This is a genomic window from Streptomyces sp. NPDC007164 (assembly GCF_040634135.1).
GTDB classification, from domain to species: Bacteria; Actinomycetota; Actinomycetes; order Streptomycetales; family Streptomycetaceae; genus Streptomyces; species Streptomyces sanglieri.
In genome coordinates, this window is sequence record NZ_JBEYFB010000009.1 from 115,021 (window position 1) to 172,301 (window position 57,281).

50 protein-coding genes and 2 tRNA genes (2 of these 52 only partly in view) are annotated in these 57,281 nt (G+C 71.3%); 40 read left to right on the forward strand and 12 right to left on the reverse strand.

The window, feature by feature from the left end:
- From rsfS to ABZ622_RS15165, 3 genes are all read left to right on the forward strand, one after another.
- Positions 1–427 carry the 3' portion of a ribosome silencing factor gene (gene rsfS / locus ABZ622_RS15155; protein WP_124717755.1) on the forward strand. The gene continues 5 nt to the left of window position 1, outside the view, so the window shows 427 of its 432 coding nt (coding positions 6–432); its start codon lies beyond the left edge, outside the window; its stop codon occupies positions 425–427.
- The gene (locus ABZ622_RS15160) at positions 424–1,077 is read left to right on the forward strand and encodes a histidine phosphatase family protein (protein WP_360543283.1); all 654 of its coding nucleotides are present in this window, start codon (positions 424–426) and stop codon (positions 1,075–1,077) included. Before rsfS ends, ABZ622_RS15160 begins: the two co-directional genes overlap by 4 nt.
- A 105-nt stretch (positions 1,078–1,182) precedes the next feature.
- Positions 1,183–1,255, forward strand: a tRNA-Ala gene (locus ABZ622_RS15165).
- Positions 1,256–1,314: 59 nt separating this feature from the next.
- Here the strand turns inward: ABZ622_RS15165 and ABZ622_RS15170 are convergent.
- Entirely contained in the window at positions 1,315–2,094 is a 780-nt protein-coding gene (locus ABZ622_RS15170) for a helix-turn-helix transcriptional regulator (protein WP_360543142.1), read from the reverse strand.
- Between the two features lie 258 nt (positions 2,095–2,352).
- Between ABZ622_RS15170 and ABZ622_RS15175 the strand changes: the two genes are divergently transcribed.
- The 9 genes from ABZ622_RS15175 to ABZ622_RS15215 all read left to right on the forward strand — a co-directional run bounded on the left by ABZ622_RS15175 (position 2,353) and on the right by ABZ622_RS15215 (position 14,887).
- Entirely contained in the window at positions 2,353–3,804 is a 1,452-nt protein-coding gene (locus tag ABZ622_RS15175) for an MFS transporter (protein ID WP_360543144.1), read from the forward strand.
- 212 nt (positions 3,805–4,016) lie between these two features.
- Positions 4,017–4,250, forward strand: coding sequence for a hypothetical protein (locus ABZ622_RS15180; protein WP_015608461.1), 234 nt, complete (start codon positions 4,017–4,019; stop codon positions 4,248–4,250).
- Positions 4,251–4,388: 138 nt separating this feature from the next.
- Positions 4,389–4,461 (forward strand) — tRNA-Ala (locus ABZ622_RS15185).
- A gap of 355 nt (positions 4,462–4,816) precedes the next feature.
- Positions 4,817–7,690 carry a leucine--tRNA ligase gene (leuS, locus tag ABZ622_RS15190; RefSeq protein WP_360543146.1) on the forward strand — a complete coding sequence of 958 codons (2,874 nt, stop codon included), beginning with the start codon at positions 4,817–4,819 and terminating at the stop codon, positions 7,688–7,690.
- Positions 7,691–7,851: 161 nt separating this feature from the next.
- Positions 7,852–8,655, forward strand: a complete 804-nt coding sequence (locus ABZ622_RS15195) for a hypothetical protein (protein ID WP_360543148.1) — start codon at positions 7,852–7,854, stop codon at positions 8,653–8,655.
- Positions 8,656–8,763: 108 nt separating this feature from the next.
- Positions 8,764–9,609, forward strand: a complete 846-nt coding sequence (locus ABZ622_RS15200) for a DegV family protein (protein ID WP_259927456.1) — start codon at positions 8,764–8,766, stop codon at positions 9,607–9,609.
- Positions 9,610–9,871: 262 nt separating this feature from the next.
- Positions 9,872–11,068, forward strand: coding sequence for a ComEA family DNA-binding protein (locus ABZ622_RS15205; RefSeq protein WP_360543150.1), 1,197 nt, complete (start codon positions 9,872–9,874; stop codon positions 11,066–11,068).
- The gene (locus ABZ622_RS15210) at positions 11,065–13,680 is read left to right on the forward strand and encodes a ComEC/Rec2 family competence protein (protein WP_360543152.1); all 2,616 of its coding nucleotides are present in this window, start codon (positions 11,065–11,067) and stop codon (positions 13,678–13,680) included. The genes ABZ622_RS15205 and ABZ622_RS15210 overlap by 4 nt, the downstream gene beginning before the upstream one ends.
- Before the next feature lie 322 nt (positions 13,681–14,002).
- Positions 14,003–14,887: a YceI family protein gene (locus tag ABZ622_RS15215; RefSeq protein ID WP_360543154.1), complete on the forward strand. Its 885-nt coding sequence runs from the start codon at positions 14,003–14,005 to the stop codon at positions 14,885–14,887.
- A 15-nt stretch (positions 14,888–14,902) separates the two neighbouring features.
- Here ABZ622_RS15215 and ABZ622_RS15220 read toward each other — a convergent pair whose 3' ends face one another.
- Entirely contained in the window at positions 14,903–15,148 is a 246-nt protein-coding gene (locus ABZ622_RS15220; protein ID WP_360543156.1) for a hypothetical protein, read from the reverse strand.
- A gap of 104 nt (positions 15,149–15,252) precedes the next feature.
- On the opposite strand from ABZ622_RS15220, the gene holA reads away from it, so the two are divergent.
- On the forward strand, positions 15,253–16,239 hold the full coding sequence (gene holA, locus ABZ622_RS15225) for a DNA polymerase III subunit delta (protein ID WP_360543158.1): 987 nt from the start codon (positions 15,253–15,255) through the stop codon (positions 16,237–16,239).
- Between the two features lie 283 nt (positions 16,240–16,522).
- On the opposite strand, the gene rpsT is transcribed toward holA, so the two are convergent.
- Positions 16,523–16,789 (reverse strand): 30S ribosomal protein S20, encoded by a 267-nt coding sequence (gene rpsT / locus ABZ622_RS15230; protein ID WP_072483588.1) that lies wholly within the window; start codon positions 16,787–16,789, stop codon positions 16,523–16,525.
- 215 nt (positions 16,790–17,004) lie between these two features.
- Between rpsT and lepA the strand changes: the two genes are divergently transcribed.
- From lepA to hemW, 4 genes are all read left to right on the forward strand, one after another.
- A complete protein-coding gene (lepA, locus tag ABZ622_RS15235; RefSeq protein ID WP_360543160.1) occupies positions 17,005–18,879 on the forward strand; it encodes a translation elongation factor 4 in 1,875 nt (624 codons plus the stop codon).
- A 288-nt stretch (positions 18,880–19,167) separates the two neighbouring features.
- A complete protein-coding gene (locus ABZ622_RS15240; RefSeq protein WP_360543162.1) occupies positions 19,168–21,054 on the forward strand; it encodes an AMP-binding protein in 1,887 nt (628 codons plus the stop codon).
- 211 nt (positions 21,055–21,265) lie between these two features.
- On the forward strand, positions 21,266–23,194 hold the full coding sequence (locus ABZ622_RS15245) for an ATP-binding SpoIIE family protein phosphatase (protein ID WP_360543285.1): 1,929 nt from the start codon (positions 21,266–21,268) through the stop codon (positions 23,192–23,194).
- A 73-nt stretch (positions 23,195–23,267) separates the two neighbouring features.
- Complete coding sequence (gene hemW, locus ABZ622_RS15250; RefSeq protein ID WP_360543164.1) at positions 23,268–24,509, forward strand: radical SAM family heme chaperone HemW; 1,242 nt, start codon at positions 23,268–23,270, stop codon at positions 24,507–24,509.
- Between the two features lie 210 nt (positions 24,510–24,719).
- Here the strand turns inward: hemW and ABZ622_RS15255 are convergent, their stop codons facing one another.
- Positions 24,720–25,541 carry a DUF3097 domain-containing protein gene (locus tag ABZ622_RS15255; protein WP_360543166.1) on the reverse strand — a complete coding sequence of 274 codons (822 nt, stop codon included), beginning with the start codon at positions 25,539–25,541 and terminating at the stop codon, positions 24,720–24,722.
- 47 nt (positions 25,542–25,588) lie between these two features.
- Complete coding sequence (locus ABZ622_RS15260; protein ID WP_360543168.1) at positions 25,589–26,311, reverse strand: MBL fold metallo-hydrolase; 723 nt, start codon at positions 26,309–26,311, stop codon at positions 25,589–25,591.
- Between the two features lie 198 nt (positions 26,312–26,509).
- Between ABZ622_RS15260 and hrcA the strand changes: the two genes are divergently transcribed.
- From hrcA to ABZ622_RS15305, 9 genes are all read left to right on the forward strand, one after another.
- Entirely contained in the window at positions 26,510–27,526 is a 1,017-nt protein-coding gene (gene hrcA, locus ABZ622_RS15265; RefSeq protein ID WP_266419393.1) for a heat-inducible transcriptional repressor HrcA, read from the forward strand.
- Positions 27,527–28,663, forward strand: a complete 1,137-nt coding sequence (gene dnaJ / locus ABZ622_RS15270; protein ID WP_360543170.1) for a molecular chaperone DnaJ — start codon at positions 27,527–27,529, stop codon at positions 28,661–28,663.
- Between the two features lie 147 nt (positions 28,664–28,810).
- The gene (locus tag ABZ622_RS15275) at positions 28,811–29,884 is read left to right on the forward strand and encodes a nitronate monooxygenase (RefSeq protein ID WP_360543172.1); all 1,074 of its coding nucleotides are present in this window, start codon (positions 28,811–28,813) and stop codon (positions 29,882–29,884) included.
- Complete coding sequence (locus ABZ622_RS15280; RefSeq protein WP_360543174.1) at positions 29,881–30,627, forward strand: 16S rRNA (uracil(1498)-N(3))-methyltransferase; 747 nt, start codon at positions 29,881–29,883, stop codon at positions 30,625–30,627. The genes ABZ622_RS15275 and ABZ622_RS15280 overlap by 4 nt, the downstream gene beginning before the upstream one ends.
- Before the next feature lie 172 nt (positions 30,628–30,799).
- Positions 30,800–31,324: a hypothetical protein gene (locus ABZ622_RS15285; RefSeq protein ID WP_360543176.1), complete on the forward strand. Its 525-nt coding sequence runs from the start codon at positions 30,800–30,802 to the stop codon at positions 31,322–31,324.
- A gap of 78 nt (positions 31,325–31,402) precedes the next feature.
- The gene (locus tag ABZ622_RS15290) at positions 31,403–34,639 is read left to right on the forward strand and encodes a PDZ domain-containing protein (protein WP_360543178.1); all 3,237 of its coding nucleotides are present in this window, start codon (positions 31,403–31,405) and stop codon (positions 34,637–34,639) included.
- A gap of 236 nt (positions 34,640–34,875) precedes the next feature.
- Positions 34,876–35,235 carry a histidine triad nucleotide-binding protein gene (locus ABZ622_RS15295; RefSeq protein WP_124717777.1) on the forward strand — a complete coding sequence of 120 codons (360 nt, stop codon included), beginning with the start codon at positions 34,876–34,878 and terminating at the stop codon, positions 35,233–35,235.
- Between the two features lie 15 nt (positions 35,236–35,250).
- Positions 35,251–36,159: a ribonuclease Z gene (locus ABZ622_RS15300; RefSeq protein ID WP_360543180.1), complete on the forward strand. Its 909-nt coding sequence runs from the start codon at positions 35,251–35,253 to the stop codon at positions 36,157–36,159.
- Positions 36,160–36,218: 59 nt separating this feature from the next.
- On the forward strand, positions 36,219–37,211 hold the full coding sequence (locus ABZ622_RS15305; RefSeq protein ID WP_360543182.1) for an adenosine deaminase: 993 nt from the start codon (positions 36,219–36,221) through the stop codon (positions 37,209–37,211).
- Here the strand turns inward: ABZ622_RS15305 and ABZ622_RS15310 are convergent.
- On the reverse strand, positions 37,175–38,530 hold the full coding sequence (locus ABZ622_RS15310; protein WP_360543184.1) for an MFS transporter: 1,356 nt from the start codon (positions 38,528–38,530) through the stop codon (positions 37,175–37,177). The genes ABZ622_RS15305 and ABZ622_RS15310 overlap by 37 nt on opposite strands.
- A 350-nt stretch (positions 38,531–38,880) precedes the next feature.
- On the opposite strand from ABZ622_RS15310, the gene ABZ622_RS15315 reads away from it, so the two are divergent.
- The 9 genes from ABZ622_RS15315 to era all read left to right on the forward strand — a co-directional run bounded on the left by ABZ622_RS15315 (position 38,881) and on the right by era (position 47,325).
- A complete protein-coding gene (locus ABZ622_RS15315) occupies positions 38,881–39,987 on the forward strand; it encodes a PfkB family carbohydrate kinase (protein ID WP_360543287.1) in 1,107 nt (368 codons plus the stop codon).
- A gap of 145 nt (positions 39,988–40,132) precedes the next feature.
- On the forward strand, positions 40,133–41,161 hold the full coding sequence (locus ABZ622_RS15320; protein WP_360543186.1) for a PhoH family protein: 1,029 nt from the start codon (positions 40,133–40,135) through the stop codon (positions 41,159–41,161).
- A gap of 12 nt (positions 41,162–41,173) precedes the next feature.
- Positions 41,174–41,671 carry an rRNA maturation RNase YbeY gene (gene ybeY / locus ABZ622_RS15325; protein ID WP_124717782.1) on the forward strand — a complete coding sequence of 166 codons (498 nt, stop codon included), beginning with the start codon at positions 41,174–41,176 and terminating at the stop codon, positions 41,669–41,671.
- Positions 41,668–42,960, forward strand: a complete 1,293-nt coding sequence (locus ABZ622_RS15330; RefSeq protein ID WP_360543188.1) for a hemolysin family protein — start codon at positions 41,668–41,670, stop codon at positions 42,958–42,960. Before ybeY ends, ABZ622_RS15330 begins: the two co-directional genes overlap by 4 nt.
- Positions 42,957–43,310 (forward strand): MmcQ/YjbR family DNA-binding protein, encoded by a 354-nt coding sequence (locus tag ABZ622_RS15335; RefSeq protein ID WP_360543190.1) that lies wholly within the window; start codon positions 42,957–42,959, stop codon positions 43,308–43,310. The genes ABZ622_RS15330 and ABZ622_RS15335 overlap by 4 nt, the downstream gene beginning before the upstream one ends.
- A gap of 41 nt (positions 43,311–43,351) precedes the next feature.
- Positions 43,352–43,705 (forward strand): cytidine deaminase, encoded by a 354-nt coding sequence (locus ABZ622_RS15340; protein WP_124717785.1) that lies wholly within the window; start codon positions 43,352–43,354, stop codon positions 43,703–43,705.
- A 190-nt stretch (positions 43,706–43,895) separates the two neighbouring features.
- Positions 43,896–45,251, forward strand: coding sequence for a beta-xylosidase (locus tag ABZ622_RS15345; RefSeq protein WP_360543289.1), 1,356 nt, complete (start codon positions 43,896–43,898; stop codon positions 45,249–45,251).
- Positions 45,252–45,343: 92 nt separating this feature from the next.
- Positions 45,344–46,288 (forward strand): DUF916 domain-containing protein, encoded by a 945-nt coding sequence (locus ABZ622_RS15350; RefSeq protein ID WP_360543192.1) that lies wholly within the window; start codon positions 45,344–45,346, stop codon positions 46,286–46,288.
- A gap of 62 nt (positions 46,289–46,350) precedes the next feature.
- A complete protein-coding gene (gene era, locus ABZ622_RS15355; RefSeq protein ID WP_360543194.1) occupies positions 46,351–47,325 on the forward strand; it encodes a GTPase Era in 975 nt (324 codons plus the stop codon).
- A 149-nt stretch (positions 47,326–47,474) separates the two neighbouring features.
- Here era and ABZ622_RS15360 read toward each other — a convergent pair whose 3' ends face one another.
- Together ABZ622_RS15360 and ABZ622_RS15365 are read right to left on the reverse strand one after the other, a co-directional pair.
- Positions 47,475–47,741, reverse strand: coding sequence for a protealysin inhibitor emfourin (locus ABZ622_RS15360; protein ID WP_360543196.1), 267 nt, complete (start codon positions 47,739–47,741; stop codon positions 47,475–47,477).
- A 35-nt stretch (positions 47,742–47,776) separates the two neighbouring features.
- The gene (locus tag ABZ622_RS15365) at positions 47,777–48,853 is read right to left on the reverse strand and encodes a M4 family metallopeptidase (RefSeq protein ID WP_360543198.1); all 1,077 of its coding nucleotides are present in this window, start codon (positions 48,851–48,853) and stop codon (positions 47,777–47,779) included.
- A 295-nt stretch (positions 48,854–49,148) separates the two neighbouring features.
- On the opposite strand from ABZ622_RS15365, the gene leuA reads away from it, so the two are divergent.
- The 5 genes from leuA to ABZ622_RS15390 all read left to right on the forward strand — a co-directional run bounded on the left by leuA (position 49,149) and on the right by ABZ622_RS15390 (position 54,090).
- The gene (gene leuA, locus ABZ622_RS15370) at positions 49,149–50,936 is read left to right on the forward strand and encodes a 2-isopropylmalate synthase (protein WP_360543200.1); all 1,788 of its coding nucleotides are present in this window, start codon (positions 49,149–49,151) and stop codon (positions 50,934–50,936) included.
- Positions 50,937–51,177: 241 nt separating this feature from the next.
- Positions 51,178–51,855 carry a TerB family tellurite resistance protein gene (locus ABZ622_RS15375; RefSeq protein WP_360543291.1) on the forward strand — a complete coding sequence of 226 codons (678 nt, stop codon included), beginning with the start codon at positions 51,178–51,180 and terminating at the stop codon, positions 51,853–51,855.
- Between the two features lie 56 nt (positions 51,856–51,911).
- The gene (gene recO, locus ABZ622_RS15380) at positions 51,912–52,658 is read left to right on the forward strand and encodes a DNA repair protein RecO (RefSeq protein ID WP_266915942.1); all 747 of its coding nucleotides are present in this window, start codon (positions 51,912–51,914) and stop codon (positions 52,656–52,658) included.
- A gap of 50 nt (positions 52,659–52,708) precedes the next feature.
- Positions 52,709–53,533: an isoprenyl transferase gene (locus ABZ622_RS15385; RefSeq protein WP_360543202.1), complete on the forward strand. Its 825-nt coding sequence runs from the start codon at positions 52,709–52,711 to the stop codon at positions 53,531–53,533.
- A 23-nt stretch (positions 53,534–53,556) separates the two neighbouring features.
- Positions 53,557–54,090, forward strand: coding sequence for a YcxB family protein (locus ABZ622_RS15390; protein ID WP_360543204.1), 534 nt, complete (start codon positions 53,557–53,559; stop codon positions 54,088–54,090).
- A gap of 36 nt (positions 54,091–54,126) precedes the next feature.
- On the opposite strand, the gene ABZ622_RS15395 is transcribed toward ABZ622_RS15390, so the two are convergent.
- The 4 genes from ABZ622_RS15395 to ABZ622_RS15410 form a co-directional block, all read right to left on the reverse strand.
- On the reverse strand, positions 54,127–54,561 hold the full coding sequence (locus tag ABZ622_RS15395; RefSeq protein WP_360543206.1) for a Fur family transcriptional regulator: 435 nt from the start codon (positions 54,559–54,561) through the stop codon (positions 54,127–54,129).
- Positions 54,562–54,626: 65 nt separating this feature from the next.
- Positions 54,627–55,520, reverse strand: a complete 894-nt coding sequence (locus ABZ622_RS15400) for a metal ABC transporter permease (protein ID WP_360543208.1) — start codon at positions 55,518–55,520, stop codon at positions 54,627–54,629.
- Between the two features lie 2 nt (positions 55,521–55,522).
- Positions 55,523–56,305 carry a metal ABC transporter ATP-binding protein gene (locus ABZ622_RS15405; protein ID WP_360543210.1) on the reverse strand — a complete coding sequence of 261 codons (783 nt, stop codon included), beginning with the start codon at positions 56,303–56,305 and terminating at the stop codon, positions 55,523–55,525.
- Positions 56,306–56,343: 38 nt separating this feature from the next.
- Positions 56,344–57,281, reverse strand: partial view of a metal ABC transporter substrate-binding protein gene (locus ABZ622_RS15410; protein ID WP_360543212.1) — the 3' portion only. Its footprint extends 16 nt past the window's final position; only the last 938 of its 954 coding nucleotides appear in the window; its start codon lies off the right edge, out of view; it ends in the stop codon at positions 56,344–56,346.

Sequence of the window (57,281 nt, forward strand, 5' to 3'; positions counted from 1 at the left end):
CGCCACGGACCGCTCCATCGAGCTCATCAACGCCGCCGCTCAGGCGGCCGCTGACCGGCTCGCGCACGACATCATTGCGTACGACGTCAGCGACGTGCTGTCGATCACGGACGCCTTCCTGCTGGCCTCGGCCCCCAACGACCGCCAGGTCAAGTCGATCGTCGACGAGATCGAGGAGCGGCTCCAGAAGGAGCTCGGCGCCAAGCCGGTACGCCGCGAGGGCGACCGCGACGCCCGCTGGATCCTCCTCGACTACGTCGACATCGTCATCCACGTTCAGCACAGCGAGGAGCGGGTCTTCTACGCGCTGGAGCGCCTCTGGAAGGACTGTCCCGAGATCGCGCTTCCCGAGGACGCCGTCAAGACCCGCGGGAAGGCCGAGGAGCACGCCCGGCTCACCGGCAGCACGGAAGGTGAGCAGAGCTGAACCGCGGCGGAAGCGGCAGGGGCCGCAGAGTCGTCCTCTGGCGGCACGGCCAGACGGCATGGAATCTGGAGCGCAGGTTCCAGGGCTCCACGGACATCGCGCTCACCGACGCCGGAGTCGGGCAGGCCCAGCGGGCCGCCCGGCTGCTGGCCTCGCTGAAGCCGGACGCGATCGTCGCCTCCGATCTGCAGCGGGCGGCGGCCACCGCCGCCGAGCTCGCCGCGATCACCGGCCTCGAAGTCGCACACGACGCGGGACTGCGCGAGACCTACGCGGGTGCCTGGCAGGGCCTCACCCATGAGGAGATCGTCGGGCAGTACGGCGAGCAGTACGCGGCCTGGAAGCGCGGCGAGCCCGTGCGCCGCGGCGGCGGCGAGCTGGAGACCGAGGTCGCCGACCGGGCCGCCCCGGTCGTTCTCGGACACGCCGACAAGCTGCCGGAGAACGGCACGCTGGTCGTGGTCAGCCACGGCGGCACCATCCGCACCACCATCGGCCGGCTGCTGGGCCTGGAGGCGCACCACTGGGAAGGGCTCGGCGGGCTCTCCAACTGCTGCTGGTCGGTGCTGGGCGAGGGTGCGCGCGGGTGGCGCCTGCTGGAGCACAACGCGGGCACGCTGCCCGAGCCGGTGCTCGGCGACGACACCTGAGAGCTGACCCGCAGCCCCTGCGGCCGGATTTCACTTTCCGGCAGGTCACAGGCTAAAGTTCTTCTTGTTCGCGGCGCGGAAACGCAGAGAAACACAGCGAACAGCGGGGCTATAGCTCAGTTGGTAGAGCGCCTGCATGGCATGCAGGAGGTCAGGAGTTCAATTCTCCTTAGCTCCACAATCAGGATCCCGTCCCCGACAGGGGGCGGGATCTTTGCGTTCTGCCCCTGCGGCTCCTCATCTCTCCCGGCGCCGCCGCAACGCGGCGACCCGTTCCCCGCTTTCCTCGTCGGCCGGGGTGTATGCCACGATCCGGCACTCCGGCAGCCCATTGACGGACAACGACACCGAGGTCATCCGGATCTCCCCGGGCAATGCCCAGTGCCGGAAGGTCTTCACCCGCGGTCCCGGCGGGGCGACGTTCCCACTGCGCCACAGCTCGGCGAAGTACGGACTGGCGGCCGAGAGCCGTTCGACGAACGACTCCCAGGCGGGCTCGCCCGCGTGGCGCCCGTACGCGCCCCGCAGCGTGGCCACCATGATCGGCAGCTCCTGCGTCCGGTGGACGACGGGACAGGCGTCCTCGGACGCCGTGAACAGCGTCCACAGCACGTTGCGTATCCCCGTTCCCACGATCTCCGGGACGGCGAACAGATCGCGATAGGCGGGGTTGGTGGCCAGGATGTCGTATCTCGTGTTGTAGACCACGGCGGGATGCGGATCGAGCGCGTCGATGATGCCCTGGATCTCCGGCCCCACCTCGAAGACGTCGGACTGCCTGCCGGGCACGCAGGCCACCTCCGCCAGGTGGTAGAGGTGCTCGCGCTCCGGCGCGTCCAGCCGGAGCGTGCGCGCCACGGCGTCCAGCACTTGCGGTGACGCGTTGATGGGACGGCCCTGTTCCAGCCAGGTGTACCAGGTGACGCCGACGCCGGAGAGCTGCGCGACCTCCTCGCGACGCAGGCCGGGGGTCCGGCGGCGCAGCCCGGGGGCCATGCCCACATCGGCGGGTGTCACCCGCGCCCGGCGATTGCGCAGAAACGCCGCGAGCTCCGGGCGCCGCCGGTGCCGGCTCGTCCTGGGCGCCGTCCGCTCACCCGCCCGCTCGCCTGTCCGCCGGCCCGCCCGGTCTGCCGCCCGATCCGCCGACTGATGTGCCGTCACCGTTGCCACACCCCCATGTTCGGTGACTCGTAAGGGAGTTGCCAGGTGCTGTCGGTACCAGCATCAGCGGGCTCTCGTTACCCGTATTCGGCCGGGGCCAGGGTCGATGTCATGACGACGGCATCCGAAGCAACTCCACGTTCCGCAACCAGTAAAGACTCCACCACTGACAACCGCTCCGGGAGAGTGCTCGCCCTGGTGCTCGCGGCCCAGTTCATGGCGCTGCTCGACATCTTCATCGTCAACGTCGCCGCTCCGACGATCCGCAGCGAACTCCACGTCTCCGGCGCAGGGTTGCAGCTCATCGTGGCCGGCTACACCATCACGTACGCGGTGCTGCTCGTCACCGGTGCCAGGCTCGGCGACCTGTTCGGACACGGCCGGGCCCATCTGGTTGGGCTCGGCGTCTTCACCGCGGCCTCGCTGGCCTGCGGACTCGCCGCGGGAACCGGGCAGCTGATCGCCTTCCGGCTGGTGCAGGGCGCGGCTGCGGCGGTGATGATTCCGCAGGTGCTCAGCCTCATCCAGCGCCACTTCACCGGCGAGGCACGGGTCCGGGCGCTCGGCGCCTACAGTGCGGTGCTCGCCACCGGGGCGGCCGCCGGGCAGGTGCTCGGCGGGGTACTGGTAAGCGCCGATCTGTTCGGTGCGGGCTGGCGGCCGGTCTTCCTGGTCAACGTGCCCATCGGGCTTGTTCTGCTGGTGCTCGGCAGCCGTGTGCTGCCGAGCGAGCCGCGCAGCGCGCCCGGCAGGGTCCAGGCCCGGGCCCGGGGCCTCGACCTGCCGGGGCTGGTACTGCTCGCCGCCGCCGTCACGCTGCTCACCGTCCCCCTGGTGCTCGGGCAGGAGCTGGACTGGCCGGTCTGGTCCCGGTTCTGCATGGCCGCCTCCGTGGGGCTCTTCGCCGTTTTCGCGGCATACGAGTCGCGGCTGGCCGCGCGCGGTGGTGCGCCCCTGATCGCCCCCAGAGTCCTGCGCGTTCCCGGTATCGCCCTGGCGGCGCTGCGCATTCTCCTGGTGATGGCGATCAACGGCGGCTTCCTTTTTGCCATGACGCTGCACGTCCAGGGAGGTCTGGGCTGTTCGCCGCTGCGGGCGGGGTTGATGTTCGCACCGACGGCGCTGGTGTTCGGCGTGGCCGGACTGACCTGGCGGCGGTGGCCCGCCGGACTTCAAGGGGCCCTGGTGCCGGGCGGGTTCGTACTCGTGGCGGTCGCCTCCGTGGCCGTCGGACTCCTGATGCGTGGCGGCGGCGACGGCGGGCCGGTGCTCTATGCGGCCTTTGCGGTGATGGGTGTCGGCCTGGCGCTGGGCTTCAGCCCCACCCTTACCAGGGCGCTGGCGGAGGTACGTCCCAAGGATGCGGCCGACGCGAGCGGCGTACTGGTGACGGTCACCCAGCTCGGACAGCTGACCGGGGTCGCCGCGTTCGGCACGCTCTATCTCAACCGCCTTGATGCGCAAGGGGTCCAGGGGCCGGGGCAGGCGTTGTGGGTGTGCGCCCTCGCGCTCTCCGTGGCCGCTGTGGCCGGTGCGGCGGCGGGTCTCGTACGACATCGGTGAGTGGCCGGTTCTCCGGCGGGCTGCCCCTCTTGCGGGCGCATGGCAGAATCGGAGCGCCGGAGGGGGCGACGGACCGAACGGGAGGGAGCGCGATGCCTGCGAGCCGCCACGAGGTCCCGGACCTGCTCCTTGTCCCCGGTTTCCGCACAGCCCCCGAGAACGGCGGGACCTTCTTCATGTGCACCGCCCGCGGCCAAAGCCGGAGCTGACCCATGGGTGCACACAGGCGGAAATGTGACTGGTGCGGCAGCGGTACGCCCATCGTCAGGGACATGGACCCGATCAATCCGGAGTACCAGTACTGGTGCGAGGAGTGCGCGCGGGCGCTGATCATAAAGGGCGACCCGATCGAGACCTATCGGGAGCTGGAGGGGGAGCCGATCTACGGTCGGCTGTTGGAGGAGCACTGCACGCTCAAACGCTTCTACTCCTTCGCCACGGCCTGACCCCTCCGGTTCCGCCGGCCCCGACCCAGGTGGTGCGGAACGGGTCAAATCGATACGGCCGGGAATCGATTTGGTGGACTGGTGGGGTCACCGGTAATGTTCTCGATGTCGCCGGGGAAACCGGGCGGAACACAGCACGGGGCTATAGCTCAGTTGGTAGAGCGCCTGCATGGCATGCAGGAGGTCAGGAGTTCAATTCTCCTTAGCTCCACAGTGAAGAACGAGAAGCGGGTCACCCACACAGGGTGGCCCGCTTCTCTCGCCTGTGCGTCTGGCGACGTATATCGATACCGGAAGGCCGGAGTTCCGTCGTACGGCCGCTCTCGCCGCCCTGTCCATGGTTCGGTCGCGCCCGGCCCGGCTCCGGGGCCGTGCGGTACCCTGACGCCATGCGTGCCGTACGCCTTCTGCTTAGCGAGCCGCGCTGATCAGTCCCGACCGGTGAGAATGCCTGGTCGGAATCGGCGCGGCGTCCCCTCCTGTGCGAGGGGATTTTTCGTTTCCGCAGACGCGTGTCCGCAGACATGGGCGCCCGGCAGATGACGATCGATGGAGCTTTGAGGATCATGAGCGAGACGAATTTCGCAGCCGAGACGGCTGCGCCGCACCGCTACACGGCGGCGATGGCCGCCGACATCGAGGCACGCTGGCAGGACTTCTGGGACGCCGAGGGCACGTACGAGGCGCCCAACCCGACCGGCGACCTGGCAGGCGATCCGGAGCTGGCCGCCAGGCCGAAGAAGTTCATCATGGACATGTTCCCGTACCCCTCGGGTGCGGGCCTGCACGTCGGTCACCCCCTGGGCTACATCGCCACCGATGTCTTCGCCCGCCACCAGCGGATGACCGGGCACAACGTGCTGCACACCCTGGGCTTCGACGCCTTCGGCCTGCCCGCGGAGCAGTACGCGGTGCAGACCGGAACTCACCCGCGGGTCTCCACCGAGGCCAACATCGAGAACATGACCGCTCAGCTGCGCCGGCTGGGCCTGGGCCACGACAAGCGCCGCTCGTTCGCCACGATCGAGTCGGAGTACTACAAGTGGACCCAGTGGATCTTCCTGCAGATCTTCAACTCCTGGTACGACGCCGAGGCCGACCGGGCCCGCCCGATCACGGAGCTGGTCGAACAGTTCGAGAGCGGTGCACGCCCCACCCCGGACGGGCGTGACTGGAGCGCGCTGAGCGCCACCGAGCGCGCGGACATCCTGGGCGAGTACCGCCTGGCGTACGCCTCCGACGCGCCCGTCAACTGGTCGCCCGGCCTGGGCACCGTGCTGGCCAACGAAGAGGTGACGGCCGACGGCCGTTCCGAGCGCGGCAACTTCCCCGTCTTCAAGGCCAAGCTGCGCCAGTGGAACATGCGCATCACCGCCTACGCGGACCGGCTGCTGAACGACCTGGACGGGCTGGACTGGCCCGAGGCGATCAAGCTGCAGCAGCGCAACTGGATCGGGCGCTCCGAAGGCGCGCGGGTCGACTTCCCGGTCGACGGCGCCGACAGCATCACCGTCTTCACCACCCGCCAGGACACCCTGTTCGGTGCTACTTACATGGTGCTGGCGCCCGAGCACGAGCTGGTCGAACGGATCATTCCGGCCGCCTGGCCCGAGGGCACCCACGCGGTGTGGACCGGCGGATACGCGTCCCCGGCCGAGGCCGTCGCCGCCTACCGCAAGCTGGCCGCCGCCAAGTCCGACGTGGAGCGGCAGGCCGAGGCCAAGGACAAGACCGGTGTCTTCACCGGCGCGTACGCGACCAACCCGGTCAGCGGCGAGAAGGTACCCGTCTTCATCGCCGACTACGTACTGATGGGCTACGGCACCGGCGCGATCATGGCCGTACCGGCGCACGACGCGCGCGACTTCGCCTTCGCGCGCGCCTTCGAGCTGCCGATGCGCTGTGTCGTCGAGCCGTCGGACGACCGCGGCACGGATCCCTCGACGTGGGAGGACGCCTTCGCCTCGTACGACGCGAAGCTGGTCAACTCCGCCAACGACGAGATCTCGCTGGACGGCCTGGGCGTCGTCGACGCCAAGGCGCGGATCACCGAGTGGCTGACGGCGCACGGCGTCGGCGAGGGCACCGTCAACTTCCGGCTGCGTGACTGGCTGTTCAGCCGCCAGCGCTACTGGGGCGAGCCCTTCCCGATCGTCTACGACGAGGACGGCATCGCCCACCCGCTGCCCGAGTCGATGCTGCCCCTGGAGCTGCCGGAGGTCGACGACTACTCGCCGCGCACCTTCGACCCCGAGGACGCCGACACCCGGCCCGAGACGCCGCTGTCCCGGAACGCCGACTGGGTCAACGTCACCCTGGACCTGGGCGACGGCAACGGTCCCAAGAAGTACCGCCGTGAGACCAACACCATGCCCAACTGGGCGGGCTCCTGCTGGTACGAGCTGCGCTATCTGGACCCGAACAACGACCAGAAGCTGGTCGACCCGGCGATCGAGCAGTACTGGATGGGCCCGCGCGAGGGGCAGTCGACCGGTGGCGTCGACCTGTACGTCGGCGGCGCCGAGCACGCCGTACTGCACCTGCTGTACGCCCGCTTCTGGTCCAAGGTCCTGCACGACCTGGGGCACATCTCGTCCGCCGAGCCGTTCCACAAGCTGTACAACCAGGGCATGATCCAGGCGTTCGTCTACCGGGACAGCCGCGGCATCGCCGTTCCGGCGGCCGAGGTCGAGGAGCAGGACGGAAAGTTCTACTACCAGGGCGAGAAGGTCAGCCGCGTCCTGGGCAAGATGGGCAAGTCCCTGAAGAACGCCGTCACGCCGGACGAGATCTGCACCGAGTACGGGGCGGACACGCTGCGCCTGTACGAGATGGCGATGGGCCCGCTGGACGTGTCGCGGCCGTGGGACACGCGCGCCGTCGTCGGCCAGTACCGGCTGCTGCAGCGGCTGTGGCGCAATGTCGTCGACGAGGAGACCGGCCGGGTCACCGTCGTCGATACGGAGCCGGACGAGGAGACGCTGCGCGCGCTGCACAAGGCGATCGACGGGGTCGGCCAGGACATGGCCGGGATGCGCTTCAACACGGCGATCGCCAAGGTCACCGAGCTGAACAACTACCTGACCAAGGCGGGCGGGCCGCTGTCCCGGTCCGTCGCCGAGGCGCTGGTGCTGCTGGTCGCGCCGCTGGCACCGCACATCGCCGAGGAGCTGTGGCGCCGGCTGGGCCACACCGGGTCGGTCGTGCACCAGGACTTCCCGGTCGCCGATCCGGCGTACGTCGTGGACGAGACCGTGACCTGTGTCGTGCAGGTCAAGGGCAAGGTCAAGGCGCGCCTGGAGATCTCCCCGTCGATCGCGGACGAGGAGCTGGAGGCGCTGGCCCTGGCCGACCCGGCCGTGGTGGCGGCGCTGGACGGCGCGGGCATCCGGAAGGTGATCGTCCGGGCACCGAAGCTGGTCAACATCGTCCCGGCGTGATGACACGGCGTTCCTCGTGAGGCGCTGAGCGCGCACACGCGGCGGTGTGGGGGTGTTCCCCTACGGGCAGGTTGAGGGTTCCGATGGAACCCTCAACCTGCCCTTTCCGTTTACGGTGGAGGGGCCGGCACCGGCGGCCGAAACGACTTCGAGGGGCGCTCATGGAATCCGTGATCCTGATTCTGGGGTTGCTCTTTTTCGCGTTCGTGGCCCTGGGCGTGTACGCGGGTGTCAAAGCCGTAGGCGCGGCGAAGCGCGGTGTCGACCGGACGATCAGACAGGCGCGCCGCACCGTCGAGGAGACCACGCTGCGAGCGAAGAGCTACGGGCAGACGGGCGTGGGCGGAGAGCTGGCACAGCTGCGGCTGGCACTGCGGACATCCATGCGGGCCACGCAGGAGGCGTTGCAGGCCGGAGCTGCCGAGGACGCCTCGCTCTCGGAGTCGCTGGGCCTCTTCAAGCGGCTGAGTGTGCACGGCCGGGAGCTGGACGAGGAGCTGAAGAAGCTGGAGCGCGAGCCCGACCGGGCGACCGTCGCCTCGCTGCTGCCGAGCCTGAAGCAGCGTACGGAGCGGATCACGCACTCCGCGGATTCGCTGCGGTGGGCCGCGCGTGACCGGGCACGGCAGTTCTCCGACGACTCGCTGGACGCGTTGAACGCACAGATCGATGTGGAGGCGGGGGCGCTCCGGCACTGGACGGTGGAGCCGGACGCACCGGTCCAGGGGCAGGGCGGCGGGCCGCAGGGCGGCGCGAGCGGCCGGAGTCAAGGACAGAGCCAGAGCCAGAACCAGGGTCAGGGCCAGAGCCACCGAAGCCAGGGGTCGGGGCAGGAGCAGCGGCCGGGACCGGGGGAGGGGAGCGGGCCGGGCGAGGGTGCGGCTCGGGCGATCACTGCTTCCGACCCGCGAGGCCGTACCGGATACCCGTGGCAGAAGGCGCCCCGGCCCGAGACGACGAACTGACACATTCGGCGACCGGCGGTGACCGGATGCGGTCCGAGGAGATCAGGAGAGATCATTCGGTCGGGGCCGGACTGCCAGGACACGGACTCGCCAGGTAACCTCCCGCTCATGTCCCGCCATGTCGCGATCGTCACCGATTCCACGGCCTACCTGCCGCCCGAGACGATGGAGCGGCATGGCATCACCGCGGTGCCGCTGACCGTCGTCCTCGGAGATCAGGCTCTGGAGGACGGTACCGAGATCTCGGCCCGTTCCCTCGCGGTGGCGCTCCAGAAGCGTCGTCCCGTGACCACGTCCCGGCCGAGTCCCGAGGTGTTCGCCGCCGCGTACCGGGCGGCGGCCGAGGCGGGGGCCACCGGCATCGTCTCGCTGCACCTCTCGGCCGAGATCTCGGGCACGTACGATGCCGCCCTGCTTGCGGCGAAGGAGGCGCCGGTTCCGGTCCGTGTGGTGGACACCGGGATGGTCGCCATGGCCCTCGGATTCTGTGCCCTGGCATCGGCGGAGACGGCGGAGGCGGGCGGAAGCCTGGACGAGGCGGTTGCGGCCGCGGAGAAGCGGGCCGCGGGGACCTCGGCGTACTTCTACGTCGACACGCTGGACTACCTGCGGCGCGGCGGCCGCATCGGTGCAGCACAGGCGCTGCTGGGATCGGCTCTCGCGGTGAAGCCGCTGCTCCAGCTCGACGGCGGCCGCATCGAACTGCTGGAGAAGGTACGGACGGCCTCGAAGGCGATCGCGCGCCTGGAGGAGATCGTCGCGGAACGGGCGGGCAGCGGCCGCGTGGATATCGCCGTGCACCACCTCGCGGCCCCCGAGCGGGCGGAGCGGCTCGCTGAGCGACTGCGCGAGCGGGTGCCGGGGCTGGTCGATCTGCATGTGAGCGAGGTGGGCGCGGTGATCGGTGCGCACACCGGACCCGGTCTGCTGGGGGCAGTGGTCTCGCCGCGCTGATCGGCCGACTGTTGGGGCGGTCGGGCGGTCGGGCGGTCGGGCGGTTGGTCGGGCCTGGTGGCGTCTTGCGTGTTCCGGGTGTCCTGAGCGTCGTGGGTGCCCTGCGTGGGCTGGGGGCCCTGTGTTCCCCGGTCGCCCTGGTTGCCCCGGTTGCCCTGGGCGTCACTCCCGTGGGTGGTCGAGATATCCACAACTGGTCGATTGTCCACCGAAATTGGTCCTGCTCAGCCGATTCGGGCGGATGTGCCTAACGTCGTGAGGCATGGCACCCCGATCACATCGTGCAACCAGCGGAAGCGGAAGCGGCAGCGGCCCCGGCCGGGCCCCGGCCTCGGACGGCCGTGTCCGTAGCGGCCCCGGCACCGGACCAGGTGTCGGCGCCGGACCGGGCTTGGGGCCGGGCCTCGGGCCCGGTCGGCGACGGACGTCGCGCCGGGGTGCGGACACCGTGGCCGCGGCGTCGCGACGTCGGGCGGACGCGCTGATGACGGGTGCGTACGGAGGGCGGGTCGCGCGGCCTGTGCTGGGGGTTGTCCCGGCTCCGGTCCCGGGGCCGGCCTTGTCTCCGGTCACGCGCCCGCGCCCGAGTCCGGGGCCGAGTCCGGGTCGGAGTTCGGGTCCGAGTCCGAGCCCGGGGCCGGGTCCGGTTGGGGCTGCGGCTGGTGCGTCCATTTCTGGGCGGGGCGCGGCTTCGGCCTCGGTCACCGTTCCGGTTTCCGGAGGGGCGGGGCGGTGGCGGGAGAGGGTGGTTCCCGCGCTGCGGGAGCGGCTCCCGGTGTGGCTGCAGCTCAGATGCGGTCTGGAGCCAAAGACCCTTGCGGCGTTGGCCGTTGTACTGGTCGCTGCCGGAGTCTTTGCCGCAGTGCACTTCTGGACCGCGCGGCCACACTCCGTGCGTGCGCCCGATCCGGTCGAGGAGGCTGCGCACGCCCGGACATCGCCTCCGATGCCGGACGGTGCCGGGGAGCCGGAGCCGGAGCCGTCGCCGGGACCGCCACCCGGGGCAGGGCCGGGCGGACACGTTGTCGTTGATGTGAGCGGAAAGGTGCGCAGGCCCGGTATCCGTCAACTGCCTTCCGGAGCAAGGGTCGCCGATGCGTTACGAGCGGCGGGCGGAGTCCGGGACGGAGCGGACCTCACCGGGCTCAACCGGGCGCGGGTGCTCATGGACGGAGAGCAGATCGTGGTGGGCGCCCCGCCAGGACCTTCAACTGCCGGTGGGGCGGCGGGTGTCGCGACGGGCAGCGGCAGCGGGGGCGCTGCGGCCGGCCCGGTCAGCCTCAACACCGCGACCGTCGAACAGCTGGACACGCTGCCGGGTGTCGGCCCGGTTCTGGCCCAGCACATCGTCGACTACCGCACACAGCACGGCGGTTTCCGGTCCATCGATGAACTGCGTGAGGTCAACGGGATCGGTGACCGCAGGTTCGCTGACCTCCAACCATTGGTGGGGCCATGAGCCACCTGGACGTCCATGCGGCGTCCGGCAGTCGGCTCGGCGCCTCCGAACCTCGGCAGGAGGGTCCGGCCGATCTCCGCCTGGTCCCGCCTGCCATGGCGGCCTGGGCCGGTGCGGCCCTGGCGCTGAGCGCGCCAGGGCGGTGGACCACGGGGGGTGTGATCCTCTGCGTGGGTGCGGCCATGGTGCTCCTGGCCATGTCGGCGGCGTCCGCAACCCGTGTACTGCGCAGAGGGGCGGCCGGTGCCTCACCAGGCAGACTTTCCTCCGATGCGGACGCCGACGCCGACGCCGACGCCGACGCCGTAGGCGGGGCTGCGGCAGGCGGGCGGTGGTGGTCACGGGCCACGGCTACCGCCACCGCTGCGGCGTTGCTCTGTGCGGCGGCCGGTGCCGCGGCGGCCGGGTTGCACAGTGCGGACGTACGGCAGGGGCCGGTTCACGAGCTGGCCGAGCGGTTCGCGACGGTCGAGGCGGAGGTCACGGTGACGTCCGATGCCCGGCGGACCACGCCCCGGGTGCGGGGCGACCACAGCACACCCGCCGCCCTCCTCATGGATGCCGAGATCACCCGGCTGACCGGGCCCGACGGTGCGGTCACCGGGCTGAGCACACCAGTGCTGCTGATCGTCTCGCCCGGCGGATCGACGGGACCGTGGCAGCAGCTGCTCCCCTCCACACACCTGCGCTTCGGTGGCCGGCTGTCACCGCCACTGCACGACGGGGAGCGCAGTGCCGCCGTGCTGCGGCCCGAGGGCAAGGGGCCGCCTCGCATCATCGGGCCTCCCTCCGCCCTCCAGCGCACGGCAGGCGCGTTGCGCGGCGGACTGCGGCAGGCGACCGAGCGGCTCGATCCCGATGCGAGGGCTCTGCTGCCGGGCCTGGTGGTCGGCGACACCTCACGGATCACCCCCGAGCTGCACGAGGCGTTCAAGGCTGCCGATCTCACCCACTTGATGGCCGTCTCCGGATCCAACCTGGCGATCCTGCTCGTTCTCCTCATCGGACCGCCAGGCATGGCACTTCGTGCCGAACGCCGCGGGCTGGCACCCCGGTTGGGGATTTCGCTGCGGCTCACGGCGTTGCTCGGCGGCGGGCTCACGCTGGCCTTCGTCATCGTCTGCCGGCCCGAGCCGAGCGTTCTGCGGGCGGCGGCGTGCGGGCTGATCACTCTGCTGGCCATCGGTACGGGGCGGCGGAGGTCGCTGATCCCGGCGCTGGCCGCCGCGGTCCTGTTGCTGGTCCTCTACGACCCGTGGATGGCGTGCAGTTTCGGCTTCATCCTCTCCGTGCTGGCCACCGGCGCTCTGCTGACCATCGCCCCGAAGTGGAGTGATGCGCTGCAACGGCGCAGGGTTCCGGCCCGGCTCGCCGAGGCGCTGGCCGCGGCGGCCGCCGCGCAGGCGGTGTGCGCGCCGGTGGTCGTGCTGCTGGCCTCGCGGGTCAGCCTGGTGGCGATCCCGTGCAATCTGCTGGCCGAGCTGGCGGTGGCACCGGCCACGGTCCTCGGGTTCGCCGCGCTCGCCCTGGCGCCGGTGGCCATGCCGGTGGCGGAGCTGATCGCCCGGATCGCGGGGTGGCCTACCGGTTGGATCGCTTCGGTGGCCCGCACCGGGGCGGCCCTGCCCGGAGCGGAGATCGACTGGCCCGACGGTGGGGCGGGCGCGGTGCTGCTCACCGCGCTGACCGCTCTGGTGGTGCTCTTCGCCCGCCGGATCGTGCGCCATCCCTGGGTCTGCTCGGCCGCCGCGCTGCTGTTGGTCCTGGCGGTGCTGCGGCCGGTGCCGCTCACCCGGGTGCTGACCGGATGGCCGCCGCCGGGCTGGGCGTTCGCGATGTGCGACGTGGGGCAGGGGGACGCCCTGGTGCTGGCGGCGGGCGACGGTGCGGGGGTGGTCGTCGATGCCGGCCCCGATCCTTCACTCGTCGACCGGTGCCTCCGTGAACTGGGCGTCACCGAGGTGCCGTTCCTGGTCCTCACACACTTCCACGCCGACCATGTGCGGGGCCTGCCCGGGGTGTTGCGGGGCAGGGCGGTGGGTGCGATCGAGACGACGAGCCTGGACGAGCCGCCGGACCAGGTCGCGTTCGTACGGAGAACGGCGGCCGAATCGCACGTCCCCCTGATCCGGGCCGTCCCGGGGGAGCGCCGCCGGATCGGGGCACTCGACTGGCGGGTCCTCTGGCCGACGAGCGCCACTGGGCCCGGCGGAATACCGACGGGCCCGGGTGCCGGTCCCGTACCGCTGGAGCCGAACGATGCCAGTGTCACCCTGTACGTCCGGGCCGGCGGGCTGACCCTGCTGCTCCTGGGGGACCTCGAACCGCAGGCCCAGCAGGGGGTGCTGCGCAGATACCCCGCGCTGCCGAGGGTGGACGTGCTCAAGGTCGCACATCACGGCTCCGCCCATCAGGACCCAGCGCTGCTGCGCAGCGCGCACCCGAGGTTCGCCCTGGTGAGTGTGGGGAGGGACAACCCGTACGGCCATCCGGCGCCGCGTACCGTCGATGCGCTCAGAGCGGTCGGCGCCGTGGTGCTGCGCACGGACACCGATGGTGCGATCGCCGTGACGGGCACCGGGCCGGGGCTGCGGGCGGTGGGCCGGACGTGACTACCGGCCCCGCGACCGCACGGCCGCACGGACCGCACAGCCCCACAGCCGTACGACCACGCGGCCGCACGACTCCGCAGCCCCACGACCACGCGAGCCCGACCAACCCCATGGCCACCGCCCCCGTGGTGACGGTGATAGCAATTCGGACCTTCGGTAACACCTCCACCCAAGCTATTTCAAGCCCCTCCGAGCTGCGCTGTTTGCCTCGAACGGCACAATGGTGATCGAATGCATGCTCGTCGGTGGGCCGCTGCTCCGACAGAGACGTCCAGCCGCCGGGCCCCAAGGTGAATCGTCCCCGGGGGAAGGTGGAACGAACATGTTCGGTCGTTGGCTGAACAGCAGGCGAGCGGCGGGTTCGGCGCAGGGCAATGCCCTGGCCGGGCTGGAGGTGCCACGTACTGCCGGATTGCTCAGTTGCCGGGTGCTCGACCCGGTCAACGAGGTCGTGCCGCTGGCCGAGTTCGTGGTCACGGACAGCGCGGGCCGCAAGGTCTTCGGCGGTGAGACCGACCCGTTCGGCAACGTCCTCGCCACCGTCCCGGCCGGTGAGTACCGGCTCGCCGTCACGGCCGAGGGCTTCACCCCGTTCCACGCGTCGGCCACGGTCGTCGAGGGCGGCCACGCGAGCCTGGGCGATGTGACCCTGCAGCTGTCCGCGCCTCCGCAGCTCCCCGCGCCGGGGGAGTGGGAGGTCGAGCCGACGCACTCGCAGATCGGCTTCACGGCCCGGCACATCGGTCTGGCTCGCATCCACGGCCGGTTCAACAACTTCGCGGGGGCCGTGCGGATCGCCGACCGCATGGAGGACTCGGCCATGCACGTGATCATCGACGCCGCGTCGATCGACACGAATGTCCAGATGAGGGACGACCATCTGCGCTCCAGCGACTTCCTCGACGTCGGGCGCTACCCGACGATGGAGTTCTACAGCGAGCGCTTCGTCCACCGGGGCGGCACCCGCTGGGGCGTGACCGGTGCGCTCACCCTGCACGGCGTCAGCCGCACGGTCACCCTGGACACCCAGTACCTCGGTCTGGGCAACGGCCTTGAGGGCGAGACGCGTGCCGCCTGCCGGGCCACCACGGAGCTGCACCGTGAGGACTTCACCCTCACCTGGCAGACCATGCTCGCCCGCGGCATCGCGGCCGTGGGCTCCAGCATCTCCATCGACATGGACATCCAGATCGTCCCCAAGACCTGAGCCGCGGGCGCCCCGTCAGGGCGCTTCGAGCCACCCCTCGTACTCCGCGGCGAAGGCATCCAGCGCCGAGGAGTCCAGCCGCCCGGCCGGGTCCTCCACGACCACCAGCCACTGGGCGTCCTCGGCGTCGTCCTCGCCGGCCAGCGCGTCGCGTAGGAGCTGGGGTTCCTCGGCGACCCCGAACCGGTCGGCGAGCTCCCCGGCCACCTCCTCCGCAGCATCGCGGTCGGGCAGCACCAGTACATGTCTCACATCGCTCACCGGCCCATTCTCCCGTACGGCGGCGTGACGGCCCCGGCCCGGTGGACAGGGTGGCCGGGGATGTCATCGGGGGTTGTCGGTGGTGCATGGGATGCTGGACGGCGATGGCCACCAGAAGGAATTCCACCGACGACCCGCTCGCCCCCCTCACGCTCGCCGTGGGCCAGGAGGACCTGCTCCTCGACCGCGCCGTGCAGCAGGTGGTGGCGGCGGCCCGGGCCTCCGACCCCGACACGGATGTCCGCGACCTCACCTCCGACCAGCTCCAGCCCGGCACCCTCGCCGAGCTGACGAGCCCGTCGCTCTTCGCCGAGCGCAAGGTGGTGATCGTGCGCAATGCGCAGGACCTCTCCGCCGACACGGTCAAGGACGTCAAGGCGTATCTCGACGACCCGGTCGAGGAGATCACCCTCGTCCTCCTGCACGCGGGCGGTGCCAAGGGCAAGGGATTGCTGGACGCGGCGCGCAAGGCAGGGGCGCGGGAGGTCGCGTGCCCGAAGACGACCAAACCGGCCGAGCGGCTCTCGTTCGTACGGTCCGAGTTCCGGGCGCTGGGGCGCTCGGCGACGCCCGAGGCGTGCCAGGCGCTGGTCGACTCCATCGGCAGCGATCTGCGGGAGCTGGCGAGCGCGGTCTCGCAGCTCGTCGCGGATGTCGAGGGCACTATCGACGAGGCCGTGGTCGCCCGTTACTACACGGGCCGCGCCGAGGCGTCGAGCTTCACGGTCGCCGACCGCGCGGTGGAGGGACGCGCCGCGGAGGCGCTGGAGGCGCTGCGCTGGTCGCTGTCGACCGGAGTGGCGCCGGTGCTGATCACGAGTGCGCTGGCGCAGGGCGTACGGGCGATCGGCAAGCTGTCCTCGGCCCGTGGCGGCCGGCCCGCCGACCTCGCCCGTGAGCTGGGCATGCCGCCGTGGAAGATCGACCGGGTGCGGCAGCAGATGCGTGGCTGGACGCCGGACGGGGTGGCCGTCGCGCTGCGCGCGGTCGCGGAGGCCGACGCGGGAGTCAAGGGCGGCGGCGACGACCCGGAGTACGCCCTGGAGAAGGCCGTGGTCGCGATTGCGCGGGCGGCGCGGTCGGGACGCTGAGCGCGGGACGGGACGGCCGGTGCTCGAACCGAACCCCGTCCTCGGACCCCGACCCCGAACCCCGCCCCTCCCCGTCCCCGAACCCCGGCCAAGCACAGCCCCGTCCGCGCACGCCGAAGGCCCCGGTCATAGCTCTGGGGAGAGCTGAGGCCGGGGCCTTCGGTTCAAGCTTTGGTGCGCCGCACCCGCGTGGCGAACGCAGGTTCGGTGTGCGGCGCGGGGTGCCGGTCAGGAACGGGAGAGAGGGCCCGCTGGGTCCGTCCCGGCGATCACATCAGAATGCTCAGCCCTGGAGGGAGGCAACCTTGGAGGCCAGCGCCGACTTCTTGTTGGCGGCGGCGTTCTTGTGGATGACACCCTTCGAGACGGCCTTGTCGAGCGCGCGGGAGGCGTCGCGAGCGGCCGAGGTGGCCTTCTCGACGTCACCGGCGGCGGCAGCCTCACGGGCCTTGCGGATAGCGGTCTTGAGCGAGGACTTGACGGCCTTGTTGCGCAGGCGCGCCTTCTCGTTCGTCTTGTTCCGCTTGATCTGGGACTTGATGTTCGCCACGAAAGAGCCTTTTCAGGTTCGTTGGATCTTCGATGTGCGCCCCACGGCCTGAGAGAGTCGCGAGGCACAGCTGTCAACGGTACCAGCCCCACTCCGACCGGCCCAAACCGGTCTCCGCCCCACAACCATGGGACGATGGAGGCTACGTATCGATCCGACCGACCCGACATCGACCCGAGACACGGCGTTCGGCGTCTCAAGAATCAGGACCCTGCGTGCCCGCGACTCCTACCAACGTGCCCGAGCCGAGCCGTACCGACCCGGCGCTGATCCGCAACTTCTGCATCATCGCGCACATCGACCACGGCAAGTCGACCCTTGCCGACCGGATGCTCCAGCTGACCGGTGTGGTCGACCAGCGGCAGATGCGTGCTCAGTACCTCGACCGGATGGACATCGAGCGCGAGCGCGGCATCACCATCAAGTCCCAGGCGGTGCGGCTGCCCTGGGCGCCCACCACGGGCGAGGGCCAGGGCAGCACCCATGTCCTCAACATGATCGACACCCCGGGCCACGTGGACTTCACCTACGAGGTCTCCCGTTCGCTCGCCGCCTGCGAGGGCACGGTCCTGCTGGTCGACGCCGCGCAGGGCATCGAGGCCCAGACCTTGGCCAACCTCTATCTGGCGATGGAGAACGACCTCACCATCGTCCCGGTGCTCAACAAGATCGACCTGCCGGCCGCGCAGCCCGAGAAGTTCTCCGAGGAGCTGGCCAACCTCATCGGCTGCCAGCCGGAGGACGTGCTCAAGGTCTCCGCGAAGACCGGCGTCGGCGTGGACGCGCTGCTCGACCGGGTGGTCAGGGACGTCCCGGCCCCGGTCGGCCGGGCGGACGCCCCCGCCCGCGCGATGATCTTCGACTCGGTCTACGACTCGTACCGCGGCGTCGTCACGTACGTCCGGGTGGTCGACGGCCAGCTCAACAAGCGCGAGCGCATCCGGATGATGTCCACCGGCGCCACCCATGAGCTGCTGGAGATCGGGGTCTCCTCCCCGGAGATGACCCCGGCCGACGGCCTCGGCGTGGGCGAGGTCGGCTACATCATCACCGGTGTGAAGGACGTCCGGCAGTCCAAGGTCGGTGACACCATCACCTCCCTGCACAAGGGCGCGACCGAGGCGCTGGGCGGCTACAAGGACCCCAAGCCGATGGTGTTCTCGGGGCTGTACCCGCTGGACGGATCGGACTACCCGGACCTGCGCGAGGCGCTGGACAAGCTCCAGCTCAACGACGCCGCCCTGGTGTACGAGCCGGAGACCTCCGCGGCCCTCGGCTTCGGCTTCCGCGTCGGCTTCCTCGGACTGCTCCACCTCGACGTGATCCGGGAGCGGCTGGAGCGCGAATTCGGCCTCGAACTCATCGCCACCGCCCCCAACGTGGTCTACCGCGTCGACATGGAGGACGGCACCGAGCACACCGTCACCAACCCGAGCGAATTCCCCGAGGGCAAGATCGACAAGGTGCACGAGCCCGTCGTGCGCGCCACGGTCCTGGCCCCGAGCGAGTTCATCGGCGCGATCATGGAGCTCTGCCAGCAGCGGCGCGGCACCCTGCTCGGCATGGACTACCTCTCCGAGGACCGGGTCGAGATCCGCTACACCCTGCCGCTCGCCGAGATCGTCTTCGACTTCTTCGACCAGCTGAAGTCCAAGACCCGGGGCTACGCCTCGCTCGACTACGAGCCCACCGGCGAGCAGACCGCCCAGCTCGTCAAGGTCGACATCCTGCTGCACGGCGACAAGGTCGACGCGTTCTCCGCGGTCACCCACAAGGACAAGGCGTACGCGTACGGCGTCCGGCTGGTCGCCAAGCTGCGCGAGCTGATCCCGCGGCAGAACTTCGAGGTGCCGATCCAGGCCGCCATCGGCTCCCGGGTCATCGCCCGTGAGACCGTCCGCGCCATCCGCAAGGACGTCCTCGCCAAGTGCTACGGCGGTGACATCTCCCGTAAGCGGAAGTTGCTGGAGAAGCAGAAGGAAGGCAAGAAGCGGATGAAGATGGTCGGCAACGTGGAGGTGCCGCAGGAGGCCTTCATCGCCGTGCTGTCGACGGACGAGTCCGGCGGCGAGGGCAAGGGCAAGAAGTAGCCCGCCACTCCCCGGTGACAGCCCTACGGGCCCCCGTGTCGCGCCACCCCGCGACATGGGGGCCCGTTTGTTATGAAGCGGCGGCCCGTTGCCTCTTACGCGGTGGACGCGGGCGCTCTACCCTGATCACGGCTTCGTAGTTACTCGCCAGTTAAACAAGGCGGGTCCCCGAGCAGGACGAGCAGACGGACGTACGCAGGAACAGGCACAGGAACAAGCGGTACACAGCAGCCATCAGCAGCCATCAGCAGCCGGTCGTGAAGCACTGCCGCAGGCCCGGAGGACGTCGTGAGCGACACACTGACCTTGATCGAGAACCGACCGCCCTCCGTGGCGAACCTCTTCATCGACCGCGTGGCGGCCACCCCGGACGGGGAGGCGTACCGCTACCCCGTCCCGGCCGCCGGCCACGGACCCGACGAGTGGAAGTCGCTGAGCTGGGCGCAGGCCGCCGAGCGGGTCTACGCCGTAGCCGCCGGACTCATCGGTCTGGGCGTGCAGCCGGAGGAGCGGATCGCGCTCGCGGCGAGCACGCGGGTGGAATGGGTCCTCGTCGACCTCGGTGTGATGTGCGCGGGTGCCGCCACCACCACGATCTACCCGTCGACCAACGCGGAGGAGTCGGCGTTCATCCTCTCCGACTCCGGGAGCCGGGTGCTCATCGCCGAGGACGCCGCCCAGCTGGCCAAGGCCCGCGAGCGCCGTGCCGAACTGCCGGACCTCGCCCATGTCGTCGTCATCGACCCCGAGGGTGCCGGCCCCGCCGAGGGCGACCCCGAGGGCTGGGTGCTCACCCTCGCCGAGCTGGAGGCCCGCGGCGCCGAGCACCTGGCGAAGCACCCCGAGGCGATCAAGGAGCGGGTCGCCGCCATCACGGCCGACCAGCTCGCCACCCTGATCTACACCTCGGGCACCACCGGCCGCCCCAAGGGTGTGCGCCTGCCGCACGACAACTGGTCGTACATGGCCAAGGCCACCGTGGCGACCGGCCTCATCACCCCGGAAGACGTGCAGTACCTCTGGCTGCCGCTCGCGCATGTCTTCGGCAAGGTCCTCACCTCCGGCCAGATCGAGGTCGGCCACGTCACCGCCATCGACGGCCGGGTAGACAAGATCATCGAGAATCTGCCGGTGGTCCAGCCGACATACATGGCCGCCGTCCCCCGCATCTTCGAGAAGGTCTACAACGGTGTCGCCGCCAAGGCACGGGCCGGCGGCGGGGCCAAGTACAAGATCTTCCAGTGGGCGGCCGGGGTCGCCCGCGAGTACGCGACGGTCTCGCAGGACAACTTCCGGCGCACCGGCACGGCCTCCGTCCCCTTCGCCCTCGGCGCCAAGCACAAGGTCGCCGACACCCTGGTCTTCGCCAAGATCCGCGAGGCCTTCGGCGGCCGGCTGCGCGCCTGCATCTCCGGCTCCGCGGCGCTCGCCCCCGACATCGGTCTCTTCTTCGCGGGCGCCGGGATCCACATCCTGGAGGGCTACGGTCTCACCGAGTCCAGCGCCGCCTCCTTCGTCAACCCGGGCGAGGCCTACCGCACCGGCACCGTCGGCAAGCCGCTCCCCGGCACCGAGGTACGGATCGCGGACGACGGCGAGATCCTGCTGCGCGGCCCCGGGATCATGCAGGGCTACCACGGGCAGCCGGAGAAGACCGCCGAGGTGCTGGAGTCGGACGGCTGGTTCCACACCGGCGACATCGGCGAACTGTCCGTGGACGGCTACCTCCGGATCACCGACCGCAAGAAGGACCTGATCAAGACGTCCGGCGGCAAGTACATCGCCCCGGCGGAGGTCGAGGGACAGTTCAAGGCGGTCTGCCCGTTCGTCTCCAACATCCTGGTGCACGGCGCGGACCGAAACTTCTGCACCGCCCTGATCGCACTCGACGAGCCGACCATCCTCGGCTGGGCCGCCGAGAACGGCCTGGGCGGGAAGCCGTACGCCGAAGTGGTGGCCTCCCCGCAGGCCGTCGAGCTCATCGAGGGCTACGTGAAGCGGCTCAACGAGGGACTGCAGCGCTGGCAGACCATCAAGAAGTTCCGGCTGCTGCCCCGCGACCTGGACATCGAGCACGGCGAGCTGACGCCCAGCCTCAAGCTGAAGCGGCCCGTCGTCGAGCGCGCGTACCAGGGCCTCATCGACGACATGTACGCGGGAAGCCGCGAGGCATAGACAGCTCCTCGCGGACCGGCCGCACGGTGCGGCCGCTCCTGCCCGTTCCCCGCTCATTTTCTCCGCTCACTTCGGCAACTCGCTGCTTATGGGCATGGTCCATCTGTCACTCTGTCGGTGTCGCCAGCGCCGCCCAACGAGAACAGACAGACAGCAACGAGAACAGACAGAGCGAGAACAGGTCAGGAGCCGCACCGTGGGGCCCATTCCCTTGCAGCGGGACATCGCCGAGCGTCCCGGTGATCCCGCAGGCCGTGCGGACGCGCGGCCGGTCGCCCATACGTCCCTGCCCGGGAACCTCCTCGCCCCCTCCGCCGCCCGCCGGTTCGTCCGGGCCGCCCTCGGTGAGTGGGCCGGGCTGGGGCTGCCGGCGGCCGTGGGCTTCAGCGAGCGGGTGGCCGACGACGCGGAGGTCGTCGTCAGCGAGCTGGTCACCAACGCGGTCGTGCACGCCGGGACCAACGTGGAGGTGCTCGCCCGGCTGGAGGAGGCCACCGAGGGCGAGGTGGCGGCCCTGGTGGTGGAGGTCTCCGACCACCACCCCGCCCGCGCCGTGCGCAGCGACCGCCCGGAGTCCGGAAGCGCGGCCGACGCCGCGGAGGGCACCAGCCTCGTCGGACCTGACGAGCCCGCCGAGTACGGTCGCGGGCTCCAGCTCGTCGGCACCCTCGCCGAACGCTGGGGCATCACCTACCGCACCGGCCTCAAGACCGTCTGGGCCAGGCTCCCCGTGGACGACTGGAACCCGTTCCCGGAAGCGGCCGCCGAGCCCGGCTTCCAGCAGGGGCTCCGCGCCGCCGAACTGCTCGCACCCAACGCCCGGCGCGCGCTGCGCGACGACGCGGACTGGGCCGGCCGCGGCGCGCTCTCCTTCCTCGCCGAGGCCTCGGACCTGCTCGCCGGCCAGCTCGACGAGGACATCGTGGCGGCGCTCTCCGGGCAGTTACTGGTTCCCAGACTCGCCGACTGGTGCGCGATCTGGCTGGAACCCGAGAACGGCGGCCCCTCCGCCGTCCCCCGGCTCGCCAGCGTCTGGCACCGGGACGAGGCCGAGACCGGGCAGCTGCGCACCCTGCTGGAACAGGGCCCGATCCGGCTTCCCGAACGGGTCGGGACCGGACCCGTCTCCATGCCGTGGCCCGGCGGAGAGGAGGAGGACGGCGAGAAGGCCGACGAGCCCGCCGCGTCCGTCCTCGCCTACCGGATCACCTCCGGCGGCCGGAACCTCGGCGCCGTACTCCTCGGCCGGGAGGGCCTCGCCCGCGTCCCCGACGAGGTGACCGCGCTCATCGAGGACTTCGTACGCCGGGTCGGCCTCGCCGTCGGCGCCGCCCGCGAGTACACCCGGCAGGCCACCATCAGCCGCATCCTGCAGCGGGCCCTGCTGCCCGGCAAGGTCGCCGACATACCCGGCGTCACCAGCTCACTGGTGTACGAACCCAGTGACGACGGCGTCGTCGGCGGCGACTTCTACGACATCTTCCCGTGCCCCGGCGACCGCTGGTGCTTCGTCCTCGGCGATGTGCAGGGCAGCGGCCCGGAGGCCGCCGTCGTCACCGGCCTCGCCCGCCCCTGGCTGCGGCTGCTGGCCCGCGAGGGCTTCGGAGTCGGCGAGGTCCTCGACCGGCTCAACCGGCTGCTCCTCGACGACGCGATGGAGGCCGCCGAGGCGGCCGCGCTCATGGTGGCGGCCGCAGGAGGTCAGCAGACCGCGGACACCGGGCAGTCCCGCTTCCTGTCCCTGCTGTACGGAGAACTCGTACCGCTGCCCGGCGGCGGCGTGCGCTGCACCCTGGCCAGCGCCGGCCACCCGCTGCCGCTGCTGCTGCGGCCCGACGGCGAGGTGCGTCCGGCCGCCGAGCCGCAGATGCTGCTCGGGATCTTCGACGACGTCGCGTACGAGAGCCAGTGCTTCGAGCTGGCGCCCGGCGACAGCCTGCTGTGCGTCACGGACGGTGTGACGGAGCGGCGCTCCGGGACGCTGATGTTCGACGACGGGGACGGACTGTCCCGGGCGCTGGCCGGCTGTTCCGGTCTGTCGGCGGACGGGATCGCGGACCGGATCAAGCGGGCGGTCCATGAATTCGCCGAGCGGCCGCCGGACGACGATCTGGCGCTGCTGGTGCTCCAGGCGGGGTGAGGCGGTACGTGTTCGGGGCGGCCGGCGTCCGTGATCATGGGCATGTCCGGGAGGCTCCCGGCGGCGAGCGACAATGGACGGTATGCCTTCCGTACTGCCCGATGGTGAACCCGTACCCGACGACGGGGCGCTGCCCCGCCATGCCCTGGAAGGCGCCGCCGACCGGCCGCTCGGCTTCTACCTGCACGTGCCGTACTGCGCGACCCGCTGCGGCTACTGCGACTTCAACACCTACACCGCGACCGAGCTGCGCGGTTCCGGCGGCGCGCTGGCCTCCCGGGACAACTACGCGACCCACCTGATCGGCGAGGTCCGCCAGGCCCGCAAGGTCCTCGGGGACGACCCCCGGCCGGTCCGCACGGTCTTCGTCGGCGGCGGTACGCCGACCCTGCTGGCGGCCTCCGACCTGGTCCGGATGCTGGGGGCGGTCCGGGAGGAGTTCGGGCTCGCGGACGACGCCGAGATCACCACCGAGGCCAATCCGGAGTCCGTCGGCCCGGCGTATCTCGCGGAACTGCGGGAGGGCGGCTTCAACCGGATCTCCTTCGGAATGCAGAGCGCCCGGCAGCACGTGCTGAAGATCCTCGACCGTACGCACACGCCGGGGCGGCCCGAGGCCTGTGTCGCCGAGGCCCGCCGGGCGGGCTTCGAGCACGTCAACCTCGACCTGATCTACGGCACGCCGGGGGAGTCCGACGACGACTGGCGGGCCTCGCTGGACGCGGCGATCGGGGCGGGGCCGGACCATGTGTCGGCGTACGCGCTGATCGTCGAGGAGGGCACGCAGCTGGCCCGCCGGATCCGGCGCGGCGAGATCCCGATGACCGACGACGACGCCCACGCGGACCGGTATCTGATCGCGGACGAGGCGATGGCCGCGGCGGGCTTCTCCTGGTACGAGGTGTCGAACTGGGCCCGTACGCCGGAGGGCCGCTGCCTGCACAACGAGCTGTACTGGCGCGGCGCCGACTGGTGGGGCGCCGGGCCGGGGGCGCACAGCCACGTCGGCGGGGTGCGCTGGTGGAACGTGAAGCATCCGGGCGCGTACGCGCAGGCGCTGGCCGAGGGGCGCTCGCCCGGGGCCGGGCGCGAGGTCCTCTCCGAGGAGGACCGGCGGGTGGAGCGGATCCTGCTGGAGCTCCGGCTCCAGGACGGGTGCCCGCTCGGCATCCTGGCTCCGGCCGGGCTGGCCGCGTCCCGCCGCGCTCTGGCGGACGGGCTCCTGGAGCCGGGGCCGTACGAGCGGGGGCGGGCGGTCCTGACCTTGCGGGGGCGGTTGCTGGCGGACGCGGTGGTGCGGGATCTGGTGGACTGAGGTGCGGGGGCGGGTGCCGGGGCGGTGCGGTGGGGTGGGGTGCGCCTGCGGCGGGCCTGGTCCCCTTGCCCGCCCCTTCCCGTAACCGGGGGCTCTGCCCCCGGACCCCCGCTCCTCAATCGCCGGAGGGGCTGGGATGGTGTCTGCCGGGGGACGGGGGGATGGTGTCCGCCGGAGAGGCAGAGGGCGGCCGGAGGGGCTGCCGGAGGGCTACTCCGCCGGCGCCGTCACGAAGTCGATCAGGTGTTCCACCGAGCCCAGCAGAGCCGGTTCCAGGTCGCGGTACGAGTGGACCTTGGACAGGATGTGCTGCCAGGCCGCGCCGGTGTTCTCCGGCCAGCCCAGGGCGCGGCACACGCCCGTCTTCCAGTCCTGGCCGCGCGGCACCACCGGCCAGGCCGTGATGCCCACGGAGGACGGCTTCACGGCCTCCCACACGTCGATGTACGGGTGGCCGACCACCAGTACGTTCTCGTCCGTGACCTGATCGGCGATCCGGGACTCCTTGGAGCCGGGGACCAGGTGGTCGACCAGGACGCCCAGCCTGGCGTCCGGGCCGGGGGAGAACTCGCGCACGACGGCGGGGAGGTCGTCGACGCCCTCCAGGTACTCGACGACCACGCCCTCGATCCGCAGGTCGTCGCCCCAGACCCGCTCGACCAGCTCCGCGTCGTGCCGGCCCTCCACGTAGATCCGGCCCGCCCGCGCGACCCGGGCACGCGCGCCGGGGACCGCGACCGAACCCGAGGCCGTGCGCGCGGGGCGCACCGCAGCGGCGGCCGAGGGGCGTACGAGGGTGACCACCCGGCCCTCCAGCAGGAAGCCGCGCGGTTCCATCGGGAACACCCGGTGCTTGCCGAAGCGGTCCTCCAGGGTCACCGTCGGACCCTGGGCCGTCTTCTCACAGCGGATCACCGCACCGCAGTATCCGGTGGAGATCTCCTCCACGACCAGATCGGCTTCGGCGGGGACCTCGGGAACGGGGGCGGACCTCTTCCACGGCGGGGTCAGGTCCGGCTGGTAGCTGCGCATCGGACGACGATAGGACGGCGAGGGCCTGTCCGGTGGACCGGGGCCGGTCACGACACGCCGAAGCGCACGGCCAGTTGTTCGCGCTGATCGCGTACGAACGCCGCGTCCACCACCGCCCCGTGCCCCGGCACGTACACCGCGTCCTCGCCGCCCAGCGCCAGCAGCCGGTCCAGCGAGGCCGGCCAGCGGGACGGGAAGGCGTCCCGGCCCGCCTGCGGTTCGCCGGACTCCTCGACCAGGTCCCCGCAGAACACGACCGCGGGGGAGCCGGGGACCACCGCCACCAGGTCGTGGCCGCTGTGCGCGGGGCCCACGTCGGCCAGCAGCACCTCGCGCCCGCCGCCCAGGTCGACCGTCCACTCGCCGCACACCTCGTGCCGCGGCGCGACCAGCGCGTCCACGGCCTCTGCCGCGTCGTGCTCGCCGACCCCGTGGCGCACGGCCGAGGTGTGCAGCTCGTCCGCCCCGTCCTTCAGCAGCGCGGTCATGCCGACCGCCCCGTACACCTGGGCGCCGGAGAACGCGGCGGTGCCCAGCACATGGTCGAAATGGGGATGGCTGAGTGCGATATGCGTCACCCTCCGGCCGAGCAGAGCCTGCGCCTGGGCCCGCACCTCGGCGCCCTCACGGAGCGTCGATCCGGTGTCGTAGAGGAGCACGCCGTCCGTTCCGGCCACCAGTGCCACCGTCGCGTCCCACCCGGGAAGGCGCCGCCGGCCCACTCCGTGACCGAGTCGTTCCCAGCCGAACTCTTCCCAAGAGGCGTCCATACCGTGACGCTATCGGCAAACCACCTGGGAGGTCTCGCGGTAGCGTGGCCGGTCGCCCTTGCTAGGTCCCCACTCGGCCGCCGTACACTGGCCGGGGGGTTGCTGGCACTCGCGATGACAGAGTGCCAGGCGGATTCCTGGGCAGAGAAACGGGAACGACCCGAGAACCAACGAGGAACACAGCTGGAGGTGTGCGCGATGCTCAGCGAACGCAGACTCGAAGTGCTTCGCGCCATCGTCCAGGACTATGTCGGCACGGAGGAGCCCGTCGGCTCCAAGGCGCTCACCGAGCGGCACAAGCTGGGGGTCTCCCCGGCGACCGTCCGCAACGACATGGCGGTGCTGGAGGACGAGGGCTTCATCGCCCAGCCCCACACCAGCGCGGGACGCATCCCGACGGACAAGGGCTACCGGCTCTTCGTCGACAGGCTCGCGGGGGTCAAGCCCCTCTCGTCGCCGGAGCGCCGCGCCATCCACAATTTCCTCGACGGCGCGGTCGACCTCGACGACGTCGTGGGCCGCACCGTACGGCTGCTCGCGCAGCTGACCCGGCAGGTCGCCATCGTGCAGTACCCCTCGCTGACCCGGTCGACGGTCCGGCACGTGGAGCTGCTCTCGCTGGCCGCCGCCCGGCTGATGCTCGTGCTCATCACGGACACCGGCCGGGTCGAACAGCGCATGATCGACTGCCCTGCCCCGTTCGGCGAGACCTCTCTCGCCGATCTGCGGGCCCGGCTCAACAGCCGGGTCGTCGGACGCCGCTTCGCGGACGTCCCGCAGCTGGTGCAGGACCTGCCGGAATCCTTCGAGAGCGAGGACCGGGGAACCGTGTCCACCGTGCTCTCCACCCTGCTCGAAACCCTCGTCGAGGAGACGGAGGAGCGGCTGATGATCGGCGGCACCTCCAACCTCACCCGCTTCGGACACGACTTCCCGGTGATGATCCGGCCGGTGCTGGAGGCACTGGAGGAGCAGGTCGTGCTGCTGAAGCTGCTCGGCGAGGCCAAGGACTCGGGCATGACCGTACGTATCGGGCACGAGAACGCCCACGAGGGGCTCAACTCCACGTCCGTCGTCGCGGTCGGCTACGGTTCGGGCGACGAGGCAGTCGCCAAACTCGGCGTGGTCGGACCGACCCGCATGGACTACCCCGGAACGATGGGAGCGGTACGCGCAGTGGCACGTTACGTCGGACAGATCCTGGCGGAGTCGTAAGTGGCCACGGACTACTACGCCGTACTCGGCGTGCGCCGCGACGCATCTCAGGACGAGATCAAGAAGGCATTCCGTCGGCTCGCCCGCGAGCTGCACCCGGATGTGAACCCCGATCCGAAGACCCAGGAGCGGTTCAAGGAGATCAACGCCGCCTACGAGGTGCTGTCGGACCCGCAGAAGAAGCAGGTCTACGACCTCGGCGGCGACCCGCTGTCCGCCTCCGGCGGCGGTGGCGCGGGCGGATTCGGACAGGGCGGCTTCGGCAACTTCTCCGACATCATGGACGCGTTCTTCGGCACGTCGTCGCAGCGCGGACCCCGTTCGCGCACCCGGCGCGGCCAGGACGCGATGATCCGGCTGGAGATCGATCTCGCCGAGGCGGCGTTCGGCACCACCAAGGACATCCAGGTCGACACGGCAGTCGTCTGCACGACCTGCAGCGGCGAGGGGGCCGCCCCCGGCACCTCCGCGCAGACCTGTGACATGTGCCGCGGCCGCGGCGAGGTCTCCCAGGTCACCCGGTCCTTCCTCGGCCAGGTCATGACCTCGCGGCCCTGCCCGCAGTGCCAGGGCTTCGGCACGGTCGTGCCGACCCCGTGCCCGGAGTGCGCCGGCGACGGCCGCATCCGCTCGCGGCGCACGCTCACCGTGAAGATCCCCGCCGGAGTCGACAACGGCACCCGCATCCAGCTCGCGGGTGAGGGCGAGGTCGGCCCCGGCGGCGGCCCGGCCGGCGATCTGTACGTGGAGATCCACGAGCTCTCGCACGCGGTGTTCCAGCGCCGCGGCGACGACCTGCACTGCACGGTCACCATCCCCATGACGGCGGGCGCGCTCGGCACCAAGGTGCCGCTGGAGACGCTCGACGGCCTGGAGGAGGTCGACATCCGGCCGGGCACCCAGTCCGGCCAGTCGGTCCCGCTGCACGGCCGCGGCATCACGCATCTGCGGGGCGGCGGGCGCGGCGACCTGATCGTGCACGTCGAGGTGATGACCCCGACGAAGATGGAACCGGAGCAGGAGCGACTGCTGCGCGAGCTGGCGAAGATGCGCGGCGAGGAGCGGCCCACCGGCCAGTTCCAGCCCGGCCAGCAGGGGCTGTTCTCCCGGCTGAAGGACGCCTTCAACGGCCGCTGACCAACCCCGCAAGCCGTTCCCGGACGCCGGACGGACCCGCTCGACGGGACCGTCCGGCGTTTGAGTTCCGACCCGTCCGGCGTTTGAGTACAAAGCGGACCCCGGGCCGGGCGTCCCGGGCGGCCCGGGACGTGACACGATGCGGTCATGTCATCCGCGTTGACCGATCTCTGCCGGTATCCGATCGTGCAGGCCCCGATGGCGGGGGGCACGTCCTGTCCCCAGCTCGTCGCGGCCGTCTCCGAGGCGGGCGGGCTCGGTTTTCTCGCCGCCGGGTACAAGACGGCGGACGGCATGTACAACGAGATCAAACAGCTGCGCGGGCTGACCGGCCGGCCCTTCGGCGTCAATCTCTTCATGCCGCAGCCGGGACTCGCCGACCCGAGCGCAGTCGAGGTGTACCGGCACCAGCTCGCGGGCGAGGCCGCCTGGTACGAGACCCCGCTCGGCGACCCGGACTCCAGCGGCGACGACGGCTACGACGCCAAGCTGGCCATACTCCTGGACGACCCGGTCCCGGCCGTCTCGTTCACCTTCGGCTGCCCGACCCGCGACACCCTCGACGCGTTCGCCGGCGTCGGCACGTACACCGTCGTGACGGTCACCACGCCCGAGGAGGCCCAGACCGCCCAGTGGGCGGGCGCCGACGCGGTCTGCGTCCAGGGCGTCGAGGCGGGCGGCCACCAGTCCACCCACCGCGACGACCCGCAGACCGACGGCGCCGGAATCGGGCTGCTCTCGCTGGTGTCGCAGGTCCGCGAGACCGTGCAGATACCGATCGTCGCCACCGGCGGGCTGATGCGCGGATCCCAGATCGCCGCGGTGCTGGCCGCGGGCGCGGAGGCGGCGCAGCTCGGCACGGCGTTCCTCATCTGCCCCGAGTCCGGGGCGAGTCTGCTGCACAAGCAGGCGCTGACCAATCCGCTGTTCGTACGGACCGCCCTGACCCGGGCGTTCTCAGGCCGCCCGGCCCGCGGCCTGGTCAACCGCTTCATGCGCGAGCACGGCCCGTACGCCCCCGCCGCCTACCCGCAGGTGCACTATCTGACCGCCGGGCTGCGCAAGGCGGCGGCGAAGGCCGGGGACGCGCAGGGCATGGCCCTGTGGGCGGGCCAGGGGCACCGGATGGCACGCGAGCTGCCGGCCGGCCCGCTGGTCAGGCTGCTCGCCGAAGAACTGGACGCCGCACGGACGGCAGTGAGCACAGGGAGTACGCAGTGACCGCACCGGTCTTCGTCGTCGAACAGGTCCCCGGCGGGCCCGAGTTCGTCCTGGAGGGGCCCGAGGGTCGGCACGCCGTGTCGGTGAAGCGGCTGCGCGCCGGTGAGGCCGTCGTGCTCACCGACGGGCGCGGCCACTGGGCGAACGGCGTCGTCTCGGCCGCGGAGGGCAAGGACCGGCTCGTCGTCACCGGCCTGACCGAGATCCTGGAGGAGCCCCGCCCCGCCCCCCGCATCACCGTCGTCCAGGCCCTGCCCAAGGGCGACCGGGGCGAGGTCGCCGTCGAGACGATGACGGAGACCGGCGTGGACGCGATCGTGCCCTGGCAGGCGTCGCGCTGCATCACGCAGTGGAAGGGCGACCGGGGCCTCAAGTCCCTGGCGAAATGGCGCAACACCGCCCGGGAGGCGGGCAAGCAGTCCCGCCGGGTGCGCTTCCCCGAGGTGGCCGACGCGATGACCACCAAACAGGCGGCCGCGCTGGTCGCCGCGGCGGACTTCGCCGCCGTCCTGCACGAGGACCGGGAGCACGACAGCGAGCCGCTGGCCTCCGTCCCGCTCCCCGCCGAGGGCGAGATCGTGCTCGTCGTCGGCCCCGAGGGCGGGGTGTCGCCGGACGAACTGGCGGCCTTCACCGCGGCGGGCGCCCGGACCTGCCGGCTCGGCGCGAGCGTGCTGCGCACCTCCACGGCGGGCACGGCGGCGACCGCATTGCTGCTGGGGCGCACCGGCCGCTGGTCGTGAGTCCGATCGCATTGCTGTTGGGGCGCACGGGCTGTTGGTCGTGAGTCCGATCGCACCGCTGTTGGGGCGCACCGGCCGCTGGTCGTGAGCCCCCGCTTGTGCTCCGGCGCCACCCCGGTTGTCCCCGCACGCCGTCTACCGCGCGGTGGTGCAACGGTGGGAAGCTGCCCGTATGGGGACATCAAGGGCATGGGGTCAGGGAAGAGAACGGCGCTTTCTGGCCGCGTCCGCACTCGTGGTCGCGGCGGTCGCGGGAGCTGCCGCCTGTGACCCCCAGGGCGGGCTGAACTCCGCGTCCATCGCCGTGACCACCGACCGGGTCGGCACCGGCGCACTGGAACGCAACGGGGTCGACGTGCAGTGGCTGAACTGCACGGCCGGTGTCGACGGGGACCGGGCCGGGGGCGCGCAGCCCTCGGCGTCCGTGCGCCGGATCGCGGACGTCGACTGCACCGGCAAGACCGGACAGGGCGAGGCCATCACCCTCACCGGCAAGGTGACCCAGGAGCTGGGCGGCCGGTGTGTGCGGGGGGACCTGACCGCGAAGACGGGCGGGAAGTCGGTCTTCCGGGCGGATGTGCTCGGCAACTGCGACGCCGCCCCGTCGACCGCGGTGGTGAACCCGCCACCGGCCGGCGGCCCCGGGCCGGTGGTCACCGTCACGGTGACGGTGACCGAGACGCCCATGGGCAAGTGAACCGGTCCGCCCCGGCGGCCCGTCGAACTCCGGCCAACCCGCTTACGCGGAACGGGACCGCGACCTAGGGTGACCGGTGTGACGCAGTCTGCCTACCTCAGATACCCCCATGTCCAGGGCGATTCGATCGCCTTCACCGCCGAGGACGATGTCTGGCTGGCGCCGTTGGACGGCGGCCGAGCCTGGCGCGTCTGCGCCGACAACCGGCCGGTCGCCGGCCCCCGGATATCGCCCGACGGAACCCGGGTCGCCTGGACGACCACCCGGGACGGGGCCCCGGAGGTGCACATCGCACCGGCCGACGGCGGCCCCGCCCAGCGGCTCACCCACTGGGGCGACGCACGGACCGCCGTGCACGGCTGGACGCCCGAGGGCGAGGTGCTGGTCGTCAGCTCCCAGGGACAGGCATCGCTCCGGCGTACCTGGGCCAGGGCCGTCCCCGTCGACGGCGGACCCGCCCGGACCCTGCCGTACGGGCCGGTCGGCTCGGTCGCGTACGGGCCCGGCGGCCGGGTCCTGCTGCTCTCGGTCACCATGGGGCGCGAGGCCGCCGCATGGAAGCGCTACCGGGGCGGCACGGCGGGCAAGCTGTGGATCGAGCAGGAGTCCCCGGCGGACGGCCCGGCGGAGTTCGTACGGCTCCACGGCGACCTCGACGGGAACATCGAATGCCCGATGTGGGTGGGCGAGCGGGTGGCCTTCCTCTCCGACCACGAAGGCGTCGGCGCGGTCTACTCCTCGCTCCCCGACGGCACCGACCTGCGCCGCCACACCGGAATCGAGGGCTTCTACGCCCGCCACGCGTCCACCGACGGCACCCGCGTCGCCTATGCCTCGGCCGGTGAACTCTGGCTGCTGGACGACCTCGCGGGCGACGGGCCCCGCCGCGTCGACATCCGGCTCGGCGGCCAGCGCGCCGACCTCCAGCCGCACCACGTGCACGCCGGCAGCCACCTCGACGCCGCGTCCCCGGACCGCACCGGCCGGGGCAGCGCCGTCGGGACGCGCGGCGCCGTCCACTGGGTCACCCACAGCGGGGGCCCGGCCCGCGCGCTCGCCGTCGAACCGGGCGTACGGGCCCGGCTGCCCCGCACCTTCCAGGCCGACGGCGACCAGCACGTCGTCTGGGTCACCGACGCCGAGGGCGACGACGCCCTGGAGTGCGCGCCCGCCACCGGAACCGCCCCCGGCGCCGTGCCGCGCCGCCTCGCCGCAGGCCGTATCGGCCGGGTCCTCGACCTGACCCCGGCCCCCGACGGCAGCCGGTTCGCCGTCGCCGCGCACGACGGGCGGATCCTGATCGTCGAGCGGGAGAGCGGCGAGGTCCACGAGGTGGACCGCAGCGAGCACGGCGAAGCCTCCGGCCTCGTCTTCTCGCCCGACTCCTCCTGGCTGGCCTGGTCCCACCCCGGGCCCGAGCCGCTCAGCCAACTCAAGCTCGCGCACCTCGCCGATCTGTCGGTCACCGAGGCCACCCCGCTGCGCTTCCGGGACTTCGCCCCCGCGTTCACCGGCGACGGCAAGCACCTCGCGTTCCTCTCCGAGCGCTCCTTCGACCCGGTCTACGACGCCCATGTCTTCGACCTGGCGTTCATCGGCGCCTGCCGCCCGCACCTGCTGACGCTCGCCGCCACCACACCCTCCCCGTTCGGACCGCAGCGCCACGGCCGCCCGATCGAGAAGAGCGGCGGCGAGGGTGACCAGGACAACCCGACGGCGCTGCCCGTCACCCGGATCGACCTCGAAGGGCTCGCCGACCGGATCGTGCCGCTGCCCGTCGAGGCCGCCAGCTACTCCACGCTGTGCGCCGCGAAGGACGGGCTGCTGTGGCTGAGCCACCCGGTGACCGGGGTACTCGGCACCAGCGGCCCCACCCCCGACGCCCGGCACCCCGAGACCGTCCTGGAGCGGTACGACCTGGAGAAGCTGCGCTGCGAGCAGCTCGCCTCCGGCGTCGAGGACTTCGCGGTCAGCGGCGACGGCAAGCGGATCGTCATGCAGACCCGGGGCAAGCTGCGCGCCGTACCGTCCGACAGCCATGTCGCGGCCGATGACGACGACGGCGGCAGCGACGGCGGCGTCACCGTCGACCTCTCCCGGATCCGGCGGATCCTCGAACCGGCCGCCGAATGGCGCCAGATGTACAACGAGGCCGGGCGCATCATGCGGGACAACTACTGGCGCTCCGACATGGGCGGCCTCGACTGGAGCGGGGTCCTGGACCGCTACCGCCCGGTGCTGGAGCGGGTCGCCACCCACGACGACCTGATGGACCTGCTCTGGGAGGTGCAGGGGGAGCTCGGCACCTCGCACGCCTATGTGAGGCCGTCCGGCGGATGGGGTGACGACTCGTCCCGGCAGGGGCTGCTCGGTGCGGACATCTCCCGTACGGACGAGGGCAGTTGGCGGATCGACCGGATCCTGCCGTCCGAGACCTCCGACCCGGACGCCCGCTCCCCGCTCGCCGCGCCCGGCGTGGCGGTGCGCGCCGGGGACGCGATCATCGCCGTCGACGGTCACCCGGTCGACCCGGTGACCGGGCCCGGACCGCTGCTCACCGGCTCGGCGGACAAGCCGGTCGAGCTGACCGTCTCGCCGGTGGACGGCGGAAACGCCCGCCATGTCGTCGTCGTACCGGTCGCCGACGAGGAGGCGCTGCGCTACCACGCCTGGGTCGCCGACCGGCGGGCCTACGTGCACGAGCACTCCGGCGGACGCCTCGGCTACCTCCACGTCCCCGACATGGTCGGCTCGGGCTGGGCGCAGCTCCACCGCGACCTGCGGATCGAAGTGGCCCGCGAGGGGCTGGTCGTGGACGTCCGGGAGAACCGGGGCGGCCACACCTCGCAGCTGATCGTGGAGAAGCTCGCCCGTCGTGTCGTCGGCTGGGACCTGCCGCGCGGCAGGCGGCCGTTCAGCTACCCGCAGGACGCGCCGCGCGGCCCCGTGGTCGCCGTGGCCAACGAGTTCTCCGGCTCGGACGGCGACATCGTGAACGCCGCGATCAAGGCGCTGGGCATCGGGCCGGTCGTCGGCACCCGGACCTGGGGCGGTGTGGTCGGCATCGACAGCAAGTACCGGCTGGTGGACGGGACGTCGGTCACCCAGCCCAAGTTCGCGTTCTGGTTCGAGGGCTACGGCTGGGGCGTGGAGAACCACGGGGTCGATCCCGATGTCGAGGTCGTGATGACACCGCAGGACCATGTGGCGGGCCGGGATCCGCAGTTGGACGAGGCGATCCGGATCGCGCTGGAGTCGCTGGCCGGGACGCCGGCGAAGCGGGCGCCGGAGTTGCCGGGGCTGCCGGAGGCGTAGGGGGCGTAGGGGGCGGGTGAGGGTGGGGTGCGCCTGCGGCGGGCCTGGTCCCCTGCCCGCCCCTTCCCGTAACCGGGGGCTCTGCCCCCGGACCCCCGCTCCTCAAGCGCCGGAGGGGCTGGGATACGAGCGCCGGAGGGGCCGGGTTTCGGGGTCCGGAAGGGCTGGTTTCCGGGCCCGATAGCATGCCGTACAACGATCACCACCACCGTCACCACCTACCGAGGAGCCTCCCCATGGCAGGAGAACCGCAGCCCGACTGCCTGTTCTGCAAGATCGTCTCGGGTGAGATCCCGGCAACCATCGTCCGCGAGACCGAGACCACCGTCGCCTTCCGGGACATCAACCCGCAGGCCCCCACGCACGTACTCGTCATCCCCCGCGTCCACCACCCGGACGCCGCCGCGCTCGCCGCCGCCGAGCCGGGCATCGCCGCCGACATACTGCGTGAGGCCGGACAGGTCGCCGCCGACGAGAAGATCGTGGACACCGGCTACCGGGTCGTCTTCAACACCGGCGCCGGTGCCGGCCAGACCGTCTTCCACGCGCACGCCCACGTCCTGGGCGGCCGCGGACTTCAGTGGCCCCCCGGCTAGCGCGGCCCGCACACCGTGTCCGTACGCGAACTCGTGGTCCTCGGCACCGCCAGCCAGGTCCCGACCAGACACCGCAACCACAACGGCTACCTGCTGCGCTGGGACGGCGAGGGCATCCTCTTCGACCCCGGTGAGGGCACCCAGCGCCAGATGCTGCGGGCCGGTGTCGCCGCGCACGACATCGACCGGATCTGCGTCACGCACTTCCACGGCGACCACTCGCTGGGCCTGGCCGGGGTGATCCAGCGGATCAACCTCGACCAGGTCCAGCACCCGGTCACCGCGCACTACCCGGCGAGCGGGCAGCACTTCTTCGAGCGGCTGCGGTACGCCACCGCCTACCGCGAGTCCGTCGAGCTGACCGAGGCCCCGGTCGCCGCCGACGGGGTGCTCGCCACCACCGACGCGTACACGCTCAGTGCCCACCGGCTCTCGCACCCCGTCGAGTCGTACGGCTACCGGCTCGTCGAACCCGACGGGCGCCGCATGCTGCCCGGGAAACTGGCCGAGCACGGCATCAAGGGGCCCGACGTCGGCCGGATCCGGCGCGAGGGAGCCATCGGCGGCGTCACGCTGGACGACGTCTCCGAGCGCAGGCGCGGCCAGCGGTTCGCGTTCATCATGGACACGAGGCTCTGCGACGGCGTGCAGGTGCTCGCCGAGGGCTGCGACCTGCTGGTCATCGAGTCGACCTTCCTCGACGAGGACGAACGGCTCGCCACCGACCACGGCCATCTGACCGCCGGGCAGGCGGCCCGGGTGGCCCGGGAAGCGGAAGTGCGGCACCTCGTGCTGACGCACTTCTCGCAGCGGTACGACGACCCGGCCGTCTTCGAGACCCAGGTCCGTGCGGCGGGCTTCGAGGGCGAACTGACCGTCGCCCAGGACCTCAGCCGTATCGCCGTGCCCACCCGGCACCTCTGAACCCACCAGCACCACATCAGCACCACACCAGCACCACCGTCTGTGAGCGTGAAATACCCGTGCCCCTTCCCAAAGCCGAGCTCCACCTGCACATCGAAGGCACCCTCGAACCCGAGTCGGCCTTCGCGCTCGCCGCGCGCAACGGCGTTCAGCTGCCGTACGCGGACACCGAGGAGCTGCGCACCGCCTACCTCTTCGACGACCTGCAGAGCTTCCTCGACCTGTACTACGCGCTGATGGCGGTGCTGCGGACCGAACAGGACTTCGAGGAGCTCGCCGACGCCTACCTCGCCCGCGCCGCGGCGCAGGGCGTCCGGCACGCGGAGATCTTCTTCGACCCGCAGGCGCACACCGCCCGCGGCGTCCCGATCGGCACCGTCGTCGAGGGGCTCGGCCGGGCGCTGGACCGCAGCGAGGAGAAGCACGGCATCTCCACCCAGCTGATCATGTGCTTCCTGCGCGACGAATCCGCCGAGTCGGCACTGGAGACGCTGGAGGCGGCGAAGCCGTATCTGCACCGGATCAGCGCGGTCGGCCTGGACTCGGCGGAGGTCGGCCACCCGCCCGTCAAGTTCCGTGAGGTGTACGAGGCGGCCGGGGCGCTCGGGCTGCGCAAGGTCGCCCACGCCGGCGAGGAGGGCCCGCCCGAGTACATCCGGGAGGCGCTGGACGTCCTCGGGGTCGAGCGCATCGACCACGGACTGCGCTGCATGGAGGACCCGGAGCTGGTGGAGCGGCTGGTCGCGGACCGGGTGCCGCTCACCCTGTGCCCGCTGTCCAACGTACGGCTGCGCGCCATCGACACCCTGGAGGAGCACCCGCTGCGGGCCATGATGGACGCCGGACTGCTCTGCACGGTGAACTCCGACGACCCCGCCTACTTCGGCGGATACGTCGGGGACACCTTCCACGCCGTCCACGAGGCGCTCGCCCTGGACCGGGAGCGGCTGCGCACCCTGGCCCGCAACTCCTTCGAGGCGGCCTTCCTCGACCACGACGAGGAGCGCAGGGCGCGCTATCTGTCCGAGGTCGAGGCGTACGCGTTCGACTGACCGGCCCCGCCCGCCGGGCCGGCCGTCCGGAACGCGGTCCTGACCGGGCGCCTGCGGCGCACCGGCAGGCTGATCTCCGTGACGGCCTGCTCGGGCGCGCCCAGCCTGGGTACGGCGCCGGGCACCGCTCCGGTGGTGACGGCGAGCAGCGCGGCCGGGGCGCCGCCCCTGCGGCGCACCGATCCCGGCACCAGCGGACGGCCACCGGTGTGCAGGGCGACGGCTGTGACCGGGGCCGCGACCAGGAGCGTCACGGCGCCCAGGATCAGGCCCATGACCGGGTAGCCGGCCTGCTCGGAGAGCACACTGCCGAGGACCGGTCCGCAGGCCACCCCGACGGACGAGGCGGAGCCCGCGAGGACCGCCCAGCGGCCGCGTACGTCCAGGGAAGCGGCCAGGCCGATCAGGTACGACAGGACCACGGGGTAGACCGTGTTCCAGAGGATCTCGCCGGTCGCGAACTGGCCGAGGTTCCCGGCCGACGAGCTGAGCACGATGCTCGCCGCGATGATCATGGTGCCCAGGCCGATCGGCACCGCCCGTCCGAGCCTGGCGCCCAGCATCCCGGCGCCCATCACTCCGAGCAGACCCGCACCGAGCGCGGCGGCGAACACCGCGCCGATGGTGACCTCGGAGAGCCCGACCCGGTCCACCCCGATCCGGCTGCTGACGCCCCACAGCGCGTTCTGCGCCATCGACCAGACGAGCATGCCGCCCGCGAGCACCAGCCCGGAGCGGCGGTGCGGCAGCCGGCCGGCGACCGGGGCGGCCGGACCGGCCGGCGTGACACCGCCGAGCCGCGCCGTGGCGGGCCAGACGAGCAGCGCGACCACGGCGATCGAGGCGAACGGCAGCCGGTGGCCGCCGCCGAGGTGCGGGATCGACAGATACAGGGCGCCCGCCGTCGCGGAGACGCTGAGCAGCCCGAGCGACGAGGTGCGGTGCGGATCGCGCTGGGCGGCGATGCCCGCGGCGGCCACCGCGGTCGCCGTGCCGGAGCCGAAGCCGCCGATCATCGCGCCCATGACCACCAGCGGCACCGACCCGGCCAGGGCGGCGCAGCCGTACCCCACCATGGCCAGCACCAGCCCGATCCGGGCCGGCCGCCGCGGGCCGTAGGTCTCGACCCGGCCCGCCAGCGTGAACCCGGCGGTCGCCGAACTCACCAGCAGGGCGCTGCCGACCAGGCCGGCCTGCGCCGTACTGAGGCCCAGATAGACGGAGAGCCGCCCGACGATGGTGGGGAGCAGATAGGCGGCGAGGTAACCGGCGGTGAACACGGCTACCAGGGGCCACGCGGCGCGAGGGCGCGAGGACATGGGCGTTCCTGAGGACATGCCTGAGGCGGCAGAGAAGGCAGGGGAGGGCAATGCGGGAAATATGAGGAATTCGGGCCACTCTTCGGTAACTGTCACCGACTGGGCTCGCGGGCCAATTTGTATCAACTGCGGCCAGTCGACCGAAAGCCGCCCCAGTGTGATCCGGGTCACATATGCGTTTACCCTCCGGAAGCCCGGGTAGCAGCGCATGTTTATGCAGGTCGAAGCCCACATATGAGGCGCCCTGACAAGCCCTTCGCGGTCGGCGGCGCGCACCCTCCGGTTACGGCGACGAATCGGGCACACTGGCCAGATCTGCCACGACCGGGGAGTGCAAGGTGAGCACGGACATTCCAGCGGACATTCCAGGTATCGACCCACTGGACGGGCTGCGCGCCCCGCAGGACCCGGACTGCGACGTCTTCCTCACCGGCACGGTCTTCCTCGACATCATCTTCACCGGCCTGGACAGCGCCCCGGTGCGCGGCACCGAGTCCTGGGCGCGCGGCATGGGCTCCAGCCCCGGCGGGGTCGCCAACATGGCGACCGCCCTGGCGAGACTGGGGCTGCACACCTCGCTGGCCGCCGCGTTCGGCGACGACCACTACGGGGAGTACTGCTGGGACGCCCTCGAACAGGGCGAGGGCATCGACCTGTCCATGTCGCACACCGTCCCCGGCTGGCACTCGCCGGTGACCGTCTCTATGGCGTACGAGGGCGAGCGGACGATGGTCTCGCACGGCCACGAGGCCCCCGGCCCCGCGGTCCCCGCCGGGGAACCCGCGTTCCCGTGCTGTCCGCCCCGCGCCCGTGCCGCCGTCGCCTCGCTCGCCCCCGGCCGCAGCGAGCCCTGGGTCGCCATCGCGGCCCGCAACGGCGCCCGGATCTTCGCCGACGTCGGCTGGGACGACACCGGCCGCTGGGACCTGGACGCCCTCACCGACCTGGAACACTGCCAGGCCTTCCTGCCCAACGCCGAGGAAGCGATGCGCTACACCCGCACCGACTGCCCCCGCGCCGCCGCCCACGCCCTGGCCGAGCGGGTGCCGCTCGCCGTGGTCACACTCGGCGCGGAGGGCGCCTACGCGGTGGACTCGGCGACCGGGGCGAGCGCCGAGGTGCCCGCGATCGAGGTCGAGGCGCTCGACCCCACCGGCGCGGGCGACGTCTTCGTCGCGGGCTTCGTCACGGGAACCCTGGCGGACTGGCCGCTGGCCGACCGGCTGGCCTTCGCCGGACTGACCGCGGCGCTCTCCGTCCAGGAGTTCGGCGGATCGCTCTCGGCGCCCGGCTGGGCGGAGATCGGCGCCTGGTGGCAGCAGATCCGCACCTTCGCCGACCAGGACCCGGCCGCGCTCCAGCGGTACGCCTTCCTGGACGAGCTGCTGCCCGCCGCCGCCCGGCCCTGGCCGCTGCGCCGGGCGGTCCCCACGATCGGTTTCCGCCACCCCGTCTGACCGGCGGGCGCGCCCGCCGGTCGCGAGCCTGTGCGAAAAAGCCCTCGGTGTTGCCGGTGCGGAGTCGTAGGCTTGGTAATCCGAGAGGTTGTCGATCGGCGAGAGCCTTGTAACGGGAGGAATGTGCAGGCCACAGAGCCGGCCCATGACTCAGACACCCACAGCCCAGACCCCAGCGCCGAGGCAGGCGCGAGCCCACTTCACCGTCCCCGCCAACCATCCGATGGTGACCGTTCTGGGCTCCGGTGACGCCTTGTTGCGCGTGATCGAGACGGCCTTCCCGGCGGCCGACATCCACGTCCGGGGAAACGAGGTCAGCGCCGCCGGTGACGCGGCGGAAGTCGCGCTGATCCAGCGCCTGTTCGACCAGATGATGCTGGTGCTCCGCACCGGTCAGCCGATGACGGAGGACGCAGTGGAACGCTCGATCGCCATGCTCAGGGCGACTGAGAACGGCGAGGGGGACGGCCAGGAGACCCCGGCCGAGGTGCTCACCCAGAACATCCTCTCCAGCCGCGGTCGCACGATCCGCCCCAAGACGCTCAACCAGAAGCGGTACGTCGACGCGATCGACAAGCACACGATCGTGTTCGGCATCGGCCCCGCCGGTACCGGCAAGACCTATCTCGCCATGGCGAAGGCCGTCCAGGCCCTCCAGTCCAAGCAGGTCAACCGGATCATCCTGACCCGCCCCGCCGTCGAGGCGGGCGAGCGGCTCGGCTTCCTCCCCGGCACGCTCTACGAGAAGATCGACCCGTACCTGCGCCCGCTCTACGACGCGCTGCACGACATGCTCGACCCCGACTCGATCCCGCGGCTGATGGCAGCGGGCACCATCGAGGTGGCGCCGCTGGCGTACATGAGGGGCAGGACCCTCAATGACGCCTTCATCATCCTCGACGAGGCGCAGAACACCAGCGCCGAGCAGATGAAGATGTTCCTGACCCGGCTCGGCTTCGACTCGAAGATCGTCATCACCGGTGACGTCACCCAGGTCGACCTGCCGAACGGCACCAAGAGCGGTCTGCGCCAGGTCCAGGAGATCCTGGACGGCGTCGAGGACGTGCACTTCTCCCGGCTCACCTCCCAGGATGTCGTCCGGCACAAGCTCGTCGGCCGTATCGTCGACGCGTACGAGAAGTACGACAACCGAGACAGCCACAAACGGAAGTAGTCGCAGCGCACCATGTCGATCGACGTCAACAACGAGTCCGGAACCGAGGTCGACGAGCAGGCGATCCTCGACATCGCCCGCTACGCGCTCGCGCGGATGCGGATCCACCCGCTCTCCGAGCTCTCGGTGATCGTGGTGGACACCGACGCCATGGAACAGCTCCACATCCAGTGGATGGACCTCCCGGGCCCGACCGATGTCATGTCCTTCCCGATGGACGAGCTGCGTCCGCCGGCCAAGGACGACGAGGAGCCCCCGCAGGGGCTCCTCGGTGACATCGTGCTCTGCCCGGAGGTCGCCAAGAAGCAGGGCGAGGACGCGGAGACCGGGCACTCCATGGACGAGGAGCTCCAGCTCCTCACGGTCCACGGAGTGCTGCATCTCCTCGGGTACGACCACGAGGAGCCGGACGAGAAGGCCGAGATGTTCGGCCTCCAGGCCGCGATCGTCGACGGCTGGCGCGCCGAGCACGGCCTGACCGGCCCGTCGCCCGCCCCCACCGTCTCGTGAGCGTTCCTCTCGTCCTCGGGGCCGTCCTGCTGGTCGTCGTCGGCTGGCTGGCGGCCTGCGCGGAGGCGGGCATCGCCCGGGTCTCCAGCTTCCGGGCCGCCGAGGCGGTCCGTTCCGGGCGGCGCGGCAGCGGGAAGCTGGAACAGGTCGCGGCGGACCCGACCCGCTATCTCAACGTCGCCCTGCTGGTGCGGGTCGCCTGCGAGATGTCGGCGGCCGTGCTCGTCACGTACGCCTGCCTGAAGGAACTCCCGGAGACCTGGGAGGCGCTGGCCGTCGCCATGGGCGTGATGGTCCTCGTCTCCTACGTCGCCATCGGCGTCTCGCCGCGCACCATCGGCCGCCAGCACCCGCTGAACACGGCCACCGCCGCGGCGTACGTCCTGCTGCCGCTGGCCAGGGTCATGGGCCCGATCCCGCAGCTGCTGATCCTCATCGGCAACGCGCTGACCCCGGGCAAGGGGTTCCGCAAGGGCCCGTTCGCCAGCGAGGCCGAACTGCGCGCGATGGTCGACCTCGCCGAGGCGGAGTCGCTGATCGAGGACGAGGAGCGCCGCATGGTGCACTCCGTCTTCGAGCTCGGCGACACGCTCGTGCGCGAGGTCATGGTGCCGCGGACGGATCTGGTCTGCATCGAGCGCTACAAGACGATCCGGCAGGCGCTGACCCTGGCGCTGCGCTCCGGCTTCTCGCGGATCCCGGTCACCGGGGAGAACGAGGACGACATCGTCGGCATCGTGTATCTCAAGGACCTGGTCCGCAAGACCCACATCAACCGCGAGTCGGAGGCCGATCTGGTCTCCACCGCGATGCGGCCGGCGTCCTTCGTGCCCGACACCAAGAACGCCGGCGATCTGCTGCGCGAGATGCAGCAGGAACGCAGCCATGTCGCCGTCGTGATCGACGAGTACGGCGGCACGGCGGGCATCGTCACCATCGAGGACATCCTCGAAGAGATCGTCGGCGAGATCACCGACGAGTACGACCGCGAACTCCCGCCCGTCCAGGAGCTGGGGAACGACTGCTTCCGGGTGACCGCGCGCCTCGACATCGGCGACCTCGGGGAGCTGTTCGGCCTCGACGAGTACGACGACGAGGACGTGGAGACCGTCGGCGGACTGCTGGCCAAGGCGCTGGGGCGGGTCCCGATCGCCGGGGCCTCGGCTGTCGTCGACCTCCCGGACGGCCGCCGGCTGCGGCTGACCGCGGAGTCCCCGGCGGGCCGCCGCAACAAGATCGTCACGGTGCTGGTGGAGCCCGTGGCGGCCCAGGGGGAGGACGAGGGGTGACCCCGCAGCAGCTCAGGGCGTTCTGCCTGGAGTTCAACGCGAGCGCCGAGGAGTTCCCGTTCGGCCCCGAGATCTCGGTCTTCAAAGTGCTCGGCAAGATGTTCGCGCTCAGCACGCTGGACGCCCGGCCGCTGACGGTGAACCTGAAGTGCGACCCGGACGAGGCGGTGCGGCTGCGGGAGAAGTACGACGCGGTGGTGCCGGGCTGGCACATGAACAAACGGCACTGGAACACGGTGACGGTGTCCGGGGTGCCGGACCGGGTGCTCCGCGAGCTGATCGAGGACTCCTACGACCTGGTGGTGGCGGGGCTGCCGAAGGCGCAACGGCTCCGGCTCGACCGGCCGTAGGCGGTGCGCGTGCCCGTGCGCCCGGTTCGTATGCTCGGCACATGACTGAGAGCACCGACCTCGGCCCCGAGGACCGCAAGATCGTCACGCTGGCGCGCAGCGCCCGCGCCCGCAACGGTGTGCCGGAGGGCGCGGCCGTACGGGACGAGACCGGACGTACGTATGTCGCGGGCACCGTCCGGCTGGAGTCGCTGAAGCTCAGCGCGCTGCAGACCGCCGTGGCGATGGCCGTGGCCAGCGGGGCCACCTCGCTGGAGGCGGCCGCGGTCGTCTCCGAGGCCGAGACCCCGTCGGACGAGGACCGCGCCGCGGTACGGGACCTGGGCGGCCCGGACACCCCGGTCCTGCTCGCCGGGCCCGACGGCACCCTGCGGATCAGCGTGACGGCCGGCTGACGGCGGATGCGGTCGGGATCCCTCCGGCACAGGGATCTTGACAGCATCTGATGGACCATCAGTCGATGCGTTTCGCTGCCATTGACTTCTTTTCGGCCGGAGCCGTCAATGGGCCCCCGTCGGCGCGGAGAGCCGCTGCGCCGCATCCGCAGGAGGGGGCTCCATGCGTCCGACCGACCGAAGAATCAGCATGCGAAGATCCGGCGTCCGGGGGCGGCCCGGACACCGCCGCCGCTGGGCCGCCGCGCTGGGCGTGGGCGCGCTCGTCGTGGCCGGGGGAGGGGTGCTCGCGGGTCCCGCGCAGGCCATGGTCACCGCCTCGGTGCCGGTGGACTTCCCCACCCACTGCATCCCGCCGGCCATCGCGGGCATCCCGCCGATCGACGGGATGACGAAGGCCGAGATCACCGTCGACAACGCCGCCCCGAAGGTGGGCGACACGGTCACCGTCACGTACACCGTCGTCGAGCCGGCCGCGGGCAACCCGGTCGATCTGGCACTGCCCGCCGACATCATGACGCCGACCGGCAAGGTCACCGTCGGCGGTGCGCAGAGCGCGAGCGTCACCGTCGCGGGCCCGAAGAAGAACGACCCGGTGCCCGGCAAGGGCGCCTTCCCGTCGTTCTCGATGACCGGCACCTTCACGGTCACCGCGCCCGGCTCGATCACCCTGTCGCCCGGCGACTACAACATCCACACCAGCTACATCATGGAGCTGGACACCCCCTGCACGGTGACGGACCCGCCCGCCCCCGTCTCCGAGACGATCATCGCGACGGACGGCGGCGGCCAGGTCAACGAGCGTGCCATCCAGCTCGGGGCCGCGTCCGGCAAGGCGGGCGACGAGGTCGCCGTCACCGGGTCGAAGTTCACCCCGGGCGCGGACATCACCCTCGCCGGCCGGGCCGGTGGCACCCAGACCGCGGACACGGCCACCGTGAAGGCGGACGGCTCCGGCAACTTCAGCGGCCGGCTCACCGTCGCCGACCCGGCGACCACCGGCATCGTCGCCTACGAGGGCGGCGCCTGGGACGCGGCCAAGGGCGCGGGCCCGCAGGCCTACACCGTCACCGGTGGCGGCGGCGAGATTCCGGACGGCAGCCAGAAGCTCAACACCTCCATCGAGGCGGGCACGCTCTCCATGGTGCAGGCCGGGGACACCGTCGAGATGTCGGCGGTCGACTTCGGCCGGGGCGGCGCCTCCCGGGGCTCCCTGCAGACGGTGACGGTCGAGGACTTCCGCGGCGGCCCCGCGGGCTGGTCCCTGACCGGAAAGGTCACCGACTTCACGGGCCCCGGCGGCGCGACGATCGGCGCGTCCGCACTCGGCTGGACCCCGGTCTGCGCGACGAAGCCCGGCAGCCCGAGCACCTGTGCGGCGGGTTCCGAGGGGTCGGTCGGCAGCGCGGGCGCCACGCTGGCGTCCACGCCGAACGGGACCTTCACCGGCGGCGAGTTCACCGTCGACGCCCGGCTCGCGCTGAACGTACCGGCGTACACCGCCCCCGGCGCGTACTCCGGCGTGCTCACCCTCACGCTCACCTGAACGAGAGGCCCGAGCGCTCCTGAGCAACCGGCGGACCGGGCGCGCACCCGCCCGGACCGTCCGTCCCGACCACCACCCGGGGGTTTCGCACCGTGCGCCACATCCACGTACTGCTCCTGGCCTGCGTCCTGCTGCTGATCGGCGCACCCGCCGCCGACGCCGCGGACAACGGCAGCTGGTCGGTCTTCCCGGCCACCGCACGGGCCGGCCAGCGCCCGTACTTCTACCTCTCGGCCGACCCCGGCGCCACGCTCCACGACAAGGTCACCGTCACCAACAGGACGGACCGGCCGCAGACCTTCCGGCTGTACGCCGCAGACGCCTACAACACCGCCCGCGACGGCGGCTTCGCCGTCCGCACCCGCGACGAGAAGCAGCGCTCGGTCGGCGCCTGGGCGAGGACCGGACGCGACCGCGTCACTGTGAAGCCGCACGGATCGGTCACCGTCCCGGTCACCATCGCCGTCCCCGAGAACGCCGAACCGGGCGACCACCCCGGCGCGCTCGTCGCACTGGACGAGCGCATCGACCCCGCCGACGCCGGTGCCGTCGCCGTCGGCATCCAGAAGGCGGTCGGCGCCCGGATCTACCTGCGGGTCAACGGTCCGACCATGCCCGCGCTCTCCGTGGACGACATCCGGATCGAGCACACCCAGCCACTGGTCCCCGGCACCGGGAAGAGCCGGGCCGTGATCTCGTACACGCTCCACAACCGGGGCAATGTCACCCTCAGCCCCAAGGTCGCACTCAAGGCCGAGGGTTTCTTCGGCCGCACCCTGCTCGCCCGCGACCTGAAGAAGATCCCCTCCGAACTGCTGCCCCGCCAGCAGGTCCGGCTGACCGAGCAGTGGGCCGGCGCACCCCAGCTGGAATGGGGCGAGATCCGGCTGACCGCGAGCGCCCGCGAGACCCGCGAGTCCGCCACCGCCTCGTACTTCGCCCTGCCCTGGCTGGTCGCCGGGATCCTGCTGGTGATTGTCGGCGGCGGTACGGGGATGTGGGTACGGGCCCGCCGCGGCCGTCCCCGCACCGCCTGAGACGACATCCGACAGGCCCCGCCGCGACCCTTGGTGCGGCGGGGCCGCCGGGATCGGGGACAATGGGCGCCATGAGCGTTCGACCTGACACAGATGCCGCCGCGCGGCAGGCCGCGGGCAAAGCCCCCCACCGGGCCGGCTTCGCCTGCTTCGTGGGCCGCCCCAACGCGGGCAAGTCCACCCTCACGAACGCTCTGGTCGGCCAGAAGGTGGCGATCACCTCCAACCGGCCGCAGACCACCCGGCACACCGTGCGCGGCATCGTGCACCGCGACGACGCGCAGCTGATCCTGGTCGACACGCCCGGCCTCCACAAGCCGCGCACGCTGCTGGGCGAGCGGCTCAACGACGTCGTACGCACCACCTGGGCCGAGGTCGACGTCATCGGCTTCTGCCTGCCGGCCGACCAGAAGCTCGGCCCCGGCGACAAGTACATCGTCAAGGAACTCGCGGGTATCAAGAAGACCCCGAAGATCGCCATCATCACCAAGACCGACCTGGTCGACTCCAAGCAGCTCGCCGAACAGCTGCTGGCCGTCTCCCGCCTCGGCGAGGAGCTCGGCTTCGAGTGGGCGGAGATCATTCCGGTCTCCGCGGTCAAGGACACCCAGGTCGGTCTGCTGGGCGACCTGATCGCCCCGCTGCTGCCCGAGAGCCCGCCGCTCTACCCGGAGGGCGACCTCACCGACGAGCCCGAGATGGTCATGGTCGCGGAGCTGATCCGCGAGGCCGCGCTCGAAGGCGTACGGGACGAGCTGCCGCACTCCATCGCGGTCGTCGTCGAGGAGATGCTGCCGCGCGAGGGGCGTCCGGCGGACAAGCCGCTGCTCGACATCCACGCCAACGTCTACATCGAGCGCCCGAGCCAGAAGGGCATCATCATCGGCCCGAAGGGCAAGCGGCTGAAGGACGTCGGCACCAAGTCCCGCAAGCACATCGAGGCGCTGCTCGGCACCCCGGTCTTCCTGGACCTCCATGTGAAGGTCGCGAAGGACTGGCAGCGCGACCCCAAGCAGCTGCGCAAGCTGGGGTTCTGAGCCCCGCCCGGTCCGGCGGCCGGAGGGCGGCGCAGCCGCCCGAAGCCGCCGAGGCCCCCGGGGCCGAAGGGTGCGAGGGCGGCAGCCGAGACGGGCCCCGAGCAGTTGCGCAAGCTCGGCTTCTGAGCCGGGCTACCGGTAGCCCGGTCTCACGCGCCCTCCTTCAGGACGCGTGAGACCAGTGCCCGCTGGGCGTCGGTCAGCTTCGGATCCGCGCAGTGGACCGTCCGGTCGCCGACCGTGATCGCGTACCGGAAGCCGTCCGGCACACCGCCGGGCGGGGTGTCGTGGCCCGCGGCGAGCGCCGTCTCGGCCAGCGCCTCCCACTCCGGCGCGTCGGTCAGCCCGGCGGTGTCGACCTCGCGGCGGCGTGCGATGCCGGCGAAGCCGCCGGTCCTGCTGACCTGGATCCGCATGTGTGTCCTCCAACGCCGGGCGGGCCGGAACCGCGTTATGCGGTCGGTACGCCCACTTCCGACCACGCCTTCAGGACGGCCTCGGCCTCGTCGCCCTCGCCGAAGCGGCTGCGGGCGGCGGCGACCGTCAGCCGGGCGAAGTCCGCGAAGTCCGCGTCCACGGCCAGTTGACCACCTGTGAGCACATCGAACCAGAGTTGCCCGGCCCGCTCCCACGCATTGCCGCCGAGCGCCGTCGCCAGCAGATAGAACGCGCGGTTCGGAATGCCCGAGTTGATGTGCACCCCGCCGTTGTCCTCGCTGGTGTGGACGTAGTCCTCCATCTTCGCGGGCTGCGGGTCCTTGCCCAGCACGTCGTCGTCGTACGCCGTGCCCGGCACCTTCATCGAGCGCAGCGCGACGCCCTGGACGCTGGGCGCGAGCAGCCCGGCGCCGATCAGCCAGTCCGCCTGGTCGGCGCTCTGGCCCAGCGTGTACTGCTTGACCAGGGAGCCGAAGACGTCGGACATGGATTCGTTGAGCGCGCCGGACTGGCCGTAGTAGCTCAGATTGGCGGTGTACTGGGTCAGGCCGTGGGTCAGCTCGTGACCGATCACGTCGATGGCGACGGTGAAGTCCAGGAAGATCTCGCCGTCCCCGTCGCCGAAGACCATCTGCTCGCCGTCGAAGAAGGCGTTGTTGTACTTCTCGTCGTAGTGCACGGAGCCGATCAGCGGCAGTCCGTTGCCGTCGATCGAACGGCGGCCGTACGCCTTGAGCAGCAGTTCGAAGGTGGCACCGAGGCCCGCGTACGCGCGGTTGACGCTCGCGTCCTGCGTCGGCTCCTGGCCCTCGGCACGGACCTTGGTGCCGGGCAGCTGTGTGCCGTTGCGGCAGTCGTACAGGACGCGCTCGGGCTTGTCGGACGCCTCTTCGTCGGACGCTGGGGCGACGGGGACGGTGACGACCGTGGCCATCTGGCGGCGGGTGCGGCGGGCCGCGTCGCCCTCCAGGGTGCGACGGGAGGGCCCGGCGAGATCGGGGTTGTCGGACTGCGACAGCTTGTCGAGGACATGAGGCGGCACGATCGTGCAGAAGACGGGCTGGAACCCGTGCTGAGACTGAGGGTGCATGCAGCCGACTGTGGCACCAGGTAACGGCGTTGTCACTGGTTGCGATCAGGATTGACGAAATGGAGTGATCGATCACGGTTGGGCGTTTCCTGCGCCCGGTCCCGCATACTGATACGGGACCGACGCATCAGGCACCTCTCGGTTAGTCTCGTCGCATCATGCGTTTCGGGCTGCTTCTTCTTAGCTGCCGCGGCGAGGGCCTGTAGTCGTAGGCCGACCCCCTCCCCGCGGAGTCTGGTGTTGCAGCGACACAGTCGGCCGTCCCACCTGGTTGGACCCCGAGGAGCCGTACGCCATGACCGCCGCAAATCCCGCTCAGTCCCCCGCTGGAACCGCTGTCGGCCGCCCGACGCCGGTCACCAACGCGACTCGGCTGCAGAAGCCGTCCGGGATGCCGATCCACAAGTACGGCAGCTACGAGGCCGTCGAGATCCCCGACCGCACCTGGCCGGACAACCGGATCACGGTCGCGCCCCGCTGGCTCTCCACCGATCTGCGTGACGGCAACCAGGCCCTGATCGACCCGATGTCGCCGGCCCGCAAGCGCGAGATGTTCGATCTGCTCGTACGCATGGGCTACAAGGAGATCGAGGTCGGCTTCCCGTCCTCGGGCGAGACCGACTTCGCGTTCGTCCGCTCCATCATCGAAGAGGGCGCGATCCCCGAGGACGTGACGATCTCCGTCCTGACGCAGGCCCGTGAGGACCTGATCGAGCGCACCGTCGAGTCCGTCGTCGGCGCCCACCGCGCCACCGTGCACCTGTACAACGCGACGGCGCCCACCTTCCGCCGGGTCGTCTTCCGCGGCTCCAAGGACGACATCAAGCAGATCGCCGTGGACGGCACCCGGCTGGTCATGGAGTACGCGGAGAAGCTGCTGGGCCCGGAGACGACCTTCGGCTACCAGTACAGCCCCGAGATCTTCACCGACACCGAGCTGGACTTCGCCCTGGAGGTCTGCGAGGCGGTCTGCGACGTCTGGCAGCCGGAGGAGGGGCGCGAGATCATCCTCAACCTGCCCGCCACCGTGGAGCGTTCGACGCCGTCCACACACGCGGACCGGTTCGAGTGGATGTCGCGCAACCTGTCGCGCCGCGAGTACATCTGCCTGTCGGTCCACCCGCACAACGACCGCGGCACCGCCGTCGCCGCCGCCGAGCTGGCCGTCATGGCCGGCGCGGACCGGATCGAGGGCTGCCTGTTCGGCCAGGGCGAGCGCACCGGCAACGTCGACCTGGTCACCCTGGGCATGAACCTGTTCTCGCAGGGCGTCGACCCGCAGATCGACTTCTCGCAGATCGACGAGATCCGCCGCACCAGCGAGTACTGCAACCAGATGGAGGTCCACCCGCGCCACCCCTACGCGGGCGACCTGGTCTACACCGCCTTCTCCGGCTCCCACCAGGACGCCATCAAGAAGGGCTTCGACGCCATGGAGGCCGACGCGGCCGCCCGGGGCAAGACGGTCGACGACATCGAGTGGGCGGTGCCGTACCTGCCGATCGACCCCAAGGACGTCGGCCGCAGCTACGAGGCCGTCATCCGGGTCAACTCGCAGTCCGGCAAGGGTGGAATCGCCTATGTCCTGAAGAACGACCACAAGCTGGACCTGCCGCGCCGGATGCAGATCGAATTCTCCCGGATCATTCAGGCCAAGACGGATGCCGAGGGCGGCGAGGTCACGCCGACGCAGATCTGGTCCACGTTCCGCGACGAGTACCTGCCGAACCCGGAGAACGCCTGGGGCCGCGTACAGATCCGCACCGGCCAGACCACGACCGGCTCCGACGGCAAGGACACGATCACCGTCGAGGCGACCGTGGACGGCGCGGACACCGTGCTGACCGGTACCGGCAACGGGCCGATCTCCGCGTTCTTCGAAGCGCTGCAGGCCATCGGCATCGACGCCCGGCTGCTGGACTACACCGAGCACACCATGAGCGAGGGCGCCAGCTCCCAGGCCGCCTCGTACATCGAGTGCGCGATCGACGGCAAGGTCCTGTGGGGCATCGGCATCGACGCCAACACCACCCGGGCCTCGCTGAAGGCGGTCGTCTCCGCGGTCAACCGCGCCACCCGCTGATCCGGCGCCCGCGAGGGCGCTCAGCCGCACGGCCGAAGACCCCGTCCACCCGCTTCCGGGGGGCGGGGTTCGGCCATCTCCGGGCGGTTGTGGCGGGCGAGGTACTGACGCCACATCGCGACTGTGGTTAACATCACGTTCACACGGCAATGTTGCCGGAGGGTGCACCTCCCGTGCCCTTGGGGCCACGGGGGGAGTTACGGAGGTGTGCGACGTGCGGTCGGCCCTGGGACAACGCGCCATGAAGCTGCGCATCTGCGGCATCCGCACCGTCTGGGATCCCGTCGGCGACGGGGAGTTCTTCTGCCCCGGCTGCGGCGGCGACCGCAACTACCGCAGGCTCACCGGCCGTCGGCGCTTCACGGTGCTCGGCGTGCCGATGCTCCGGCGCGGCACCGTCGGCCCGGTCGTCGAATGCGCCGCCTGCCGCGAGCACTTCGGCACCGACGCCCTCGACCACCCCACCACCACCCGGCTCTCCGCCATGCTCCGGGACGCCGTCCACACCGTCGCGCTCGGCGTCCTCGCGGCCGGCGGCACCACCTCCCGCACCGTGCTGGAGACCGCGGCCGCCATCGTGCGCGGCGCCGGGTTCGACGACTGCACCGAGGAACAGCTCTGCACCGTCGTGGAGGTCCTCGCCGTCGACACCGGCCACGGCTCCGCCTTCGACCCCGCGGCCGATGCCTGCGGAGCGGCCCTCGCCATCGAACTGCACGAGGCGCTGGAACCCCTCGCCCCGCACCTGGCCCCCGCCGGACGCGAATCGATTCTGCTCCAGGGCGCCAGGATCGCGCTCGCCGACGGCCCGTACGGACAGGCGGAGCGCGAGGTGCTGACCACGGTCGGCGGCGCGCTCCAGCTCTGCGCCCAGGACACCGCCCGGCTGCTCGCCGAGGCGGCGCGCACGCCTTCCTGACCGGCCGCCTGCGGGGGCGGGCCCACCGAGCCGTCCCCGTACCGGACAATGGACGCATGAGCTTGTTCCGGGACGACGGCGTGGTGCTGCGCACGCAGAAGCTGGGCGAGGCCGACCGGATCATCACGATCCTGACCCGCGGCCACGGCCGGGTGCGCGCCGTCGCGCGCGGGGTGCGCCGCACGAAGTCCAAGTTCGGGGCGCGACTGGAACCCTTCTCCCACGTCGACGTGCAGTTCTTCGCCCGGGGCAGCGAGCTGGTCGGCCGCGGGCTGCCGCTCTGCACCCAGAGCGAGACGATCGCTCCGTACGGTGGCGGCATCGTCACCGACTACGCCCGCTACACCGCCGGCACCGCGATGCTGGAGACCGCCGAGCGGTTCACCGACCACGAGGGCGAACCTGCGGTCCAGCAGTACCTGCTGCTTGTCGGCGGGCTGCGCACCCTCGCCCGCGGCGAACACGAGCCGCATCTCATCCTCGACGCGTTCCTGCTGCGCTCGCTGGCCGTCAACGGCTACGCACCCAGCTTCGAGGACTGCGCCAAGTGCGGAATGTCCGGGCCGAACCGGTTCTTCTCGGTCGCGGCGGGCGGCGTCATATGCGGCGACTGCCGGGTGCCCGGCAGCGTCGTACCCTCGGCTGAGGCCGTCACACTGCTGAGCGCACTGCTCAGCGGCGACTGGGAGACGGCGGACGCGTGCGAGGCGCGTCATGTCAGGGAGGGGAGCGGACTGGTGTCCGCCTATCTGCACTGGCATCTGGAGCGCGGGCTGCGCTCACTGCGGTACGTAGAGAAGTGACACGGGCACATCAAGCACAGGCAGATCTGGCACAGGGAGCGAGACAGTTCATGGCAGTACGCGGGATGCTCGGCGGCCGTAACCGGCGCGACTACAAGACCCCGGAGCCGCACCCCTCCGGTGCCACGCCCCCGAAGTTCCCCGGCGAGCTGGTGCCCAAGCACGTGGCCGTCGTGATGGACGGCAACGGCCGCTGGGCCAAGGAGCGCGGCCTTCCGCGCACCGAGGGCCACAAGGTCGGCGAGGGCGTCGTCATGGACGTGCTCAAGGGCTGCATCGAGATGGGCGTGAAGAACCTCTCGCTGTACGCGTTCTCCACCGAGAACTGGAAGCGGTCGCCGGAAGAGGTGAAGTTCCTGATGAACTTCAACCGGGACGTGATCCGCCGCCGCCGCGACGAGATGGACGAACTGGGCATCCGCATCCGCTGGGTCGGCCGCATGCCCAAGCTGTGGAAGTCCGTGGTCCAGGAGCTCCAGGTCGCCCAGGAGCAGACCAAGGACAACGACCGGATGACGCTGTACTTCTGCGTCAACTACGGCGGCCGGGCCGAGATCGCCGACGCTGCGCAGCGCATCGCGCAGGACGTCGCGGCCGGGAAGCTCGACCCGTCCAAGGTCAACGAGAAGACCTTCGCGAAGTACATCTACTACCCGGACATGCCGGACGTCGACCTCTTCGTCCGCCCCAGCGGCGAGCAGCGCACGTCCAACTACCTGATCTGGCAGAGCGCCTACGCCGAGATGGTCTTCCAGGACGTGCTCTGGCCGGACTTCGACCGCCGTGACCTGTGGCGGGCCTGTCTGGAATTCGCCCAGCGGGACCGGCGCTTCGGCGGTGCGGTGGAGGCGGGTACCGCCGAGCCGGCCGTCTGACCCTGCCATTACGATTCCGCCCCATGACAACTCAGGGGTGGGAACTGGAAGGGGCCGTGGTCGAGCTGGAGTACCAGCCGACCACGGCCGACTTCGCGGAGGCGCTGAACGCCCGCGCGAAGATCAGTAGGAGTGGCCGTATGCAGCGCAAGCTGCTGATCCTGATGCCGGCGCTGGCCGTGCTGATGGGCATCACGATCGCGAGCGGCCGGCACGGCCCGGGTGCGCCCGTCTGGGTGGGGCTCGTCTTCGTGATGGTGTCCGTGATCCTGACGCCCTGGCTCCAGGCCCGGCAGTTGTACCGGTTCGCCGAGCGCCAGGGCACCTGCCGCACGGTGGTGCGCGAGACCGGCATACAGGTGGTCACGGACCACAGCGCCACGACCGTCAACTGGGCGATGGTGCCCCGCTACCGGGAGACTCCGCAGCTCTTCGTGCTGTTCAGCGGTGACAAGCAGGCCACCGGGGTCACCGTGCTGCCCAAGCGCGGTGTGCGCGGGCCGGACGACCTCGACCGGCTGCGCAGTGTGCTCGACCGCAACATACGAAGGCTCTGAGACGGGCAGGGGTCCGGGGGCGCCGCCCCCGGACCGTCATTCCTTCGCGCTCGCGCACTCCGCGCAGGTGCCGAAGATCTCCACCGTATGGGCGACGTTCACATACCCGTGCTGGGTGGCGATCGTCTCCGCCCACTGCTCCACCGCGGGCCCCTCGACCTCCACGGCCTTGCCGCACATCCGGCACACCAGGTGGTGATGGTGGTCGCCGGTCGAGCAGCGGCGGTACACGGACTCGCCCTCCGTGGTGCGCAGCACGTCGACCTCGCCGGCGTCGGCGAGGGACTGGAGGGTGCGGTAGACGGTGGTGAGCCCGACCGAGTCGCCGCGGTGTTTGAGTACGTCGTGCAGCTCCTGGGCGCTGCGGAACTCGTCCACCTCGTCGAGCGCCGCCGCCACCGCCGCCCGCTGCCGGGTCGACCGGCCGCGTACCGGAGCCGCGTTCGTTCCACTGATCGGCGCCGTCGCCACAGCAGCCTCCTCGTGTCGCCCGTACGTGTGTCGGGCCATTGTGCCAGCCCGTCCGGGCGGCACGGTCAGACCTGGAGCCCGTCCGGGGCCGGACGGGTGGCCGGTACTTCCAGGGTGCACTCCTCGGAGGCCGCTTCGCTCCGGCGGGCGCGGCTTCTGGCCAGCGGGGCCGCCAGCAGCGTCAGGGCGACGAAGACCGCGATGGCCAGCAGCACGATCGTCGCGCCGGGCGGGACGTCCTGGTAGTACGAGGTGACGGTGCCGGCCAGGGTCACCGCCGTACCGATGACGACCGACAGCACGAACGTCACCTTGAAGGACCGGGAAATCTGCTGCGCGGCCGCGACCGGCACCACCATCAGGGCGCTGACCAGCAGCAGCCCGACGACCCGCATCGCGACGGTGACGGTCACCGCCGCCGTCACGGCGACCAGCAGGTTCAGCGCGCGCACCGGCAGCCCGGTGACCCGGGCGAACTCCTCGTCCTGGCTGACCGCGAACAGCTGGCGGCGCAGCCCCAGCGTCACCAGCAGCACGAAGGCGGCCAGCACGCAGATCGAGGTGATGTCCTCGGAGGAGACCGTGGAAAGGGAGCCGAAGAGGTACGAGGTGAGGTTGGCGTTGGAGCCGGTGTCGGAGAGGTTGATCAGCAGCACACCGCCCGCCATACCGCCGTAGAACAGCATGGCCAGCGCGATGTCGCCGCGGGTGCGTCCGTACCAGCGGATCAGTTCCATCACGACGGCACCGGCGACGGCGACCGCCGTGGCCATCCAGACCGGGCTGGTGGAGAGCAGGAAGCCGAGGCCGACACCGGTCATCGCGATGTGGCCGATGCCGTCGCCCATCAGGGCCTGGCGGCGCTGGACGAGGTAGATGCCGACGGAGGGCGCGATGACGCCGACGAGCACGGCGGCGAGCAGGGCCCGCTGCATGAAGGGAGGGTCGAGGAATTCCATGATCAGCTCAGCAGTCCCGTCCGGACGGGCTCGGAGGCCGCGTGGGGGTGTACGTGGTCGTGTCCGGGCAGCGCGTGCTGGCCCAGGGCCTTCGGCGGCGGCCCGTCGTGCATCACACAGCCGTCGCGCAGCACGATCGCGCGGTCGATCAGCGGCTCCAGCGGGCCGAGCTCGTGCAGTACGAGCAGCACCGTGGTGCCGGCCGCGACCTGCTCGCGCAGGGTCGTGGCGAGGATCTCCTGGCTGGCCAGGTCGACGCCGGCCATCGGCTCGTCCATGATCAGCAGCTCGGGTTCGGCGGCCAGCGCGCGGGCGATCAGCACCCGCTGGTGCTGTCCGCCGGAGAGGGCGTTCACCGAGTCCCCGGCCCGGTCGGTGAGGCCGACGAGCTCGATGGCCCGGTCGACGGCCGCCCGGTCGGCCCTGCGGAGCAGGCCCAGCTTCGTACGGGACAGCCGCCCGGAGGTGACGACCTCGCGGATCGTGGCGGGGACGCCGCCGGCCGCCGTGGTGCGCTGGGGCACGTAGCCGATCCGCGCCCAGGAGCGGAAGCGGCGCAGCGGGGTGCCGAACAGCTCGACGGAGCCGCCGGTGAGCGGGACCTGGCCGATGACGGAGCGTACGGCGGTCGACTTGCCCGAGCCGTTGGCGCCGAGCAGGGCGGCGACCTCGCCGCGGTGGACGGTCAGGTCGATGCCGCGCAGCACCGGACGCGCGCCGAGGGTGGCGGTGGCGCCCCGCACGGCTATCACGGGGTCGGTCGTGGTGCTCCCGGTCTCGGGCATGTGCGCCTCCGATGCTGCTGTGGCGGGGGGTACGAGGGTCACTTCGCGCCGAGCGCCTTCTGCAGGGCGGCGAGGTTGGACCGCATGACCTCGATGTAGTCGGCGCCCTTGGACTTGGGCGTGATGCCTTCGAGCGGGTCCAGGACGTCGGTCTTCAGGCCGGTGTCCTTGGCGAGGGTCTTCGCCGTCCGGTCGCTGGCGAGCGTCTCGAAGAACACGGTGGTGGCCCGGTCCTTCTTCGCGATGGTGTGGATCTCGCTGATCCGGGCGGGGCTGGGCTCGGCCTCGGGGTCGACGCCGGCGATGCCCTCCTGGGTGAGGCCGTAGCGCTCGGCGAGGTACCCGAAGGCGGAGTGGGTGGTGATGAACGTCTTGGTGGCGGTGTTCTTCAGGCCGTCCGCGTACGCCTTGTCCAGCGCGTCGAGCTTGCCGACCAGCGTGTCCGTGTTCTTCCGGTAGTCCGCGGCGTGGCCGGGGTCGGACTTCTCCAGGGAGGCGCCCACGCCCTTGGCGACCTCGGCGTACTTCACCGGGTCCAGCCAGATGTGGGGGTCGGCGCCGGCCTCGTCGCCGTGGTGCTCGTGGCCGTGCTCCTCGCCGCCGGCCTCGGTGCCGTGGTCCTCCAGCGTGGTGAGCTTCGCGGCGTCGACGGCGTCCTTCGCGCCGGACTGCCCGATGGCGTCGTCCACGGCGGGCTGGATGCCCTTGAGGTACAGGATGTAGTCGGCGTCGGTGAGCCCGCCGATCTGCCGCGGGCTGAGCTCCAGGTCGTGCGGCTCGACGCCCGGCTTGGTCAGCGTGGTGACGGAGACGTGTTCCCCGCCTATCTGCTCGGCCAGGAACTGCATCGGATAGAACGAGGCCACCACGTCCAGTTTGTCGCCGTTCTTGTGGTCCGCGGTGTCCGAGGAGGAGCAGGCGGTGAGCGCGGTGAGGCCGAGGGCGACTGCTCCGGCGACCGCGGCGGTGGGTATGA

What these genes read in the sequence shown, in the direction of transcription:
- ABZ622_RS15215 (WP_360543154.1), top strand. Translation starts at nt 14,003, where the DNA reads ATGTTCGGTCGTTGGCTGAACAGCAGGCGAGCGGCGGGTTCGGCGCAG.
- ABZ622_RS15405 (WP_360543210.1), bottom strand. Translation starts at nt 56,305, where the DNA reads ATGCCCGAGACCGGGAGCACCACGACCGACCCCGTGATAGCCGTGCGG.
- ABZ622_RS15360 (WP_360543196.1), bottom strand. Translation starts at nt 47,741, where the DNA reads ATGCGGATCCAGGTCAGCAGGACCGGCGGCTTCGCCGGCATCGCACGC.
- recO (WP_266915942.1), top strand. Translation starts at nt 51,912, where the DNA reads ATGAGCTTGTTCCGGGACGACGGCGTGGTGCTGCGCACGCAGAAGCTG.
- ABZ622_RS15345 (WP_360543289.1), top strand. Translation starts at nt 43,896, where the DNA reads ATGCGAAGATCCGGCGTCCGGGGGCGGCCCGGACACCGCCGCCGCTGG.
- ABZ622_RS15320 (WP_360543186.1), top strand. Translation starts at nt 40,133, where the DNA reads ATGACTCAGACACCCACAGCCCAGACCCCAGCGCCGAGGCAGGCGCGA.
- ABZ622_RS15255 (WP_360543166.1), bottom strand. Translation starts at nt 25,541, where the DNA reads ATGCGCAGCTACCAGCCGGACCTGACCCCGCCGTGGAAGAGGTCCGCC.
- holA (WP_360543158.1), top strand. Translation starts at nt 15,253, where the DNA reads ATGGCCACCAGAAGGAATTCCACCGACGACCCGCTCGCCCCCCTCACG.
- ABZ622_RS15260 (WP_360543168.1), bottom strand. Translation starts at nt 26,311, where the DNA reads ATGGACGCCTCTTGGGAAGAGTTCGGCTGGGAACGACTCGGTCACGGA.
- ABZ622_RS15400 (WP_360543208.1), bottom strand. Translation starts at nt 55,520, where the DNA reads ATGGAATTCCTCGACCCTCCCTTCATGCAGCGGGCCCTGCTCGCCGCC.
- ABZ622_RS15210 (WP_360543152.1), top strand. Translation starts at nt 11,065, where the DNA reads ATGAGCCACCTGGACGTCCATGCGGCGTCCGGCAGTCGGCTCGGCGCC.
- ABZ622_RS15295 (WP_124717777.1), top strand. Translation starts at nt 34,876, where the DNA reads ATGGCAGGAGAACCGCAGCCCGACTGCCTGTTCTGCAAGATCGTCTCG.
- hrcA (WP_266419393.1), top strand. Translation starts at nt 26,510, where the DNA reads ATGCTCAGCGAACGCAGACTCGAAGTGCTTCGCGCCATCGTCCAGGAC.
- era (WP_360543194.1), top strand. Translation starts at nt 46,351, where the DNA reads ATGGGCGCCATGAGCGTTCGACCTGACACAGATGCCGCCGCGCGGCAG.
- ABZ622_RS15200 (WP_259927456.1), top strand. Translation starts at nt 8,764, where the DNA reads ATGTCCCGCCATGTCGCGATCGTCACCGATTCCACGGCCTACCTGCCG.
- leuS (WP_360543146.1), top strand. Translation starts at nt 4,817, where the DNA reads ATGAGCGAGACGAATTTCGCAGCCGAGACGGCTGCGCCGCACCGCTAC.
- ABZ622_RS15385 (WP_360543202.1), top strand. Translation starts at nt 52,709, where the DNA reads ATGGCAGTACGCGGGATGCTCGGCGGCCGTAACCGGCGCGACTACAAG.
- ABZ622_RS15285 (WP_360543176.1), top strand. Translation starts at nt 30,800, where the DNA reads ATGGGGACATCAAGGGCATGGGGTCAGGGAAGAGAACGGCGCTTTCTG.
- ABZ622_RS15310 (WP_360543184.1), bottom strand. Translation starts at nt 38,530, where the DNA reads ATGTCCTCGCGCCCTCGCGCCGCGTGGCCCCTGGTAGCCGTGTTCACC.
- ABZ622_RS15180 (WP_015608461.1), top strand. Translation starts at nt 4,017, where the DNA reads ATGGGTGCACACAGGCGGAAATGTGACTGGTGCGGCAGCGGTACGCCC.
- ABZ622_RS15175 (WP_360543144.1), top strand. Translation starts at nt 2,353, where the DNA reads ATGACGACGGCATCCGAAGCAACTCCACGTTCCGCAACCAGTAAAGAC.
- ybeY (WP_124717782.1), top strand. Translation starts at nt 41,174, where the DNA reads ATGTCGATCGACGTCAACAACGAGTCCGGAACCGAGGTCGACGAGCAG.
- leuA (WP_360543200.1), top strand. Translation starts at nt 49,149, where the DNA reads ATGACCGCCGCAAATCCCGCTCAGTCCCCCGCTGGAACCGCTGTCGGC.
- ABZ622_RS15365 (WP_360543198.1), bottom strand. Translation starts at nt 48,853, where the DNA reads ATGCACCCTCAGTCTCAGCACGGGTTCCAGCCCGTCTTCTGCACGATC.
- ABZ622_RS15390 (WP_360543204.1), top strand. Translation starts at nt 53,557, where the DNA reads ATGACAACTCAGGGGTGGGAACTGGAAGGGGCCGTGGTCGAGCTGGAG.
- ABZ622_RS15375 (WP_360543291.1), top strand. Translation starts at nt 51,178, where the DNA reads ATGAAGCTGCGCATCTGCGGCATCCGCACCGTCTGGGATCCCGTCGGC.
- ABZ622_RS15205 (WP_360543150.1), top strand. Translation starts at nt 9,872, where the DNA reads ATGGCACCCCGATCACATCGTGCAACCAGCGGAAGCGGAAGCGGCAGC.
- ABZ622_RS15275 (WP_360543172.1), top strand. Translation starts at nt 28,811, where the DNA reads ATGTCATCCGCGTTGACCGATCTCTGCCGGTATCCGATCGTGCAGGCC.
- ABZ622_RS15195 (WP_360543148.1), top strand. Translation starts at nt 7,852, where the DNA reads ATGGAATCCGTGATCCTGATTCTGGGGTTGCTCTTTTTCGCGTTCGTG.
- hemW (WP_360543164.1), top strand. Translation starts at nt 23,268, where the DNA reads ATGGACGGTATGCCTTCCGTACTGCCCGATGGTGAACCCGTACCCGAC.
- ABZ622_RS15340 (WP_124717785.1), top strand. Translation starts at nt 43,352, where the DNA reads ATGACTGAGAGCACCGACCTCGGCCCCGAGGACCGCAAGATCGTCACG.